Source organism: Lentzea sp. NPDC036955 (assembly GCF_055608005.1).
Window position 1 is genome coordinate 561821 of the sequence record NZ_JBVJRC010000005.1, and the last position, 55533, is coordinate 617353.

55 protein-coding genes (2 of these 55 only partly in view) are annotated in these 55533 nt (G+C 71.0%); 27 read left to right on the top strand and 28 right to left on the bottom strand.

The annotated features are described in order from the left end of the window. From pip to ACZ7CF_RS19930, 3 genes are all read right to left on the bottom strand, one after another. Positions 1-945, bottom strand: partial view of a prolyl aminopeptidase gene (gene pip, locus ACZ7CF_RS19920; RefSeq protein WP_470370224.1) — the 5' portion only. The gene continues 6 nt to the left of window position 1, outside the view; only the first 945 of its 951 coding nucleotides appear in the window; it begins with the start codon at positions 943-945; the stop codon falls past the left edge of the window. Positions 946-1061: 116 nt separating this feature from the next. Beyond that, positions 1062-1604 carry a DUF305 domain-containing protein gene (locus tag ACZ7CF_RS19925; RefSeq protein ID WP_360395386.1) on the bottom strand — a complete coding sequence of 181 codons (543 nt, stop codon included), beginning with the start codon at positions 1602-1604 and terminating at the stop codon, positions 1062-1064. A gap of 56 nt (positions 1605-1660) precedes the next feature. Next, positions 1661-2068 carry a hypothetical protein gene (locus tag ACZ7CF_RS19930; RefSeq protein ID WP_360395387.1) on the bottom strand — a complete coding sequence of 136 codons (408 nt, stop codon included), beginning with the start codon at positions 2066-2068 and terminating at the stop codon, positions 1661-1663. A gap of 324 nt (positions 2069-2392) precedes the next feature. Here ACZ7CF_RS19930 and ACZ7CF_RS19935 point away from each other — a divergent pair, with 324 nt between their 5' ends. The 3 genes from ACZ7CF_RS19935 to ACZ7CF_RS19945 are packed head-to-tail and all read left to right on the top strand — an operon-like array spanning position 2393 to position 4827. Next, positions 2393-3142, top strand: a complete 750-nt coding sequence (locus tag ACZ7CF_RS19935; RefSeq protein ID WP_470370225.1) for a lytic polysaccharide monooxygenase — start codon at positions 2393-2395, stop codon at positions 3140-3142. Positions 3143-3146: 4 nt separating this feature from the next. Further along, entirely contained in the window at positions 3147-3761 is a 615-nt protein-coding gene (locus ACZ7CF_RS19940; protein ID WP_360395391.1) for a DUF305 domain-containing protein, read from the top strand. A gap of 43 nt (positions 3762-3804) precedes the next feature. After that, positions 3805-4827, top strand: coding sequence for an FAD-dependent monooxygenase (locus ACZ7CF_RS19945; RefSeq protein ID WP_470370226.1), 1023 nt, complete (start codon positions 3805-3807; stop codon positions 4825-4827). Here ACZ7CF_RS19945 and ACZ7CF_RS19950 read toward each other — a convergent pair. Together ACZ7CF_RS19950 and ACZ7CF_RS19955 are read right to left on the bottom strand one after the other, a co-directional pair. Beyond that, a complete protein-coding gene (locus tag ACZ7CF_RS19950) occupies positions 4796-7396 on the bottom strand; it encodes an AfsR/SARP family transcriptional regulator (RefSeq protein WP_470370227.1) in 2601 nt (866 codons plus the stop codon). The genes ACZ7CF_RS19945 and ACZ7CF_RS19950 overlap by 32 nt on opposite strands. A gap of 12 nt (positions 7397-7408) precedes the next feature. After that, on the bottom strand, positions 7409-8170 hold the full coding sequence (locus ACZ7CF_RS19955) for an AraC family transcriptional regulator (protein WP_470370228.1): 762 nt from the start codon (positions 8168-8170) through the stop codon (positions 7409-7411). Positions 8171-8220: 50 nt separating this feature from the next. On the opposite strand from ACZ7CF_RS19955, the gene ACZ7CF_RS19960 reads away from it, so the two are divergent. Together ACZ7CF_RS19960 and ACZ7CF_RS19965 are read left to right on the top strand one after the other, a co-directional pair. Beyond that, a complete protein-coding gene (locus ACZ7CF_RS19960) occupies positions 8221-8619 on the top strand; it encodes a DUF2000 family protein (RefSeq protein WP_458430444.1) in 399 nt (132 codons plus the stop codon). Positions 8620-8695: 76 nt separating this feature from the next. Then, entirely contained in the window at positions 8696-9901 is a 1206-nt protein-coding gene (locus ACZ7CF_RS19965; protein ID WP_470370229.1) for an MFS transporter, read from the top strand. Here ACZ7CF_RS19965 and ACZ7CF_RS19970 read toward each other — a convergent pair. Next, the gene (locus ACZ7CF_RS19970; RefSeq protein ID WP_458430446.1) at positions 9811-10635 is read right to left on the bottom strand and encodes an alpha/beta fold hydrolase; all 825 of its coding nucleotides are present in this window, start codon (positions 10633-10635) and stop codon (positions 9811-9813) included. The genes ACZ7CF_RS19965 and ACZ7CF_RS19970 overlap by 91 nt on opposite strands. Continuing rightward, complete coding sequence (locus ACZ7CF_RS19975) at positions 10632-11315, bottom strand: SRPBCC family protein (RefSeq protein WP_470370230.1); 684 nt, start codon at positions 11313-11315, stop codon at positions 10632-10634. The genes ACZ7CF_RS19970 and ACZ7CF_RS19975 overlap by 4 nt, the downstream gene beginning before the upstream one ends. Positions 11316-11424: 109 nt before the next feature. Between ACZ7CF_RS19975 and ACZ7CF_RS19980 the strand changes: the two genes are divergently transcribed. Then, positions 11425-11604 (top strand): hypothetical protein, encoded by a 180-nt coding sequence (locus tag ACZ7CF_RS19980; RefSeq protein WP_470370231.1) that lies wholly within the window; start codon positions 11425-11427, stop codon positions 11602-11604. Here ACZ7CF_RS19980 and ACZ7CF_RS19985 read toward each other — a convergent pair. After that, a complete protein-coding gene (locus ACZ7CF_RS19985) occupies positions 11583-11816 on the bottom strand; it encodes a zinc-ribbon domain-containing protein (protein WP_470370232.1) in 234 nt (77 codons plus the stop codon). The two genes, ACZ7CF_RS19980 and ACZ7CF_RS19985, sit on opposite strands and share 22 nt — an antisense overlap. 91 nt (positions 11817-11907) lie before the next feature. Here ACZ7CF_RS19985 and ACZ7CF_RS19990 point away from each other — a divergent pair, with 91 nt between their 5' ends. From ACZ7CF_RS19990 to ACZ7CF_RS20020, 7 genes are all read left to right on the top strand, one after another. Continuing rightward, positions 11908-12414: a GNAT family N-acetyltransferase gene (locus tag ACZ7CF_RS19990; RefSeq protein ID WP_360395407.1), complete on the top strand. Its 507-nt coding sequence runs from the start codon at positions 11908-11910 to the stop codon at positions 12412-12414. 35 nt (positions 12415-12449) lie between these two features. Beyond that, positions 12450-13040: a nucleotidyltransferase family protein gene (locus ACZ7CF_RS19995; protein ID WP_360395409.1), complete on the top strand. Its 591-nt coding sequence runs from the start codon at positions 12450-12452 to the stop codon at positions 13038-13040. Continuing rightward, positions 13003-13251: a BON domain-containing protein gene (locus tag ACZ7CF_RS20000; RefSeq protein WP_360395410.1), complete on the top strand. Its 249-nt coding sequence runs from the start codon at positions 13003-13005 to the stop codon at positions 13249-13251. Before ACZ7CF_RS19995 ends, ACZ7CF_RS20000 begins: the two co-directional genes overlap by 38 nt. Beyond that, entirely contained in the window at positions 13248-13970 is a 723-nt protein-coding gene (locus ACZ7CF_RS20005; protein WP_360395412.1) for a metallophosphoesterase family protein, read from the top strand. Before ACZ7CF_RS20000 ends, ACZ7CF_RS20005 begins: the two co-directional genes overlap by 4 nt. Continuing rightward, positions 13967-15724: a thiamine pyrophosphate-requiring protein gene (locus ACZ7CF_RS20010; protein WP_470370233.1), complete on the top strand. Its 1758-nt coding sequence runs from the start codon at positions 13967-13969 to the stop codon at positions 15722-15724. Before ACZ7CF_RS20005 ends, ACZ7CF_RS20010 begins: the two co-directional genes overlap by 4 nt. Then, positions 15721-16671, top strand: a complete 951-nt coding sequence (locus tag ACZ7CF_RS20015) for a TIGR03557 family F420-dependent LLM class oxidoreductase (RefSeq protein WP_470370234.1) — start codon at positions 15721-15723, stop codon at positions 16669-16671. Before ACZ7CF_RS20010 ends, ACZ7CF_RS20015 begins: the two co-directional genes overlap by 4 nt. 108 nt (positions 16672-16779) lie before the next feature. Further along, positions 16780-17445 (top strand): DUF6766 family protein, encoded by a 666-nt coding sequence (locus ACZ7CF_RS20020; RefSeq protein WP_470370235.1) that lies wholly within the window; start codon positions 16780-16782, stop codon positions 17443-17445. 140 nt (positions 17446-17585) lie between these two features. On the opposite strand, the gene tuf is transcribed toward ACZ7CF_RS20020, so the two are convergent. Beyond that, positions 17586-18767 (bottom strand): elongation factor Tu, encoded by a 1182-nt coding sequence (tuf, locus tag ACZ7CF_RS20025; protein ID WP_470370236.1) that lies wholly within the window; start codon positions 18765-18767, stop codon positions 17586-17588. Positions 18768-18967: 200 nt separating this feature from the next. Then, positions 18968-19840, bottom strand: coding sequence for a LysR family transcriptional regulator (locus ACZ7CF_RS20030; RefSeq protein ID WP_470370237.1), 873 nt, complete (start codon positions 19838-19840; stop codon positions 18968-18970). 70 nt (positions 19841-19910) lie between these two features. On the opposite strand from ACZ7CF_RS20030, the gene ACZ7CF_RS20035 reads away from it, so the two are divergent. From ACZ7CF_RS20035 to ACZ7CF_RS20045, 3 genes are all read left to right on the top strand, one after another. Beyond that, the gene (locus ACZ7CF_RS20035) at positions 19911-20948 is read left to right on the top strand and encodes an FAD-binding oxidoreductase (RefSeq protein WP_470370238.1); all 1038 of its coding nucleotides are present in this window, start codon (positions 19911-19913) and stop codon (positions 20946-20948) included. A 66-nt stretch (positions 20949-21014) separates the two neighbouring features. Next, a complete protein-coding gene (locus tag ACZ7CF_RS20040; protein WP_470370288.1) occupies positions 21015-21500 on the top strand; it encodes a sensor histidine kinase in 486 nt (161 codons plus the stop codon). A 165-nt stretch (positions 21501-21665) separates the two neighbouring features. Next, a complete protein-coding gene (locus ACZ7CF_RS20045; RefSeq protein ID WP_360395424.1) occupies positions 21666-22049 on the top strand; it encodes an STAS domain-containing protein in 384 nt (127 codons plus the stop codon). Positions 22050-22071: 22 nt separating this feature from the next. Here ACZ7CF_RS20045 and ACZ7CF_RS20050 read toward each other — a convergent pair whose 3' ends face one another. The 8 genes from ACZ7CF_RS20050 to ACZ7CF_RS20085 all read right to left on the bottom strand — a co-directional run bounded on the left by ACZ7CF_RS20050 (position 22072) and on the right by ACZ7CF_RS20085 (position 31645). Further along, a complete protein-coding gene (locus ACZ7CF_RS20050) occupies positions 22072-23217 on the bottom strand; it encodes a glycosyltransferase (protein ID WP_470370239.1) in 1146 nt (381 codons plus the stop codon). A gap of 54 nt (positions 23218-23271) precedes the next feature. Continuing rightward, the gene (locus ACZ7CF_RS20055) at positions 23272-24345 is read right to left on the bottom strand and encodes a nucleotide disphospho-sugar-binding domain-containing protein (protein WP_470370240.1); all 1074 of its coding nucleotides are present in this window, start codon (positions 24343-24345) and stop codon (positions 23272-23274) included. Between the two features lie 91 nt (positions 24346-24436). After that, positions 24437-25360 (bottom strand): hypothetical protein, encoded by a 924-nt coding sequence (locus tag ACZ7CF_RS20060; protein WP_470370241.1) that lies wholly within the window; start codon positions 25358-25360, stop codon positions 24437-24439. 143 nt (positions 25361-25503) lie between these two features. After that, complete coding sequence (locus ACZ7CF_RS20065; RefSeq protein ID WP_470370242.1) at positions 25504-28263, bottom strand: helix-turn-helix transcriptional regulator; 2760 nt, start codon at positions 28261-28263, stop codon at positions 25504-25506. 252 nt (positions 28264-28515) lie between these two features. After that, the gene (locus tag ACZ7CF_RS20070; RefSeq protein ID WP_360395434.1) at positions 28516-28944 is read right to left on the bottom strand and encodes a very short patch repair endonuclease; all 429 of its coding nucleotides are present in this window, start codon (positions 28942-28944) and stop codon (positions 28516-28518) included. A gap of 16 nt (positions 28945-28960) precedes the next feature. After that, complete coding sequence (locus tag ACZ7CF_RS20075; RefSeq protein ID WP_470370243.1) at positions 28961-29764, bottom strand: SAM-dependent methyltransferase; 804 nt, start codon at positions 29762-29764, stop codon at positions 28961-28963. A 57-nt stretch (positions 29765-29821) separates the two neighbouring features. Beyond that, the gene (locus tag ACZ7CF_RS20080; protein ID WP_360395437.1) at positions 29822-30577 is read right to left on the bottom strand and encodes a toll/interleukin-1 receptor domain-containing protein; all 756 of its coding nucleotides are present in this window, start codon (positions 30575-30577) and stop codon (positions 29822-29824) included. Between the two features lie 93 nt (positions 30578-30670). Continuing rightward, positions 30671-31645 (bottom strand): helix-turn-helix transcriptional regulator, encoded by a 975-nt coding sequence (locus ACZ7CF_RS20085; protein WP_360395438.1) that lies wholly within the window; start codon positions 31643-31645, stop codon positions 30671-30673. A 61-nt stretch (positions 31646-31706) separates the two neighbouring features. Between ACZ7CF_RS20085 and ACZ7CF_RS20090 the strand changes: the two genes are divergently transcribed. Then, a complete protein-coding gene (locus ACZ7CF_RS20090; RefSeq protein ID WP_458430459.1) occupies positions 31707-32180 on the top strand; it encodes a VOC family protein in 474 nt (157 codons plus the stop codon). Here ACZ7CF_RS20090 and ACZ7CF_RS20095 read toward each other — a convergent pair. The 4 genes from ACZ7CF_RS20095 to ACZ7CF_RS20110 are packed head-to-tail and all read right to left on the bottom strand — an operon-like array spanning position 32164 to position 36054. Further along, positions 32164-33537 carry an NAD(P)/FAD-dependent oxidoreductase gene (locus ACZ7CF_RS20095; RefSeq protein WP_458430460.1) on the bottom strand — a complete coding sequence of 458 codons (1374 nt, stop codon included), beginning with the start codon at positions 33535-33537 and terminating at the stop codon, positions 32164-32166. The two genes, ACZ7CF_RS20090 and ACZ7CF_RS20095, sit on opposite strands and share 17 nt — an antisense overlap. Further along, on the bottom strand, positions 33538-34755 hold the full coding sequence (locus ACZ7CF_RS20100; RefSeq protein WP_470370244.1) for an MAB_1171c family putative transporter: 1218 nt from the start codon (positions 34753-34755) through the stop codon (positions 33538-33540). After that, on the bottom strand, positions 34742-35299 hold the full coding sequence (locus ACZ7CF_RS20105; protein ID WP_360395444.1) for a hypothetical protein: 558 nt from the start codon (positions 35297-35299) through the stop codon (positions 34742-34744). The genes ACZ7CF_RS20100 and ACZ7CF_RS20105 overlap by 14 nt, the downstream gene beginning before the upstream one ends. A 47-nt stretch (positions 35300-35346) precedes the next feature. Next, positions 35347-36054, bottom strand: coding sequence for a hypothetical protein (locus ACZ7CF_RS20110; RefSeq protein WP_458430462.1), 708 nt, complete (start codon positions 36052-36054; stop codon positions 35347-35349). A gap of 230 nt (positions 36055-36284) precedes the next feature. Here ACZ7CF_RS20110 and ACZ7CF_RS20115 point away from each other — a divergent pair, with 230 nt between their 5' ends. Then, positions 36285-37205: a GGDEF domain-containing protein gene (locus tag ACZ7CF_RS20115; protein WP_470370245.1), complete on the top strand. Its 921-nt coding sequence runs from the start codon at positions 36285-36287 to the stop codon at positions 37203-37205. A gap of 50 nt (positions 37206-37255) precedes the next feature. On the opposite strand, the gene ACZ7CF_RS20120 is transcribed toward ACZ7CF_RS20115, so the two are convergent. Next, the gene (locus ACZ7CF_RS20120) at positions 37256-37888 is read right to left on the bottom strand and encodes a DsbA family protein (RefSeq protein WP_470370246.1); all 633 of its coding nucleotides are present in this window, start codon (positions 37886-37888) and stop codon (positions 37256-37258) included. Positions 37889-38243: 355 nt separating this feature from the next. Here ACZ7CF_RS20120 and ACZ7CF_RS20125 point away from each other — a divergent pair, with 355 nt between their 5' ends. Beyond that, entirely contained in the window at positions 38244-40364 is a 2121-nt protein-coding gene (locus ACZ7CF_RS20125; RefSeq protein ID WP_470370247.1) for an ATP-binding protein, read from the top strand. 103 nt (positions 40365-40467) lie between these two features. Here the strand turns inward: ACZ7CF_RS20125 and ACZ7CF_RS20130 are convergent, their stop codons facing one another. Beyond that, positions 40468-41586 carry a hypothetical protein gene (locus ACZ7CF_RS20130; protein WP_470370248.1) on the bottom strand — a complete coding sequence of 373 codons (1119 nt, stop codon included), beginning with the start codon at positions 41584-41586 and terminating at the stop codon, positions 40468-40470. Positions 41587-41817: 231 nt separating this feature from the next. On the opposite strand from ACZ7CF_RS20130, the gene ACZ7CF_RS20135 reads away from it, so the two are divergent. Next, complete coding sequence (locus ACZ7CF_RS20135; protein WP_470370249.1) at positions 41818-44796, top strand: AfsR/SARP family transcriptional regulator; 2979 nt, start codon at positions 41818-41820, stop codon at positions 44794-44796. Between the two features lie 150 nt (positions 44797-44946). After that, complete coding sequence (locus ACZ7CF_RS20140; protein WP_360395455.1) at positions 44947-45186, top strand: hypothetical protein; 240 nt, start codon at positions 44947-44949, stop codon at positions 45184-45186. A 181-nt stretch (positions 45187-45367) separates the two neighbouring features. Here ACZ7CF_RS20140 and ACZ7CF_RS20145 read toward each other — a convergent pair whose 3' ends face one another. Then, on the bottom strand, positions 45368-46621 hold the full coding sequence (locus tag ACZ7CF_RS20145) for a DUF2252 domain-containing protein (RefSeq protein WP_360395671.1): 1254 nt from the start codon (positions 46619-46621) through the stop codon (positions 45368-45370). A gap of 250 nt (positions 46622-46871) precedes the next feature. Here ACZ7CF_RS20145 and ACZ7CF_RS20150 point away from each other — a divergent pair, with 250 nt between their 5' ends. Then, positions 46872-47024, top strand: a complete 153-nt coding sequence (locus tag ACZ7CF_RS20150) for a hypothetical protein (protein WP_470370250.1) — start codon at positions 46872-46874, stop codon at positions 47022-47024. Here ACZ7CF_RS20150 and ACZ7CF_RS20155 read toward each other — a convergent pair. Together ACZ7CF_RS20155 and ACZ7CF_RS20160 are read right to left on the bottom strand one after the other, a co-directional pair. Further along, entirely contained in the window at positions 46979-49078 is a 2100-nt protein-coding gene (locus ACZ7CF_RS20155; RefSeq protein ID WP_470370251.1) for an ArnT family glycosyltransferase, read from the bottom strand. The genes ACZ7CF_RS20150 and ACZ7CF_RS20155 overlap by 46 nt on opposite strands. Beyond that, positions 49075-50319, bottom strand: a complete 1245-nt coding sequence (locus ACZ7CF_RS20160) for a glycosyltransferase (protein WP_360395459.1) — start codon at positions 50317-50319, stop codon at positions 49075-49077. Before ACZ7CF_RS20160 ends, ACZ7CF_RS20155 begins: the two co-directional genes overlap by 4 nt. 152 nt (positions 50320-50471) lie before the next feature. Here ACZ7CF_RS20160 and ACZ7CF_RS20165 point away from each other — a divergent pair, with 152 nt between their 5' ends. Both ACZ7CF_RS20165 and ACZ7CF_RS20170 read left to right on the top strand, forming a co-directional pair. Next, the gene (locus ACZ7CF_RS20165; protein WP_470370252.1) at positions 50472-51137 is read left to right on the top strand and encodes a response regulator transcription factor; all 666 of its coding nucleotides are present in this window, start codon (positions 50472-50474) and stop codon (positions 51135-51137) included. Between the two features lie 8 nt (positions 51138-51145). After that, positions 51146-52549, top strand: a complete 1404-nt coding sequence (locus tag ACZ7CF_RS20170; protein WP_470370253.1) for a sensor histidine kinase — start codon at positions 51146-51148, stop codon at positions 52547-52549. Here ACZ7CF_RS20170 and ACZ7CF_RS20175 read toward each other — a convergent pair. Further along, a complete protein-coding gene (locus tag ACZ7CF_RS20175; RefSeq protein ID WP_360395465.1) occupies positions 52495-53961 on the bottom strand; it encodes an LLM class flavin-dependent oxidoreductase in 1467 nt (488 codons plus the stop codon). The two genes, ACZ7CF_RS20170 and ACZ7CF_RS20175, sit on opposite strands and share 55 nt — an antisense overlap. 64 nt (positions 53962-54025) lie before the next feature. Between ACZ7CF_RS20175 and ACZ7CF_RS20180 the strand changes: the two genes are divergently transcribed. From ACZ7CF_RS20180 to ACZ7CF_RS20190, 3 genes are all read left to right on the top strand, one after another. Continuing rightward, positions 54026-54508: a MarR family winged helix-turn-helix transcriptional regulator gene (locus ACZ7CF_RS20180; RefSeq protein WP_470370254.1), complete on the top strand. Its 483-nt coding sequence runs from the start codon at positions 54026-54028 to the stop codon at positions 54506-54508. Then, positions 54505-54699 carry a hypothetical protein gene (locus tag ACZ7CF_RS20185; protein WP_458430469.1) on the top strand — a complete coding sequence of 65 codons (195 nt, stop codon included), beginning with the start codon at positions 54505-54507 and terminating at the stop codon, positions 54697-54699. Before ACZ7CF_RS20180 ends, ACZ7CF_RS20185 begins: the two co-directional genes overlap by 4 nt. A 137-nt stretch (positions 54700-54836) precedes the next feature. Beyond that, positions 54837-55533, top strand: partial view of an esterase-like activity of phytase family protein gene (locus tag ACZ7CF_RS20190; RefSeq protein WP_470370255.1) — the 5' end (the start) only. 1454 nt of this gene lie beyond the right edge of the window; 697 of the gene's 2151 nt are visible here — the first part of the coding sequence; its start codon is at positions 54837-54839; its stop codon lies off the right edge, out of view.

Sequence of the window (55533 nt, forward strand, 5' to 3'; positions counted from 1 at the left end):
GAACTTCTCGACGGCCGCGGCGATCGCCTCGCTCATGCTGCCGCCCTCCTTCGCCTGGTGCCCGGCGTCACCGAGAACCACCAGCTCGGCGTCCGGCCACCTCTTCGCCACCTCCCACGCGGTCCACAGCGGCCCGCCGAGGTCGTTGCGGCCGTGGATGAGCACGCCGGGGATGCCGTGCAGGCGGTGGAGGTTGTCCAGGACGTGGTCCGGTTCGAGGAACGCCTCGTTGCCCCAGTAGTGCGTGACCACCCGTGCCGTCGTGTAGCGGAAGAGCGGGTCCTCGTAGGGCGTGCCGGTGAAGTCGTTGTCGCCGCCGGTGACCGTGGCGAGGTCCCACTTGCTCCAGTCGTGGGCGGCTTTCGCGCGGGTATCGGGGTCGTCGGAGTTGAGCAGCCTGTTGTAGGCGAGGGCGAGGTTGCCGTCGCGGTCCTCCTCGGGGACGCCGTCGAGGAACCGCTCGAAGTGGTCGGGGAAGAACAGGCTGAGGCCACGGGTGATCCACGCGTGCTCCTGCGGCCGGGACGTGGTGACCGCGGCGATGACCAGCTCGCTGACCCGCTCGGGGTGCTGCTCGGCGTAGGCGAGCGCCAGCGTGGAGCCCCAGGAACCGCCGATGATCAGCCACCGGTCGATGCCGAGGTGTTCGCGGAGCTTTTCGGCGTCGTCGATGAGGTGCTGGGTGGTGTTGTGCTCCATGCTCGTGGCGGGGTCGCCGGCGTGCGGGGTGCTGTTGCCGCAGCCGCGCTGGTGCCAGATGACGAGCTTCCAGTGCTCCGGGTCGAAGTCGCGGCGCCAGCGGGCGCTGTTCCCGGGGGCACCGGGGCCGCCGTGGAAGACCACGGCGGGTTTGCCGTCCGGGTTTCCGCTGATCTCCCAGTGGACGCGGTTGCCGTCGCCCACGTCGAGGAGGCCCTGGTCGTAGGGCTCTGGATGGGGGTGCATGCGGTCAGGCTATTGCCGGGAACGGGGGAGGGCCCGTGGTTTTCCGCCGCCCCGCGCACGACGCGGTGGCGGGTCCGCCGCCCTTCGAGAGGGGACCCGCCACCGGTGCGGCCACGTCAGGACTTCTGCCGGGCGCCGATCTGGTCCAGCACCTCGGTCTGCGACACGATGATCTTGCCGGCCAACGCCTTCGAGCCCACGTGCACGCCCTTCGCCTGGGCGTCCTTCGCCATGTCCACGCCGCTGCGCAGGTGGCGGGACAACGTGGCCAGGTAGAGCGTGTCGAACTGGGTGCCCTGCGCGGTCTTGAGCGCCTCGACGTCCTTGGCGGTCATCATGCCCGCCATCTTGTGCGTCTCGTGGGGGGCGTCGCCGGGGACCTGGATGTTCCACGTGCGCAGGTAGGTCGACATCTGCTCGATCTCACCCGCCTCCGCGGCGGCGATCCGGTCGGCCACGTCGACGACGAAGGAGTCCTTGGAGCGTTCGACGGCGAGCTTCGAGATCTCGATCGTCTGCCGGTGGTGGGGGATCATGCGCAACGAGAACGTCGCATCCGCCTCGTTGGCCGCCGGTTCGCCGGAGCCGCCCCCGCCGAACGCCGAACAGCCCGTCAGTGCCAGCAGCCCCAGCACCACGATGAGCAGACGCGCACGCATGAAGCCTCCCGTCCTCGGTTCCCTGCCGAGGCATACGGAGGGGCGTTCTGCCCGGTTCAGAAGTTCCGCTGGCCGAGCTGCTCGGTCACCGCGGACACCACGTCGGGGTGGCCGAGGGGCAGCGGTGCGGGGATGCGGTCGTCGGCGCTGTCGTCGCTGCGCGCGATGACGCGGGCGAACGGCGCGGTGACCTCGGTCTCCGGGTCCACCAGCAGGACCGAGTTCACGAGGTGCTCGTGCCGGCCCACCAGGTCGACGACGTCGGCGGCGAGGGGTCCGCTGCACACCACGTCGAGGCGCACCGGCGCGTCGTCGTCGTGGTGGGCGGCGAGCACCTTGTCCACTGTGGACTTCCACTCGGGTGCGGCGGGGACGCGCAGCCACACCACGCGCAGGGTGTCGGTGAACGGGCGCCAGGTGGCGGGGATGCCCTCGTGCGGGGCCTCGCCCGCTGGATCGATCACGAGGACCGTTGGGGCACCTGCGGGTCCGTCGACGACGACGCCGGGGCCACTGGCTCGGGAGGGCTGGTCGAAATCACGCATGACGCGGGGATTCCCCGTCCGGAGGCGACTTACTCGGCTGACAGGACCAGTTGTCCCGGTGGACCGGCTGGTGCGGAACTCGTCGAACTTCGCTCCGGGTGACTCCTTGACCACTTTCGAAACGTCGGTTTATGGTCTAGACCACACCGATACTTGATCGGCGAGCGATCAGAAACGCCGTCGGTTCCCGCCCCTGCAACGGGGGTCCACCCCGCCTGGGAACGATCCAAGGAGTTCGGAAGAATGAAACTCACCAGGAAAGCGGCGCTCGTCATGGCCGCGGTCCCCGCAATCGTGCTCGTCACGCCCGTCGGTTCGGCCAGTGCGCACGGGTACGTGTCGTCACCGCCGAGCCGGTCGGCGCAGTGTGCGCAGAAGACCGTTCCCTGCGGTGCGCCCACGTACGAGCCGCAGAGCGCAGAAGGCCCCAAGGGCCTGATGAACTGCAACGGAGCGCGCGGCGACTTCGACGAGCTCAACGACGACAGCAAGGGCTGGCGGGCCACCAGCACCGGCACCAGCCTGACGGTGAGCTGGACGTTCACCGCCCGCCACCGCACGCGCGACTACGAGTACTACATCAACGGCTCGCGCGTCGGGTACGTCAACGGCAACAACGCGGCTCCGACCGACCCGGTGCGGCACACGATCAACCTGAGCGGCTTCTCCGGCCGCCAGAAGATCTTCGCCATCTGGAACATCGCCGACACCGGCGCCGCGTTCTACTCCTGCATCGACGTCAACGTGAACGGTGGCGGCACCCCGCCGCCCACCACCACGCCGCCGACGACGACGCCTCCGACGACCACCCCGCCCACCACGACCCCGCCGACCACGCAGCCGCCCGCGGGTGGCACGTGGGCCGCGAACACGTCCTACGCCGCGGGTGCCCAGGTCACCTACGGCGGCTCGACGTACCGCTGCCGGCAGGCGCACACCGCGCTGACCGGCTGGGAGCCGCCGAACGCGGTCGCGTTGTGGGAGAAGATCTGATCCGATGAGGCGCCTGGTGATCGCGGTCGCGGTCCTGGCGCTGGCGGGGTGCGGTGGAGGTGCCGCCGTGCCGGAGGCCCAGCAGCAACACCAGCAGGGCCACGGGCACGGTGCGGCGACCTCCACCGCACCACCTCCCGCTGCCACCGCGAGGTTCAACGACGCGGACGTCATGTTCGCGCAAATGATGGTCGCCCACCTGCAACAGGGCATCGACCTCGCGGTGGTGGCGAAGGCCATGGCCACCGCGCCGAAGGTCAAGGAGCTCGCCGGCGCGGTCGACGTGACCCAGCGCGAGGAGCTGGAGATGCTCAAGGGCTGGCTGAAGCTCTGGGGCAAGCCGGAGCAGCCGTCGAGCGACCCGAACGTGCACGCCGCCCACGGCGGCATGCCGCTGCTCGACGCCAAGGTCATCGCCGAGGTCAAGGACAGGAGCAAGGAGGAGTTCGACCTCGCCTACCTCAACCTGATGACCGGCCACCAGGGCGGCGCCGTCGAGATGGCGCAGACGGAGCTGAAGGACGGCTCCAACCCGGAGACCACCGCCTACGCCCAGCGCGTGCGGGACTCGCGGTCCGGTCAGATCCAGCAGATGCTGACGTTGATCAACGGGCAGTAGCCGGTCAGCGTCCGGTCAGCGGCCCGGTGTTGCCTGCCGGGCCATGGACGTGTTGATCTCGGGGGCCGGCGTGGCCGGCCCCGCACTGGCCTTCTGGTTGTCCCGCTTCGGGATCTCGGCCACGGTCGTCGAACGCGCGCCCTCGCTGCGGACCGGCGGCCAGGCCGTCGACTTCCGCGGCGAGGCGCACCTGTCCGTGCTGCGGCGGATGGGTCTGCTCGACGCCGTCCGCGCCGCCGCGACGACCCCGCGCGACATGGTGTTCCGCGGTGTCGACGGACGGGAACGCGCCCGGCTGCCCGCGTCGTTCACAGCGGGTGAGGTCGAGGTCCTCCGAGGGGACCTGTCCCGCCTGCTGCACGACGCGAGCGCCGCGGACGCGGAGTACGTGTTCGGTGACTGGGTCACGGCGCTGCACGACGACGGCGCCGGCGTGGACGTGGAGTTCGCCCGCGGCCGGCCGCGGCGGTTCGACTTCGTCGTCGGCGCGGACGGGATGCGCTCCGGCGTGCGGCGGCTCACCTTCCCGGACTACCGGCCGCGGTTCCAGGGCTACTACTTCGCCCTCTGGCCCGCCGACGGCGACGACCGGGACCTGACCTGCGCGCCGGGGGTGCTCAGCGCACCGGGCTGGGTGCTGTTCAAGTCGCCGGTGCCGCCGGAGCTGCTGCCCGACGAGCTGATCGCGCCCGACGTCTACTTCGACTCGATCAGCCAGGTGCGGATGCCGGCCGTCAGCTCGGGGCGGGTCACCCTGCTCGGTGACGCCGGGTACGGCTCGACGCTGGGCGGCATGGGCACCGGGCTCGCGGTCGTGAGCGCGTACGTGCTGGCCGGGGAGCTGGCCGCGGGCGGTGACGCGTTCGCCCGCTACGAGGCACTGGTCGGCCCGTACGCCCGCGGCTGCCAGGGCAACCCGGGACCGTTCCTCGCGCCGGGCACGCGGCTCGGCATGTGGGTGCGCGACCGGGTGTTCGGGTTCCTGGACAAGGCACCGGTGTTCGCGCGCATGGACCTCAGGGCCGCCACCGCGATCAAGCTCCCCGAGTACGCGCGAGTGCGCTGAGCGCCGCCTCCACCTGCTGCTTGGCGTTCGCGTGCATCCACCCGAACCCGAGCTCCCGGTCGGCGGCCAGCAGCAACCGCTCCGCCTCCGCCGGGTCGTCCCGGCGGCGGGCGATCTCCGCGAGACCCACGTGGGCCAGTGCCCTGGTCGCGGCGAGACCCGCGCGGGTCGCCAGGTCCAGCGCCTCGCGGTAGTCGCGTTCGGCGGCGTCCTGGTCGAGGTCGAGCAACCGGTCGGCGCGGCGGCCGCGCAGCTCGGCCAGCTCCTCGGTGGCACCCAGCTCACCGACGGCGCGCAGGGCCTCGTCGGTGAGGGCCAGCGCCTCGTGCGGGTCGTCGGTCAGGGTGGCGAGCACGTCGAGGACCTGGGCCGCGCCCCAGCGCTCACCGAGGTCCTGGAACCGGCGCAGGGCCTCCCGGGACCGTTCGACGGCCAGGGCGCGGTCGCCGTTCACCGCCCACTCGGTGTAGGCGGTGCTGAACGCGATCAGGCCCCGCACCCACGGGTCGGTGCTGTTCTCGACCGCCTCCTGCAACGGGGTGCGCGGGCGGTCGCGGTCGGGCGGCCCGGCCAGCATGGCCCACGCGATCAGCACGAACGGCTGGCGCACCGGGCCGCGCAGCTGCTCCAGGACACCGCGGACGCGTTCGGGTGCGGCCAGTGCCAGCAGGATCGCGTACTCCTCGCTCACCTGCTCGGGCACCACGCCGAGCAGGGTGCGCGCGATCGGCTCGACCTCGGTGCGGCTGCCCTTCACGTACAGGTACCAGGACAGGTCCGCGAGCAGGCGCAGAGCGGCCGCCGGCTCGTGGGCGGTGGTCCAGGTCAGCGCCTGCAGGAGGTTGGCGTGCTCCGCGCTCATCGCGGCGAGCCAGCGCAGCTGGCCGGGGCCGCGCAGCTCGGGGTCGGCGCGGCGGGCCAGTGCGCTGTAGAACGCGGCGTGCCCGGCGTCGGCGCGACCGTGCCGCGCGCAGAACTCGCGGATCGTCTCCAGCATGCGGTAACGGCCGTCGGCGGCTTCGACCAGCGACTTGTCCACCAGCGCTGCCAGCACCTCCAGGTCGTGCCCGCCCACCTGTTCCACGGCGTCGAGGGTGGCGCCACCGCTGAACGTCGCGACCGCCGTGGCGAGGTCGCGTTCGTCGGGCGTGAGCAGGTCCCAGCTCCACCCCACGACCGCGCTCAACGTCTGGTGGCGGGGTGCCGCGGCGCGGTTCCCCTTGGACAGCAGGCGGAACCGGTCGCCCAGCCGCCGCGCGATGTCCTCGGTGCTGAGGGTGCGGACGCGGGCGGCGGCCAGCTCGATGGCGAGGGGGAGGCCGTCGAGCTCGCGGCAGATGCGGTCGGTGTGCTCGTCGCGGGTGAACGACGGCCGCACGGCCCTGGCGCGCTGGACGAACAGCGCCACGCTCTGCTCGGGGTCGAGCGGCGGCACCGGGCACAGCGTCTCGCCGGTGATGCCCAGCGCCTCCCGGCTGGTCGCGAGGACCCGCAGCCGCGGGCACGTGCTGAGCAGGTGCTGGACCAGCCGCGCCGCCTGCTCGACGACGTGCTCGCAGTTGTCGAGGACGAGCTGGACCGCGCGGTCCTTCAGCGCGAGCGTCAGCCGTTCCTCCGGTGGCAGCACGGTTTCCTTGAGCCCCAACGCCTGCAGCGTCGCCGCGGCCACGTCGTGCACCGGTGCCAGGTCCACGAACACGGCGTCGTCGGCCGCCGCCCGCAGCGCGAGCCGGGTCTTGCCCGCCCCGCCCGGACCGGTGAGCGTGACCAGCCGGTCCTCGGTCAGTCCCGCGAGCCGCTCCAGCTCCGCCTGCCTGCCCACGAAACCGGTGAGCTGGGCGGGCAGCTCCCGCGGTGCCTGACCGCGCAGCAGCTGCACGTGGATCGCGCGCAGCTCGGCGGACGGGTCGGTGCCGAGCTCCTCGGCCAGCACGGCGCGGGCGTCCTCGAAGGCCTGCAACGCCTCGGCCGGCCGGCCCTGCTGGTGCAGCGCCTGCATCAGGAAACCGCGCAGCCGTTCGTCCAGCGGGTGCTGCCGCACGAGGTCCTGGATCTCCTGCACGTCCGCCCTGTGCAACCGGACTCGCGCGGCGATCAACCCGTGCGCGGCGCTCCGGCGTTGCCGTTCAAGGCGGTCGGCGTGCCCGGTCGCGGTCGTGCCGCCCAGTGCGGGCCCGCGCCACAACGCCAGCGCGTCGGCCAGCAGTGCCTCCGCCGCCTGCGGGTCACCCCGGTCGAGCGCCTGCTGCCCGGCCGCCGCCAGCGCCGCGAACCGGTGCGCGTCAACGGTGTCCGGGTCGAGCGCGAGGCGGTACCCGGCCGGGTGCAGCTCGACCAGCTCGGCCGCCCCGAGCGCCCGGCGCAGCCGCGACACCTGGCCCTGCAACGCGTTCGCCGCGTCGGACGGCGGTGCCTCGCCGTACAGCTCGTCGATCAGCCGGTCGACGGGCACGACCTCACCGGCCCGCAGCGCCAGCAACGCGAGCAGGGTGCGCGGCCGCGGACCGCCCACCGCGACCTTGCCCGCTGCGGTGCGGGCCTCCACCGGACCGAGGACGTCGACGTGCACCGGCTGATTCTGTCAGCGCGCGAACCGTCCCGGGCTGGTACCGAGCACGCGCCGGAAGTGCCGGGTCAGGTGCGACTGGTCGTGGAACCCGGCCAGCACCGCCGCCTCGGCCGCGGGCCGCCCCTCCAGCAGGTGCCGGCGGGCCAGGTCGACCCGCCGCCCGGTCAGGTAGCGGTGCGGCGGCAACCCGAACCGCCGGCTGAACGCGCGCACCAGGTGCGTGGGGCTGCTCTGCAGCTCGGCCGCCGCCTCCGCCAGCGTGAGACCCGCGGGCAGCGACGCGTCGAGCAGCTCCCGCAGCCGGTCGGCCAGCGTCGGGTCGGCGAACACCTGCGGTGCGGTCCCGGCGAAGTGGTGCGTGATCCGCTCGGTGATCAGCGCCAGCCGGCTCTGCGCCTCCAGCGGCTCGTCCAGCACCAGGTGCAGCTGGTCCACCCGCCTGCGCAACAAGGGGTCGACGAGCATCGGGGTGTCGACGGACTTGCCGACGAGCCCGGCGGGCAGCACGTCGCCGTCGAGGTACAGCACCCGTTTGCGGAAGCCCGACTCGTGCGCGGACCGGCCGTCGTGCGGCACGTGCGGCGGCAGCAGCGTCACCCCGTCGACCAGTGCGCCGTGTTCGTGCCGGTCCAGCTCGTAGCGCACCGCACCCGTGTCTATCAGCAACAACGTCCACGCGTCGTGCGTGTGCGCCGGGTAGACGTGGGTGGTGAACTCGGCGTGGAAGACCTCCCGGATGCCGTCCACCGCCGGGCGCCAGGCGGTGCTGCTCATGTCAGGAACGTACAAGACCGGCGGCGGCCCCACCCGCGATGGTGGACGCCATGTTCGACACCAAGATCGCTGTGCTGCTGCGGGACGACCTGGCCTCCTGGCAGGCGCTGAACGTCACCGCCTTCCTCGTCAGCGGCCTCCCGCAGGAGCTGCGCGGTGAGCCGTACACCGACGCCGACGACGTCACCTACCTGCCGATGTTCGGCCAGCCCGTCGTGGTCCTGCAAGGTGACCGGGACGTGCTCACGAAGGCCCACCAGCGCGCGCTGACCCGCGACCAGGCCATGTCGATCTTCACGGCCGACCTGTTCTCGACCGGCAACGACGCCGACAACCGCGCCGCCGTGCGCAAGGTGCACACCCGGGACCTCGACCTGGTCGGCCTCGCGGTGCACGGTCAGAAGAACGCGATCGACAAGATCCTCAAGGGCGCGCGGATGCACCCCTGACCGATCCGAATTGGCCCAGAGAAGCAGCGCGGTCTTGTCCCAAGGTCAGGGCCAATCAGCGTCCTACGGTCGTTCCATGACCCGGCGACTCGCGTACGCGCAGCTGACCAACTCGATCGGTGACGGCGGCTTCCTCGTCTGCTCGGCCCTCTACTTCACGCTCGTGGCCGGCCTGAGCCCGGCGCAGGTCGGCCTCGGCCTCACCGTCGCGTGGGGCGTCGGCGCGGCGGCCGGTGTCGCACTCGGCTCGCTCGCCGACCGGTGGGGGCCGCGCACCACCGCGGTCGTGCTGGCGGCGCTGACCGCGGCGAGCATCGGCGTTCTGCTCGTCGCACGGGGCCACCTGGCGTTCGTGCTGGTCATGTGCCTGTACGCGAGCTTCCAGAGCGGGTTGCAGGCGGCCAGGCAGGCGTTGCTCGCGGGACTGACGACGCCCGAGGAGCGCACGCGGGTGCGGGCGCGGATCCAGTCGACCGCCAACGCGGGCATCGCGATCGGCGCGGCGGCGGGCGGGTTCGCGCTGCACCTCGGCACGGAGCTCGCCTACACGGCGGTGTTCGCGCTGGACGCCCTGAGCTTCCTCGCCGCCGCGGCGATCCTCGCGACATTGCCGGAGACCGCGACGACCCGTGCACCCGGCCGGTTCGAAGTGCTCAGGGACCGGCCGTACGTGCTGGTCACGCTGGTGAACGCGGTGATGCTGCTGTACATGCCGCTGCTCAGCCTGGTCATCCCGCTGTGGATCGTGCAGCGCACCGAGGCGCCGACGTGGCTCGCGGCCGCGCTGCTGGTCCTCAACACCGCGGCCGTCGTCCTGTTCCAGGTCCGCATCGCCCGCCGGGCCACCGAGCTCACGCGGGCCGCGGGGCTGGTGCGGCACGCCGGGCTGGTGCTGGGCGCGTCCTGCGTGGTCTTCGCGGCCACGGCGTTCGGCATCGGGGCGTGGCCCGCGGCGGCGCTGCTGGTCGCGGCCGCCGCGCTGCAGGTGCTCGGCGAGATGATGCTCGCCTCCGGGGCCTGGGAGATCGGCTTCTCCCTCGCGCCCACCGACCGCCAGGGCCAGTACCAGGGCTTCTTCGGCACCGGCACGGCGGTCGCGCGCATGGTCGGTCCGGCCCTGCTCACGACCGTCGTGCTCGGGTGGGGGAGCCTCGGCTGGCTGCTGGTCGGCGGGCTGTTCGTGCTGGCCGGCTACGCGATGGGACCGGCGGTGCGCTGGGCCCGCGAGAAGAACTCCACCAGCTCCGGCGCCATCACCGAGGACTTGTACATGTGCGTCTGACCGGCCAGGGTGCGGTGCTCGGCGCCCTTGACGACCTCCGCGACGTTCTTCATCGCGTTGCGGAGGTACACGGGCGACTTGCCGCCGTCCAGGGCGAGCGTCGGCACCTCGACGTGCCAGCGGTCAGCCGGCAGCGGCTCGCCACGGCCGTCGTCGCCGAGGATGCGCAGGTCCCACGGCAGCGTGTGCGCCACGGCCTTGAGCTTCTTCCACACCGGCGTCAGCTTCATGACCGCGACGGCGAAACCGGGCGTGCCGACGAGCTTCATGAACGACGACAGCGCGCCGGACCGGTCGCCGCGCGCGATGAGGTCGTCCACCGTCCGCACGTAGTCGGCGGGACGGGCCGGGTGGGTGTCGTCCACGACGAACGGCGCCTCGTAGACCGCGAGCCGGGTGATCGACGGCAGCCTCGACGCGGCTTCGAGCGCTAGCACCGCGCCGGAGGAGACGCCGAAGACGAACGCGGACCCGCCGGCCTCCCCGATGACGGCCTCGATGTCCTCCACCTCGCGCTCCAGCGACCACGGCGTGGCGCCGTCCCCGGTCTCGCCCCGGCCGCGGCGGTCGTAGGTGTGGACGGTGAAGTCCTTGTCCAGCACGGACGCGAGCTCCGTGCTGGGCCCGAACCTCCGATGGCACAGTGCGCCGTCGACGAGCAGCAGCGCGGGACCGGAGCCGGTGGTCGAGCAGGCGACCTGCGTGCCGTCGGCCGAGGTGGTGAAGCGGGTCATTTCTGCTCTCCCAGGGTGTTCTCGAACCAGAGCTGCCAGTCCTGTTCGGACTCGTCGCCCGTGAAGACGTGGTGCGCGGCGATCATCGGGCCGTGGAAGCCGCGCAGGAAGCGGTACATGCCGTTCTCGGTGCGCAGCCCGAGGGTGTGCGAGTTGCGGTGGTACTCCACGGCACCGGGGAGCTTCGCCTCGATCGCGTCGTCGAGCCTGCGCCACGCCTCGTCCCAGTCGGTGACCTCGGGCCCGAAGACGGTCAACGGCTGCGCGGTGCGGCCGGCGAAGTGGCCCAGGTACTCGACCAGCGTGCGCCAGAACAGCGCGCCGCCCAGCCGCATCGCCTCGAACTCGTCGGCCCAGTCGTCGCCGGGCAGGAAACCGCTCGTGACCATCCGCAGCACCGTGCTGCCGTGGTCACGGCCCTCGACCAGGAACTCGTAGGCGATGAACCGGCCGTCCCCGGCCTTGCCGCTGTCGTGCGCGAAGTGCTTCGGCGGGTCCCACGCGGTGACCTCCGAAGTCGGCCGGTAGGCGCCGAAGGCCATCGTGACCTGGCCGTTCCGCACCTCGTTGCGGCCCATGTACCACGAGTCGATGCCCGGCCCGGTGGCGATCGCCTCCCAGACCTCGTCGACCGAGGCCGGTACCTCGGCGCTGTCGGTCGCTTCGAACGCGTGGCCCATCAGCTGCTCTCCCTCTCCTGCGGCATGGTGCCATCCTGCCGCCGAAGAAAGTTATCGTCAAGAAGAAAAAATTTGTCGGTTGAGGAGAGCGCGGGCGTAGGCTCGGAGGATGGCTGACGGTGATGACCGTCCCGGTCCGCTCGGTCGCGACGAGCGGCTGGCCGTGGACCTCCGCGACGCCGGTTCGAGTGCGTGCTTCCTCGACCTGGTCTGCCCCGAGTGCGGGCGCGTCACCACCGACGCGGACGCGCCCGGCTGCGCCGCCTGTCAGACGCCCGCGCCCAGCTGATGCGCGTGGGTGGAGCTGATGTCGTAGGCGACACCGCAGAACGTGCACTGCATCCCGTACTTGCGGCTGATCGTGAACAGCGGGATGAAGAAGACCGTGGGCTTCGTGACCCGGCGCGTGAGGCTGTGTGCCGCCTGGTGACCGCAGTGGCCGCACACCAGCGTCAGCATGACGAGCTGCTGGACCGTCGTTCGCCAGCCGAAGATGACCATCCGCGTGCTCCCTGGGGGTTGGGGTTGTCCCTATGACGTCCCGCGGGCCCGCTGAGTTGCAGCCGGTCCGCCATCTTCAGAAGGTGGACAGGTGGACGACCTGTTGCGACCCTGGCGGCCCGACGACGCCCCCGTGCTCCTCGCCGCCGCCCGCGAACCCCTGATGGACCGCCAGTTCACCACCGAGATCACCTCCCTGGAGGACGCCGTCTCGTGGATCGACCTGCTCGCCGTGCGGCGCGTGGACGACGTGGCCTACACCTTCGCCGTGCTCCTGGACGGCGAACCGGCCGGGAACATCGCCGTGTCGAGTGTGGAACGACGCCACCAGACCGGCTGGGTGTCGTACTGGGTGCGCGAGCACGCACGCGGCAGAGGACTCGCGACCCGCGCCTGCCGCGCGGTCAGCGACTGGGCGTTCACGGAGCTCGGGCTGTTCCGCCTGGAGCTCGCCCACCGGGTGGACAACCCCGCCTCCTGTCGCGTGGCCACCCGCGCCGGCTACGCGGTGGAAGGCGTCGAACGGGGCCGGCTCCTGCACGACGGGCAGCGGTTCGACGCGGAACGGCACGCCCGGCTCGCCACTGATCGGGTGTGAGGTTCACCGCGCGGGCAACGCGGGTAACCGCTGACATGAGCGACGTGCAGGACGAGTTGCTGCGGACGCTGACCAAAGTCGCGAACGCGTTACGCAGCGAAGGGATTCCGTTCGCCCTGACCGGAGGGTGTGCCGGCTACGCGCGCGGCGGCCCGACGAGCGAGCACGACGTCGACCTGCTCGTGCGCGAGCAGGACGCGACGGAAGCCGTGCGGGTGCTGGTCGCGCGCGGGCTGAGGGCCGCGGAACCGCCGGAGGACTGGCTGCTGAAGGTCTACGACGGCGACTCGCTGGTGGACCTGCTGTTCCGGCCCAACGAGCGGCCCGTGACCGACGACCTCCTCGCGATGGCCGAGGAGATGCCGGTCGGTTCGGTGATGCTGCCGGTGATGCCGGCGACGTACGTGCTGATCAGCAAGCTGCTGGTGCTCGACGGGCACCGCTGCGACTTCAGCGAGCTGCTGCCGTTCGCCCGCGCGCTCAGGGAGCAGATCGACTGGCAGCAGGTGCGCGACGAGACCAAGAACTCGCCGTACGCGGAGGCGTTCCTGGTGCTCATCGAACGCCTGGACATCATCGGGAGGGACCATGGGCTCCGAGCAGTACCTCGCGGCGAATCTGCGTAGGGCGGTCGCGGAGGACCCGAGAACGGCCGAGCTCGGCGTGCGCGTCACCGTGCGCGGCGACAACGTGATGCTCTCCGGCGACGTCGCGTGCGCGGACCGCAAGGCCGCGTTGGAGGAGGTGCTGCACGAGGCAGCGCCCGAGCTGACGATCCTCAACGACGTGCGCGTGACACCGGCCGGTGAACCGGAGGGTGAGGAGGACCTGCGATGATCCGGATCGCCGCCGTCGGCGACGTCCACCTCGGCGAGGACATGCGCGGCCACCTGCGGCCCGCGCTGGAGAAGGTCGGCGAGCACGCCGACGTGCTGCTGCTGGCCGGTGACCTGACCCGGCACGGCACGGTCGCCGAGGCCGAGGTCGTCGCCGACGAGTTCGCGGACCTCCCGGTGCCCGTCATCGCCGTGCTCGGCAACCACGACCACCAGGACGACAAACCGCTCGAAGTCACCAAGACGTTGCAGGACAAGGGCATCCACGTCCTGGAGGGCACGACCTTCGAAACGCGCATCAACGGCTGCACCCTCGGCGTCGCCGGGGTGAAGGGCTTCGGCGGCGGGTTCGCCGGCAAGTGCGGCAGCGCGTTCGGTGAACGCGAGATGAAGGCGTTCATCCAGCACACCTGCGACATCGCCGGGACGCTGGAAAGCGCACTGTCCGAACTGGAAACCGACATCAAGGTGGCGCTCACGCACTACGCGCCGGTGCCCGACACGTTGCGCGGCGAGCCACCGGAGATCTACCCGTTCCTCGGCTCGTACCTGCTCGGCGAGGCGATCGACAAGACCGGCACGCACCTCGCGATCCACGGGCACGCGCACTTCGGCACCGAACAGGGCATGACCCCCGGCGGCGTGCGGGTCCGCAACGTCGCCCAGCCGATCATCCGCTCCGCCTACGCGGTGTACGTGCTCGAAGGGGCGTCGGCATGACCGTCGGAGACTTCATCGTGCAACGCCTGCGCGACTGGAAGGTCGCGCAGGTGTTCGCCTACCCCGGTGACGGCATCAACGGCATCGTGGCCGCGTTCGGCAAAGCGGACAACGACCCGAAGTTCATCCAGACCCGGCACGAGGAGATGGCCGCGTTCGCCGCCGTCGGCTACGCCAAGTTCAGCGGCGACGTCGGCGTGTGCCTCGCGACCTCGGGACCGGGCGCGATCCACCTGCTCAACGGCCTGTACGACGCGAAGCTCGACCACGTGCCAGTCGTCGCGATCGTCGGCCAGACCGCGCGCACCGCGCAGGGCGGCAGCTTCCAGCAGGAGGTCGACCTGCACGCGCTGTTCCGCGACGTCGCCTCGTTCCTGATCGACGTCACGGTGCCCGAGCAGCTGCCGAACGCCCTCGACCGGGCGTTCCGCACCGCCGCCACCGAACGCGCGCCGGCCGTGGTGATCATCCCGAACGACGTGCAGGAACAGGAGTACGAACCTCCCAAGCACGAGTTCAAGCACATCCCGTCCAGCCCGCCGTCCCGGCCGTCGTCCGTCGTCGTGCCTGCCGACGACGAGGTGCGCCGCGCCGCCGAGGTCCTGAACAGCGGCTCGAAGGTCGCGATCCTGATCGGCCAGGGCGCGCGCGGTGCCGCCGCCGAGGTCGGCGAGGTCGCGGAACTGCTCGGTGCCGGTGTCGCGAAGGCGTTGCTGGGCAAGGACGTCCTGTCCGACGACCTGCCGTACGTGACCGGGTCCATCGGCCTGCTCGGAACACGACCGAGCTACGAGCTGATGCGCGACTGCGACCGGCTGCTGATCGTCGGGTCGAACTTCCCCTACTCGCAGTTCCTGCCGAAACCCGGTGCCGCGCGGGGAGTGCAGATCGATGCCGACGGCAGCACCATCGGCATGCGCTACCCGACCGAGGTCAACCTCGTCGGCGACGCCCGCGCGACGCTGCGCGCCCTCATCCCGTTGCTCGAACGGAAGACCGACCGCTCGTGGCGCGAGACGATCGAGAAGAACGTCGAACGCTGGTGGGAGGTCCTGGAACGGCAGGCGCTCGTCCCGGCCGACCCGGTCAACCCCATGCGGATCGTGCACGAGCTGTCCCAGCGCCTGCCGCACAACGCGATCGTCACCGCCGACTCCGGTTCCGCGACCAACTGGTACGCGCGCCTGCTGAAGATCCGCGGCGACGTGCGGTCCTCGCTGTCCGGCACGCTGGCCACCATGGGCTGCGCCGTGCCGTACGCCCTCGGCGCCGCGTTCGCCCAGCCGAACCGGCCGCTCATCGCACTCGTCGGCGACGGCGCGATGCAGATGAACGGCATGGCCGAACTCCTCACGCTGCGGCACCACAACATCCGCTGCGTCGTGTGCGTGTTCCACAACAACGACCTCAACCAGGTCACCTGGGAACTGCGCGCCATGGGCGGCGCCCCGAAGTTCGAGCCGTCCCAGGACCTCCCGGACCTCTCGTACGCGCAGTTCGCCCGGTCCATCGGCCTGCAGGGCATCGAGGTCGACGACCCCGACCAGCTCGGCCCCGCCTGGGACACCGCACTCGCCTACGAGGGCACCACCGTCCTCGACGTGCGCTGCGACCCGGACGTGCCACCGATCCCGCCACACGCCACGTTCGAGCAGATCAAGGACATGACCGAAGCAGTGCTGCGCGGCGACCCCGACGCCTGGGGCCTCATCACGCGCGGCCTGCGCACCAAGATCCAGGAGTTGCTGCCGTGAAGCTCGGTTACTTCCTCTCCTCAGAAGAACACGGCCCGCGCGAGCTGGTCCGCAACGCCCGCCTGGCCGACCAGCACGGCTTCGAGGCCCTGTGGATCTCCGACCACTACCACCCGTGGAACGACGAACAGGGCCAGTCCCCGTTCGTCTGGGGCACCATCGGCGCACTCTCCGAAGCCGTGACCATCCCGATCACCACCGCGGTGACCTGCCCGACCGTCCGCATCCACCCGGCCGTCATCGCCCAGGCCGCCGCCACCGCCGCGGTCCAGTGCGAGGGCCGCTTCGTGCTCGGCGTCGGCAGCGGCGAGGCCCTGAACGAACACGTCCTCGGCGACCACTGGCCGTCCGCCGACGTGCGCCTGGAGATGCTGGAGGAGGCCATCGGCATCATCCGCACCCTCCACCAGGGCGAGGAGCTCACCCACCACGGCAAGCACTACACCGTCGAGAACGCCCGCATCTACACCCTCCCCGACCGCCCGGTCCCGATCTACGTCTCCGCCTTCGGCCCGAAAGCCGTCCGCCTCGCCGCCCGCGCCGGCGACGGCTACATGTGCGTCGGCCCCTCCGGCGACCTCCTGGAGAAGTACCGCGCCGAAGGTGGCCGCGGCCCCTCCCAGAGTGCCCTCAAGGTCTGCTACGCACCGTCCGAAGAGGACGCCGTCACCACCGCGCACCGCCTGTGGCCCAACGACGGCCTGCCCGGTGAGCTCGCCCAGGTCCTCCCGACCCCGCGCCACTTCGAACAGGCCTCCCAGCTCGTGACCCCCGACATGATCCGCGAGTCGATCCCGTGCGGCCCCGACCCCGAGCGCTACGCCGAGAAGGTCAAGGAGTTCGTCGACGCCGGGTTCGACGAGCTGTACGTCCAGCAGATCGGGCCCGACCAGGAGGCGTTCTTCGAGTTCTGGGCCAAGGAGGTCGTGCCGCTCCTCGAGGTGTGAGCGGGCTGCTTTCGCGGTCGGTGTCGCCCTTCGAAGTCGGAGCCGGTCCACGAAGTGTGGGCCGGCTCCTCGAAGTTTGAACGGTCCACCGCCGGGAACACGGGTCCCATGAGGAGGTTCTGGCGCGAGCACAGCCTGACGCTCGTCTTCGGCGGGCTCTTCCTCGCCGCACTGGTCGGTCAGCTCCTCGCGGGCCACGCCGACCACAACGACCGCCAGGCCGCGCTCGGCCAGCCCCTCCTGACCCTCGGCTCCTACCTGGTCTCCGCGGACTTCCTCGTCGACGTCGTCGAGAACTGGCAGTCCGAGTACCTCCAGTTCTTCCTCTACGTGTGGGCCACCGTCTGGCTCGTGCAACGCGGCTCCCCGGAGTCCAAACCCGCCGACAAGACGGGTCCGGGGTCCGACGAGGACCAGCAACTCGGCGCCCACACCACCGAGTCGTCCCCGCGCTGGGCCCGTGCCGGCGGCTGGCGCACCTCCCTCTACTCGAAGTCGCTCGGTCTCGCGATGCTGACGCTGTTCCTCTTCTCGTGGACCACGCAGTGGGTCGCCGGGTGGTTCGCCAACAACTCCGACCCGCTGGCCACCCGGATGGGACTGTTCGAGTACTTCCTGAGCTCGGACTTCTGGAGCCGGTCGTTGCAGAACTGGCAGTCGGAGTTCCTGGCGATCGCCTCCATGGCTTTCTTGAGCGTCTACCTGCGGCAGCGCGGATCACCGGAGTCGAAGCCCGTCGGGGCGCCGCACTCGGTGAGCGACCGGTCGGGGTGACGGCTCGGCGGGTCGAGTCCGCCGGGTACCGAGAACCCCCGGTCACCTGCCAAAACGGAAGGGCGTGACGAGAGCCGGAAGCCCTCACCACGCCCTCCTGCCAGGCAGCGCGACCACCTTCTCGGGCCGTCGCCGCCGCCTTAGGCGAGGATCTCGCCGACCGTGCCCGCGCCCACGGTCTTGCCGCCCTCGCGGATCGCGAACCCGAGACCGGTGTCCATCGCCACCGCCTTGCCGAGCTCCACGGTGACCTCGACGGTGTCACCGGGCAGGGCCGGCGCGTCGAGGTGCACCACGCCCACCACGTCGCCGGTGCGGAAGTGGAACTGCGGGCGGTAGTTCGTGGCGATGCCGGTGTGCCGGCCGCCCTCCTCGTGCGACAGCAGGTACACCGACGCGCGGAAGCGGGTGTGCGGGGCGACGGTGCCGGGCTGGGCGAGGACCTGGCCGCGGCGGACGTCGCCGCGGCGGACGCCGCGCAGCAGGACCGCCGCGTTGTCGCCCGCCTGGGCCTGGTGCATCGGCTTGCCGAAGGTCTCGATGCCGGTGGCGACGGACGTCACCGCGGCGCCGAGGCCGATCACCTCCACCTGGTCGCCCAGGCCGAGCACGCCGCGTTCCACCGCGCCGGTCACGACGGTGCCGCGGCCGCTGATGGTCAGGACGTTCTCGACCGGCATCAGGAACGGGCTCGTCACGTCCCGCTCCGGCACGGGGACGTGGGTGTCCACGGCCTCCAGCAGCGCCAGCACCGACCGCGTCCACACCGGGTCGCCCTGCAGCGCGCGCAGGCCGGAGACGCGCACCACCGGGGTGGCGTCGCCGTCGAAACCGTAGCGGGACAACAGGTCGCGGATCTCCAGCTCCACCAGGTCGAGCAGCTCGGGGTCGGTGACCGCGTCGGCCTTGTTCAGCGCCACCACCACGTGCGGTACGCCCACGCGCCGCGCCAGCACCACGTGCTCGCGGGTTTGCGGCATGGAGCCGTCCTCGGCGGAGACCACCAGGATCGCGCCGTCGAGCTGCGCCGCACCCGTGATCATGTTCTTCACGTAGTCGGCGTGGCCGGGCATGTCGACGTGGGCGTAGTGCCGCGTCGGCGTCTCGTACTCGACGTGCGCGATGTTGATGGTGATGCCGCGGGCCAGCTCCTCCGGGGCGCGGTCGATGCGGTCGAACGCGGTGAAGGACGTGGCCGACGGGTCCACTTCGGACAGGACCTTGGTGATGGCGGCGGTCAGGGTGGTCTTGCCGTGGTCGACGTGACCCATCGTGCCGATGTTGAGGTGCGGCTTGGCGCGCACGAACTCCTGCTTCATCATTCCCTCGAGAACACAGCCGGGTTGCCCAGAACCGATCGACCACCACGACCCTCCCCCAGCGGTCCTGGAGGAACGGACTGGAGAAGGGTCAGAGTCGGGCGCCGGCCGGCTGTGCCGAGGCGACGGCGAGCGCGCCCGCAGGAACACCTGCGTGCATCGCGTTCTCAGCCGTCACGAACATGCCGCAGATCGTGGCAGACTCACAGATCCGCTGTCACCCGGTTTTCCGCGAGCCTGATCAACGCCCGCGCGGCCGGGCTGTGCGGGCCGCCGGTCCGCCACGCCAGCGCCAACCTGCTGTGCGGCACGGGGTCCGTGATCCGCACCGGGTGCAGACCGGACACCATCGACCCCGCCAGGATCGCCGGCCCGAGACCGCGCTGCGCCAGCGTGATCACCATCGGCGGCGCCGAGGCCTCGAACGCGATCCGCGGCCGCCGCGTGCCGCAGGCCGCGTCCAACGCCCCGCGCAGGCCCGTCCCGACCGGCAGGCTGATCAACCCGCGCTCCAGCAGCTCGTCCAACGGCACCGATTCCCTGCCGTACCAGGGATCTGACTCCGACACCGCCGCCACGAGCGGCTCGTCGGCCAGCACCCGCACCGACAACCCGGCCGGCGTCCCTCCCGCGTACCCGACGAGCGCGAGGTCGAGCCGTCCATCCACAAGAGACTCGACCAGCTCGTCGGAGTTGGCCTCCGCCAACGTGATCTCCACGCCCGGATGCGCCGAGTGGAACGCCGACAGCAGCTCCGGCAGGTCCTCGATCCCGCACGACACCACCATCCCCACCCGCACGGTCCCGCGCACCAGCCCGGCCAGCTCCTCCACGGTCCGCCGCGCCGACTCCACCGACCGCAACGCCGCCCGCGCCAGCGGCAGCACCGCCGCGCCCACGTCGGTCACCGTCACCGACCGCCCCGACCGGTCCAGCAGGTCGTGCCCGAGCTCCCGCTCCAGCCGCCGGATCTGCGCGCTCACCCCGGGCTGCGCGACGTGCACCCGTTCCGCGGCCCGCGTGAACGACCCCTCCTCGACGACCGCGACGAAGTACTCAAGCTGCCGAAGCTCCATAACGAACGATTCTAGCCACGAGCACAACCAGCTCTTGGACATATAACCGCAGCTCAACAACGATGAGATCATGCACATCCTGCACCCAGGAGACCCCGGCTACGACGACGAGCGCAGCGGCTTCCAGACCGGCCTGCGCCACGAACCACAGGTCGTCTTCGTCGTGGAGACCGCCCACGACGTCGAGAAGGCGGTCGAGTACGCCGAGACCAACGGCCTGCCGTACGAGGTGCAGGCCACCGGCCACGGCCTCACGACCCCCACCACCGGCGTCCTCATCTCCACCAGGCGGATGAACGCCGTCCACGTCGACCCGGACCGCCGCACCGCCACCGTCGAGGCCGGCGCGGTCTGGCAGCAGGTGCTCGACGCCGCCGCCCCGCACGGCCTCGCCCCGCTCAGCGGTGACGCGGCCGGCGTCGGCGTCGTCGGCTACACCCTCGGCGGCGGGTACGGGCTGCTCGCCCGCGAGTTCGGCCTGGCAGCGGACCGCGTCCTGGGCACGACCGAGGTCGGCGATGTCGTGACGACGATGGAGTTCGAGCTTCTGCCTGTGAACCGGGTTCACAGCGGTGAGATGTACTTCGACGCGACACACGCGGAAGCGGTGTTCGACGCGTTCCACGGCTGGGACCTGCCCGACCACGTCACACCGCAGCTCGCCACCATCGCGTTCCCCGACCTGCCGATGCTCCCGCCATCGCTCCGCGGCAGGAACACCGTGCGCATCACCTTCGCGAGCACGCGGCCGTTCGACGTTGAGGGCCTGAAGGTCGCGCCACGCCTCACCGAGGACTTCGGTGTGAAGCCGTTTCACAAGGCGCTCGGCGCACAACTGCCGCCACACACCTACCAGGGCGACAACGTGCTGCTCGGCGAACTGCCCGCGGAGACATTGCACAGCGTCCGCGTGAAAGCCGCCACCGCCGACGTCCCGATCTTCCTCGGCCTCCTCCCGCTCGGCGCCGGCATCGGCGGGCCCGCCTCCCACCTGCTCAAGCTGATCTCACCGCGGCTGGGCGCCGAACGGGCGCACGCCGAGGTGCTCGACCTGGTCCGGCCCTTCGTCGTCGGCCGGTCGCGCAACTTCCGCTTCGCCGTGCGCTGACGACCATGACGCCCTCGCCGACGTCCGGCGCACGGCACCCGACCGCAGGAGCAGGAACGCAGGCGGATCGCCTGGGACGTCCACGACGACATCCTCCAGGTCATGATCGCCGTCGGCCTGCGGCTCCAGCTGCTCGCCCGCACGCTCCCGACGAGCACCGCAGCACCGCCGAACAGCTCGACGACGACGTGCGCGAGGCCGTCGTGCGCGAGGCCGTCGACCGGCTGCGCACCCCGGTCTTCCAGGTCCGCCCGCCCGGCATCGAACGCGGCCATCACCGCCTTCCGCATCTGCCAGGAGGCGCTCACCGACGTCCGCAAGCACGCGCGGGCCGCGGCGGTGCTCGTGGACATGTCCACTGTGGACCGGGGCTTCCTCGTGCGGGTGACCGGCGACGGCATCGGACTGCCCGCCGGTGACCAGGTCGCCAGGCCCTTCGGGCTGGTCGAGACGCGCGAACGCGCCGAGGCGGCCGGTGGCCGGTGCACCGTCGTGCGACCGCCCGACGGAGGGACCCTCGTGGAGTTCTGGCCGCCGGATGTGCGACCGTGATCTCCGAGCGCCGACCGGGGAGGCAGGGCGGTCGCCGCCGTTCGACGGAGGGGTTTGCAATAGGTTGTGGTCCGAAAGCAACAGCCGTAACGTCGATGACGCAGCCGGGTTCAGCAGCGTGCTCGGAGTCAGGGTCATACGCGCTTCGGCCACCGGGGAGTGCTGGTGAACGAAGATCAGTTCAATGAGTCGCCGCTGCTGACCGTGCGAGCGGACGAGGTCGCCGGGGTGGTGGTCGTCGCGGTGGAGGGTGAGATCGACGTCGACACCGCGGACGTCGTGCTGGACGCGCTGCGCCTGGGCTTCGAGACGAGCGGGTCGGCCCTGGTCGCCGACCTGACCGAGGTCAGCTTCTTCGGGTCGACCGGCATCTCGACCCTGATCACCGCCCACGAGCTCGCCGACGAGCACGGCAAGGACCTCCGCGTCGTGGCACCGCACCGGGCTGTGCGCAGGCCGTTGCAGGTCACCGGGGTCGCGGACGTCCTCCTGCTGCACGACTCGGTGCCGGAGGCCCTCACCGCGCTGAAGCCGGTGCCCAGCGAGTGACCCCCGCCGGGCACCCGCGCGCCTAACCGGCCAGGTCGACCAGCCTGGGCACCACGTCCGCGGGCGACGGCATCGCCGCGATCTCCAGCCGGATGCGCTCCACGGCGTCGTGCACGGCCGCGTCGTTCAGCAGCTTCGCCGCCGTCTCGTGCACGGCGTCGGCGGTGAACTGGTCGTCGACCAGGTGGGAACCGAGGTTCTCCGCCGCCACCAGCTCGCCGTTGCGGAACTGGTCGGCGCCCTGCGGCAGCACGAGCTGCGGCACCCCGGCCGTCATGGCGCTCACCGTGGTGCCGCTGCCGCCGTGGTGCACGACGAGATCCGCGTGCGCGAGCAGATCCGCCTGGGGCACCCACGACAGGACGTGCACGTTGTCCGGCACGCCGTCGACCAGCGACGCCTCCACCAGCGGTCCGGTGGCGACGAGGACCTCGGCGTCCAACCGGGACAGCCCGGCGATCGCGCGCTGGATCAGCTCAAGACCCGCGAACGCCGTGCCGAACGTCAGGTACACCAGCGGCCTGCGGTGTTCGAGCACCCAGTCCGGCAGCGGCTGCGGCTCGGCGAACGGCACCGGCCGCACCGGGATGCGCTCGACGCCCCTCAGGTGGTCGAGGTCCTGCAACGACGGCGGGAAGATGTCGAGATAAGGCGATCCGAGACCGAAGTTCTGCCCATTCGGCAGCGTTATGCCGAGTTCCGCGAGGTACGCCAGCAACGGGTCCACCATGGTCGCCGGGATCATCTGGTCGTCGACCTTGCCGAATCCGTGGCACACGGTCGGAATTCCCGCCTGCATGGCCGCGATGCCCGCACCGGGGTTGATGATCTCGAAGACGACGAGGTCCGGCTTGTCCCTTTCCATGACCGGCGCCAGGTCCTGGGCGTAGGCGCGGGGGAGCACCGAACCGAAGGCGTCCGAGGCGGTCTGCCGCAGCATGTCGCGGGTGAACCGGTCGGTGCCGTGCAGGCTGTTGGCCTGGTGGAACGCGTCGAAGATGCTCAGGCCCGCATCGACGACCGTGAACCCCAGCGGCGCCAGCGGGGCGTGGAAACCGGAGTCCACGGCGTAGAGGACGTCATGTCCCTGCTCGCGGGCGGCGACCGCGAGCGGGAGCAACGGATAGGTGTGTCCGTGCGAGCCCAGGCTCGAGAAGAGAATGCGCACGCGATCACAGTAGGTGCTGCCCCGTGGAACCGGGTGCGGTTCAGCTTGCTCGATCTAGGTGATGATGTTTTCCCATTCGGCGGCAATATCAGCGGGTGAAGGCATCTTCGCGAGTTCGGTGCTCACCTCCAGCGCGGCCGCCTGCAGAGCCGGGGCGGTGATCAGCGTGGTCAGCAGTTCCGGGGTGACGTCACCGGCCGCCGCCTTCAGCCCGGCACCGCGCCCGGCGACCGCGGTGGCGTGCACCGTCCGGTCGCCGGGGCCGGGCTCGACCAGCTGCGGGACGCCCGCGGCCAGCGCCGCCAGCAGCGTGCCCGCGCCGCCGTGGTGGACGATGCCGTCGCAGAACGGCAGCACCGCCGGGACGGGCACCCAGCCGGTGGTGCGCACGTTGTCCGGCAGCCCGCCGGTGCGGTCCGGGCGGACCAGCACGAACTCGGCGTCGACGTGGGCGGCGGCCCGCACCACCGCGGCCATCATCGCGCCGGCACCGGGACCCGGCGCGGTGCTGCGGCTGACGAGGATGCGCGGCGTGCCGGACGGTTCGGCGAGCCAGCCCGGCACGTCCCCAGCGCCGCTGTGCGGCACGAACCGCATCGGCCGGCCACCGGGGAACTCCGCGAGACTCGCGGGAGCGGTGCGCAGAACCGTTGCGGGAGAACGGGTCTCGGCGTCCATACGAGCGCTGACGGCGGCGGTGAGCCGCAGCCCGTCGAACAGCGAGACGTCCTGCACGACCGACGGCACGCCCAGCGCCGAACCCGCGGCGGCCAGCGGTTCGTGCAGCACCACGTCCGGGCGCCAGCGTGCGGCGAGCTCCCGCAACGGTGCCGTCATCGCGTTGCCGACGGCGCCGAAGAGGCGGGAGACGAACCCCAGCTCACCGCTGCCCCGCAGCTCCCTGCGCGCCACCAGCGGGTGCGTGACCACGATCCGGGCCGCGATCCGGCCGAAGTGGACCCCGGCCGGGACGACGTCCTCGACCGGCAGGCCCGACTCCGCGGCCTTCAGCGCCTCACCACCGGTGGCGACGACCACCTCGTGACCGGCCTCGCGCAGCGCCAGCGCCAGCGGCACCAGCGGGAAGACGTGCCCGAGCAGAGGGGCCGACACCACGAGAACACGCATATGGCCAGGTTAGACGCGTTGGGTGAGAGCAGTCTGAGAACAACGCCGCGAGGGCCGTGCCCCTGGGGAGCACGGCCCTCGCGGTCCGGTGTCACTTGGCCATGTCGAACCAGTTGAAGGCCTCGACCATCGGACGGGTGGTGCCGACGTAGCGCGGACCGGTCAGCTCCCAGCGGGTCACCGTGCGGTACGTGCCGGGCTGCAGCGACTCGTCCACCTCGGTGTTCTCGTCGTCCGCGACCGCGACGTACTGCTTGATCGACTTCTTGGTCAGCGTCACGTCGAGCGCCTCGTAGGCGGACTGGGTCTTCAGGTAGTCGCCCTCGCCGTGGTCCCCCGCACGGCCCGGGTCGGCCAGCTTCAGCTGGACCGTGTTGCCGCCGAAGGAACCCGTGGCGGACACGACGGTCACGATGTGACCACCGCTGCGCTGCAGGGACCCGGTCGTCGGGCCCTCCTTGTAGCGGCCGTAGACGAGCTGCAGCGGGCCCTCGTTGAGCTTCTTGGCGAGCTCACCGGCGAAGTCGGGGGAGTTCTTGGTGTCGACCGCGCCCGTCGTGGTGGTCCAGCCGGCGTCACGGGCCGGCTTGGTGGCGATGGTCCACGCCGTGCGCAGGTTGGTGAGGTTGGTGCTGCCGTTGTACTTCGCGTCGACGCCGATCCGGCCGATCGAGTTGGTGATCACGCCGTAGTCGGCCTGGTCCTTCGGGTTCAGGTTGGCGACCTTGGTGGTGATCCAGCCGACCGGGGCGTCCTTCTCGTGAGCCCAGTAGTGCAGGACGTTGTAGAGCGAGGTGGGCCCGCAGTAGGCGCCGCCGTTGTTCTCCAGCCCGGCGCGGAACTGGTCCACGTCGCTCACACCGCACTTGCGGACGGTGAAGTCCGGTCCGGCCAGGTCGGAGGCGCTCACACACGGCGGCGGCGTGCCGATGACCGGGTCGGCCGACGCCATCGGGGCGAAGACGGAGGCGATGGTGGCGGTCGCGGCAGTGACGATCAGAGCGTTGCGGATCATGTCGGTGTCCCCTTCGAGTTCCTGTGTTCCCCTGCGGTGGCACAAGATTCGCCGAGGCGGACCCCCAAGGGCATGAGGGGAGAACCCTCAACCCTCCAGCGCGGAAGTTGGGTGTATCAGGGACACCCCCACGTGCATCTGCTTCAGGCGAGAACGCGGGAGAGGTCCCTGCGACCCGCGATCCCGAGCTTCGTGTAGATGCGGCCGAGGTGGTTCTCCACCGTCTTCGGCGTCACGAACAGCTCCTGCGCGATCTCCCGGTTCGCCCGCCCCGCCGCGGCCAGGTCGGCGACCCGGCGTTCCGAGGCGGTCAACGCCTCCGCACCCACCACGACCTGCCGGCGCGGCCGGTCGCCGAGCGCCTCCAAGGCCTCGGTGGCGCGCGTCCGGAGCACCGCGGAGCCGCACTCACCGGCCAGCTCGATCGCCTTGTGCAGCGGTTCGCGCCCGTCGGAGCGCTTGCGGGCCACCCGCAGCGCCTCGCCGAGGTCGACCAGCGACCGGGCCAGCTCCAGACGGGCGGGGGAGCCCTCCAGGACCTCGACGGACTCCGTCAGCAGGTCCAGGCGCGCGGTGGCGTCGGCGTGGGCGAGCAGCCGCAACGCGGCCCCCACCTCGGTGGCGGCCCCCCACGCGCGGGCGACCTCCAGCTGTTCGGTGGCGAGCTCCACCGCCAGCTCGTGCTCACCCAGCAGCAGCGCGGCCCTCGTCGCCGGTGCGCGCCACGGGATCGTGGGCGGGTCGACGTGCACCTCGTGCATCGCGTCGCGTTGGCGGTAGGCCTCGAACATCGCCTTGCGCGGGTCGTTCTCCGCCAACGCGATGAGCGCGCGCACCTCGTGCAACCAGATCGTCGGCATAGTTGGGCGGGCGTGGGCGTGTGCCCGGTCGAAGGCGTCGATGAGCGACGCTGCTGCTGCCGTGTCGCCACGTTCCAGTGCGGCGTACACGGCGAAGTGGGTGGAGGTCGCGCGCAGGCTGATCACCGTGGACGTGGGGTCCTCCTGGGCGACGGCGGCCAGCGCGGCCTCGGCCTCCGCCTCGACCGCGCGCATGGTGCCCTTGCGCCAGCTCAGGAACGAGGTCGCGTTCGCCACCATCGCGAACTCGATCGGTGAACCGTGGGTGCGCACCTTGAGCCGTGCGCGCTCGATCTCCCGTTGCGCCGTGTCGACCCCGTCCGCGGCCATCAGCGCGAGGAGCGCCACGAGCCACGCGACCATCTCGTCGGTGCTTCCGGTCGCGTCGTCCAGATACGCGCCGTTGGCCAACGCACGCGTCGCGGTCGCGGCCACCTCGTCGTGCGGCCACACCTCGTAGCGGCCCATCTGCGCGAGAAGACCCAGCAGCGTGCGTTCGTCGGGGGTGCCGCCGGCGAGGTGCTGGTAGCTGCTCAGGTGCGCGGACGCGGTCTGGCGCTGGTCCGGCAGGAACGAGCGGAACACCGCGAGCCGTGCCTCCAGGTGCAGCCGGGACTCGCCGACCGGCCGCTGGGCGATGGCCTCGGTGAGCTCCGCTATCGCCGCCGCAGGCCCCTCGACCACCGCCGTCGCGGAAGCAGCGGCGGCCACCAGCTCGGCGTCCGGGAGCCCCGCCGCGGCGGCCTTCAGGTGGCGGTGGGCGTTGACCGCGTCACCGGTGCGCAGCAACGCCCGGCCGAGCTCCGCGCGCAACGCGGCGTCGTCGGGCCGTTCGTCCACGGCCCGTGCGAGGTGTGCGGCGGCCGTACGTGCGTCACCGGCGGCCATCAGCGCCGACGCAGCCTTCCTGAGCACGTCGGCGGCGTTCGGCAGCGTGCCCTTCGGAGCGTGGACGAGGTGCGCGGCGATCCGGTCTGCCGGTGCGTGGGCTTCGGCCAACGCCGTCGCAGCGCGCGCGTGCAACGACCCGCGCGCAATCGGGCCGAGACTGCTCAACACCGCCTCACGCACCACGGGGTGCACGAACTCCAGGTGGTCGCCGGGGACGATCACGTTCGCCGCCACCAACGCCTCGACCGCGGCCGTCAGGTCCTCGGTCCGCGCGAGTGCCGCGGCCTGCCACGGATCTGCGTGCGTGCCGAGAACCGCGACAGCACCCGCGAGAGAGACGGCGTCCGCCGGCAGACGACCGAGCGTGGCGCGGAAGACCGTGCTGGGCCCCAGCCCACCGACCTCTGCCGCCGTGTCCGGGTCGTCGATCGGCAACCCGAGCGCCGCCAGCTCGTCGACCAGCACCCCGGCCAGGAACGGGTTGCCGCCGCTGGCCGCGTGCACGGCCTTCACCACCTCGGCGTGCCCACCGACCAGCCTGCCGATCGCGTCCGGGGTGAGCGGCCGCGGCAGCAACCGGTCGGCCGACATGCTGAGCTGCGCGAGCGGGCCCGCGTTGTCCGCGGGCGGCCGGGTGGCCACGACCAGCGCGATCGGCAGGTCGGAGATCCGGCGCGCCAGGTAGCCGAGGAACCGCAGCGACGACAGGTCGGCCCAGTGCGCGTCGTCCACGGTGATCAGCAGCGGCCGGGTGGAGGAGAGGTCCACCGCCACCCACCACAGCGAGTGCAACGTGCGCGCGAGCTCGGCCTCGCTCGGGTCGAGCGCCGCGTCGTCGAGGGCCCTGAGCGCGGCCCCCGACGGCCCGGCGAGGATCTTCTCCCTCACCTCACCCGAGTAGCGCGAGATCGACCGCTCGACCAGCTGCCGCACGACCCCCCACGCCATGGCGCTCTCCAGGGCGTCGCCGACCGCCTGCAACCGCCCGAACCCGCGCTCCTTGGCCAGCTCACGGCACTCGTGCACGAGCCGCGTCTTGCCGATGCCCGCACGCCCCTCGATGACGACGACACGACCCTCACCACGGGTGGCTGCGTCCAGGGCTTCGCGGATGTGCGCGATCTCGTCATCTCGTTCAAGCGGTTCGCGCACGCAGTGATCGTAGCGGCCCTCCGGCGGGCTACATGCTGGTCATCGGCGTCGCGGACGGGCGACTTGATGCTCCATCGGGGTGAACGCACATCAGTACACGCAGTCGTCCGCCGACGGCCGCCGCGGGACCGGCCGACAGCATGATCATCTGATTCGGTCTGCCCGCCGCACGACCCGCCCGCCCCCCATACCGCTTCGGCAGATCACGCCACGACACCCCGGTCTTGGAGGAGGGAAAAGCGCCCGGCTCGATCAGCGCGGTCGCCTGCTCAGCACCACCTCGTGCACGCGGGCGGCCGCGGCTGCGGCGTCCTCGTGTTCCCACACGCGCACCGCCAGCCAGCCGGCATCGGTGAGCTTCGCGTCCGTGTCGAGGTCACGGCGGCGGTTGGTCTCGATCTTCGTCCGCCAGAACTCGGCGTTGTTCCTGGGCCACGTGGCGTGCTCGGGGCAGCCGTGCCAGAAGCACCCGTCGACGAAGACCGCGACCTTCGCGCCGGTGAAGACGATGTCGGCCTCCCTGCGCACGCTCTTCAGGGGCCGGCGGTGCACGCGGTAGCGCAGTCCCGCGGCGAACAGCGCCCTGCGCAGCTCGATCTCGATCTGCGTGTCGCGGGACTTCTGCTTGCTCATCCGTGCCCGCACACCCGGCGCGGTCTCGAGCGGCTCCACGGAGGCCATTCTCCCGTGGTGGTGCTCAGCGCTTGCGGGCGAGTCCCACGTAGACGTCCTCGGGGCCGCCTTCTCCGGCGGGGCCGAGCTCGGGGTGCCAGTGCGGTGCCGCGACGACGCCCGGTTCCAGGACCTCCATGCCCTCGAACATGGGGAGGAACTCGTCGCGCGAGCGGAAGTACATGGGGTCGCGGCTGTGCTGCATGGCCTCGACGACGGTCCCCATCTCCTGCGGCTTGAAGTCGGCCGTGAGGTGCGATAACGCGATGAGGCTGCCCTGCGGCATGGCGTCGCGATAACGTGCGACGACGTCGGCGGGACCCTTCTCGTCGGGCACGAAGTGCAGCACGGCCACCATCAGCAGGCCGACGGGCCGGGACAGGTCGATGAGGTCCTCCACGACCGGGTCGGACAGCACGTCCCGCGGGGAGCACATGTCGGCCTGCACGACGCCGGCGTTCGGGTTGCCCTCCAGGATCAGCTCGCTGTGCGAGACGGCGACCTCGTCGTAGTCGACGTAGACCACGCGCGCGTCCGGGTTCTCCTGCTGCACGATCTCGTGCACGTTGCCGACCGTCGGGATGCCCGAGCCCAGGTCCAGGAACTGCGTGATGCCCTGCTGCATCATCATCAGCACGGCCCGGCGCATGAACGACCGGTTCGACGCGGCGATGGCCCGGCCGTCGCGCAGCACGCCGAGGACCTTCTCGCCGACCACGCGGTCGGAGGCGAAGTTGTGGCCACCTCCCAGCAGGAAGTCGTAGACGCGCGCCGCGCTGGGCACGTCGGTGTTGATTCCTGCGGGCACCCACGAGAACGGCTCGGACATGACGGTCAACCTACCGGGTTGCATGCACGCGTGTGTGACCCCGGAACGGGTGAACCGCTACGGGAGCAAATGGCGGAACGCGGCGATGAGCAGCAGCCGTTGCTGGTCGACGTCGAGCGCGTCCTCGGGGCCCAGCCACTCGACCCTGATGCCGAGGTCGACCGCTGTCAGGTCCACAGTGGACTCGTCCCGCGCGATCGGGCTGTCCTGGTGCAACAGCTGGTAGGAGAACCGGATCGCGACCGTGCCGTCGAAGCTGACCTGCTCCTCCGGCAACCGCAAGGCGGTGTGCACGGCCCCGTGCAGGGCCTCGCCGGTCAGGTGCAGCGGCGCCATCACCACGTGCGTGATGCCGAGGTCGTGGCTGCGCACCGACACCGCGACCGTGGGCCCGTCCGCGACCGGTGGCCGCGGCTGCGGGAACACCGGCAACGCCGACTTGCGGTCCGACCGCCACGCCGTGACCAGCCGCTCGACCGCGTCCACCAGGTCCACGTGCTTGCGCGGCGTCAGCAACGGCAGCGGTTCCTCGTCCACGCGCACGATGAACAGGAACGCGCGGCGGCGGGTCAGCTCCGCCGCGAAGTCGGCGATCCAGGTGTCCGTGGCCCACTCGCGCGACGGCGTGTGGGACGACCACAGCAGGACGTAGTAGTCCGACGACGCGATCGCGTCGGGCACCGGTGCGTCGGTCAGCTCGGTGAGGGAGGTGGTGACGTTGCGGGCTTCCAGGCCGGCTTGCAGGGCGTCGGCGTGCTGGCGGTCCTTGTGGGCGTACGCCAGGAACACCTTCGGGTGGATGTCTAAGGGCACGGGAGTCACCGTTCTTCCGCTGTGCCTTGGGGGGTCTGCGGACAGTTGCCGTGGGTCGCAGGTTAACGATCCAGGTGCGGTTCAGATCGTTTGTCATGTTTCTGTCCTTGAACCGGCGCCTATCGAGTGGGTGATGCGGGCCGCCACCCTGCGCAGGTGGTCGACCAGCGCCCCCGGTCCGTGCACCGTGAAGTCGCAGTCCAGCAACGTCAACCGGAACGCCAGGTACTCGACGGTGTCCTCCCCGCTCTCCCACCGGCACGACGCCGCGTCGAGTGCCCGCAGCTCCCCAGCGGCGTCACCGAGGCGGGCCCGCGCCACCTCCACCGGCAACCGCAGCGTCGCGGAAGCCCGGTGCACCGGCACCGAGTCGTACATCCGCTGTGCCACGTACTCCACGGCGTCGCCGCCGGGTGCGGTGCGCGGGGTGGAACGGGCGCCGGTCGCGAGGGCCGACGTGATCCGGTCCAAGCGGAAGACGCGCCAGTCGGCGCGGTCGAGGTCGTGGGCGAGCAGGTACCAGCGGCGGCCGAGTGCGACGAGGCGGGTGGGTTCCACGTGGCGTTTCGAAGTCACGCCCTCGGTGGAGACGTAGGAGAAGCGCAGGCGTTCGCAGGCGTGTGCGGCGGCGGCGACCACGGTCAGCTGGGCGGGGTCGACCAGTGCGGCCGCGGGGACCGGCGAGGACGAGGTCGTGGCGGTCAGGGTCGCCACGCGGCGGGCCAGGCGCGGGGGCAGGACCTGGCGCAGTTTCGCGAGGGCGCGCAGGGAGGCGTCGGCGATGCCGGACACGGGCTGGCGGGCCGCGGTGTGCAGGCCCAGGGTGATGGCGACGGCCTCCTCGTCGTCGAGGAGCAGCGGGGGCATGGCCTGGCCGGCGACCAGGCGGTAGCCGCCGAGGGTGCCGAGGGTCGCCTCCACCGGGTAGCCGAGGTCGCGCAGGCGGTCGACGTCGCGGCGGATCGTGCGGCCGGTGACGCCGAGGCGGGTGGCGAGCTCGCTGCCCGGCCACTCGCGCGGGGTTTGCAGCAGGGACAACAGGCGCAGGAGCCGGGCGGCGTCGCTCATGCCGGAAACCTAGGCCAGAAGTAGGACCGATGTCGTCCTACATCGGCCATACGGTCGGGCCATGAACGTTGTGCCGGAGGGCTACCACACCGTCACGCCGTGGCTGATCACGCGCGGCCGCACGGTGGAGCTGATCGAGTTCGTCGTCGAGGTGTTCGGGGCGGTGGAGCTGGGGCGCGTCGGGCAGACCGGGGCGATCGGCCACGCCGAGGTGCGGATCGGGGACTCGGTGGTGATGATGTTCGACCATCCGGACTGGCCGGCCACACCGGGGTTCCTGCGGTTGTACGTCGCCGACGACGCGGCCGTTCTCCTGCGGGCGGTGGAGAACGGCGCGCGGGTGCTCACCGAGCCGACCGAGTTGTTCTGGGGCGACCGGGTGAGCAGGTTCGCCGACCCGTTCGGCAACCTGTGGTGGGTGCACCAGCGGGTCGCCGAACCGGCCCCGGACGAGCTGGACGCCAGGATGCGCGACCCGGAGTTCAGCCGGGCGATGGAGTACGTGCAGAGCCTGGACTTCACGCCGGGCCGGTGACGCGGGCGCGTTCCTCCGCGGTCAGCGTCGGGGCGGGGGCAGCGGTGCGCGGGCCGCGCAAGGTCGCCAGGAACACCCTGGGGCTCATCAGGTTCGTCATCGGGCCGGAGAGGGTGAACGCGTCGATGAACGCGCGGGTCACCGCCGGTTCGGAGGTCGCGGTGCGGACCAGGCGGTCGACGTAGCGCTGCAGGACGCGGCCCGCCAGCGGCAGCGGCTTGCCGATCGCGTCGGGGTAGAGGATGTCCTGGTTGGTGGCCATGGCCCAGGCGCCGTCGACGACCTTCGCGATGGCGCGCTGCACCTGCTGCGCGGTGGCACCGGAGCGCAGGCCCGCGTCGAGGGCCAGCGCGCTCTGCGCGGCGATCGACATGCCGTGGCCGTACACCGGGTTGTAGGTGGCGACCGAGTCGCCGAGCGCGAGCACGCCCGTGGGCCAGGACTTCAGGCGTTCGAAGAACAGGCGGCGGTTCGCGGTGCCGTGGGCGCCGTAGACCGGGGTCAGCGGCTCGGCGTCGGCGATGAGGTCGCCGACGACCGGGTTGCGGACCGAGCGGGCGAAGTCGACGAACCGCGACTCGTCGGTGGTGGGCTCGCCGCCGCGGGTGCCGGAGAGCGTCACGAGCCAGCGCCCGCCCTCGATCGGCAGCAGCGTCGCCGTGCAACCGGGGTGCGGGTCGCGCGGGTTGGCCTGCACGTTGACGATCGGGAAGTCCGTCGCGGCCGAGGCGGGGGCGCGGAACACGCGCGTGGCGTAGGCGAGACCGGAGTCGACCGTCTCCTGCGGCACCTCGGGCAGCCCGAAGTCCGCGAGCCACCGCGCGAGCTTCGAGGCGCGGCCGGTGGCGTCGAGGACGAGGTTCGCCTCCAGCGAGACGCGCTCGCGGGAGACGCGGTCCTCCACCAGCACCCCGGTCACGGCGTCGCCGTCACCCAGCAACGACACCGGTTCCGTGCCGGTCAGCACCGAGATCTTGTTGTCCCGCAACGCCTGGCTGCGCACGACCCAGTCGAGCAGGCTGCGGCTGCACGAGACGATGTACTGCATCTCCGGGAACCGCGGCACCCAGCCCTGCGCGCTCAGCGACACCAGCGCGTTGGGCACGCCGATGCGGTGCGCGCCGGCGGCGAGGAGCTCGTCCAGCGTGCCGGGCAGCAGCTCCTCGATCGCGCGGGCACCACCGGACATCAGCAGGTGTGCGTGCCGGGCCTGCGGCACGCCGGTGCGCGGCTCGGGGCCGTCCGGCAGCTGGTCCCGCTCGACCACGGTGACCTCGTCGTAGTGCTTGACGAGGACGGTCGCGGCGAGCATCCCGGCGAGTCCTCCGCCGAGGACCACGGCGTGTGTCGGTGCCATCTAGTCGTTTCCCCCTGCTGCGTGCACGCGGGCGGCGTCGGCCACCGCGGCGTCGACGATGGGCGAGTGCTGGAACGCGCGCGAGATGCGCACCCACCGGTCGTGTTCGGTCGAGAGGTCCGTCCCGTCGACGATCTCGGCGGCGGGACGGCGCTGAGGTGGCCTGCGGCGGGCCTCGGCGGTGCCGGCGGCGCGCAGCTGGGCGGCCTCGACCACGGCGGCCAGCTCGTCGGCGGGCAGCTCGGCCGCGCGGGCCAGGGTGGTGGCCGACTCGCCCACGGACAGGTCGTAGTACGGCGTCAGCGCCCAGCGCCAGTCGTTCAGCTCGATGATCTGCCTGCGCACCCGGTGGTGCGGGTTCAGGAACTTGCCCGGCGCGACCAGCACGATGTGCGGGTTCACGTGCGCCAGCGACCGGTGCAGCGGCCGCAGCAGGAAGTACGTCCGCCACCGGCGCAGCCACAGCCGCGGCGACGGGCGGCGCGGCCCGAACACCGGCAACGCCATCGCGATCACCAGCGGGACGATGCTGAGCGCCGCCACCAGCGGTGCGGCCGTGCTCAGCACGTCGAAGCTGCGCTCACCGGCCCAGTTCATCAGCAGCACGAACAGCTTGACCACCGCGAACGCCACCGGGCCCAGACCGGTGAGCGCGTACCAGCGCAGCCCCCGCGCGAGCCACGGCCGCGCCGAGATCGCCTCGTCACGCGCACCCTGCCAGCAGTGGTAGGCCTGCCCGCCGCAGCCGACCGCCGTGGCCACGAAGTAGATGAACAGGAACACCGCCACCGTCGGCTGCGTGGCGTAGAACGTGTCGAAGTCGACCTGGCGCTCGTCGCCGACCTCGGACTTGCAGAACAGCACCACCATCGCCGCGATGATCGTGCCGTAGCCGATGAGGATCAGCCGGACCCGTTGCCACGCCTGGACCGGTGGGCAACGCCAGTACAGCACCAACGCGAACGACGAGCCGGAGAACCCGACCACGAGCGAGTACACCAGCAGCGCCGCGAAGTTCGGCACGCCCGACACCCAGTTGATCCAGGTGATGTTCGCGGGCGCGGCGAAGAACACGGCGAACGCGGAGAACGACACCGTCGAGATCAGCGCGACGACCCTGGGGCTGCCCCAGTTCGAGCGCAGCGCCCGGATCTTGTACGCGAGCAGGAGCAGACCGGTCAGACCGCTGGAGAGGTAGGCCAGGTCAAAGATCGCCACGACGCACCCAGCGGGATCGCCCCTCGAGCGACTCGGCGATCCGCCGCACGTGCGGAGCGGTGTCGGTGCCCGCCGTGTCCGCCCACACGTGGTGCTCGGTCAGGCGCTCCAGCAGGTGGTCGGCGAGGTTCTCGGCCTGGCGCTCCTCGTCCTCGGTGAGCGTGGTGCGCCCGGCGATGATCTGCGCCATCCGCGGCAGCAGGTTCGGGGCGAGCTTGCGCATGCCCTCGGCCTTGGTCAGCGCCACCGGCTCGTGCCGCAGCAACGCGTGCGCGAACTCGTGCAGCAGCACGTGCAGGCGGTGGTACCACGACGGCGAGTCGGCGCAGAGCACGAGGTACGTGCCGTTCTCCAGCAACGCCGTCGCGCCGCTCAGGCACGTCGTCCCGGTGATCTGCGCGAAGCGCACCTCGACCGGGCTCCCGAGCCGTTCGCCCATGAGCTCGCAGACCCGGCGGCTCGCGTCCCGGTGCGTCGCGTCAGGCGGCAGGTCGAGGTCGCGGGTGACCTCGTCGACGAGCTCGCGCAGCTTCCTGCGGTTCACCCGGCGCCTCCTCTCGTCCTCGGCAGCAGCGGTCCAGATCGCGATCTTCACGCGTTCTCGGGCGGGGTGCGGCGGCCCTTCATCGGGAACGTCCAGCCCTCGCCGACCTCCAGCGCCTGCCGGAACCCTTCTACCGCAGCGGCTCTGGCCTGCGGGGAGAGTTCACCCGTCCGCTCGGCCAGGCGGGTGACGAACTCGACCACGCCGAGCTCGCGCAACGCCAGGAAGTCGGTCAGCTCCGAGTCGACCTTCGCCGCGACGTCGTCGTCGAAGAAGTACGCGGGATCGGCGCCGAAGTGGTCGGCGAGCCCGAGGATGTGCTTGAGCCGCGGGTTCGCGCTGGCCTGGCTGAGCAGCTCGCGGATGTAGCTCGCGGAGATGCTGCCGTAGTGGCCGGCGCTGCTGATCGACGCCGCGACCTCCTCCGGCGACCACGGGCCGCGGTCGGGCGGGTGCACCGCCTCGAACAGCGTGCTCAGCGCGGTGGCGCGCCAGCCGGGGCGTTCACCGCGGTAGAGCTCGCGCCGTCCGCCCAGGAACACGGCGGGGTGCACGCCGAGCGCGCCGGCGAGGTCGACGACGGCCTGGCAGGTCGGGTTGTCCTTGACGCCGAGCCGCAGCTGCGAGATGTAGCCGTGCCCGATGTCCCCGCCGCGTTCCCTGACCGCCGCCGCGAGCGCCACGTTGGTCATCTTGCCGGGGTGGTTGGGCGGGTTGTTGCACAGCTCGTTGAGGACCTCGGCGAACGGCCTCACGCCACACCTCCGCTGGAGCGACCCTACGGCCGGCAATCATTCCACTGCTGTGGAACCTCGCGAGCATATGGCATCACAAGGGTTGAATCCACCAGTGCGTAGCCCTATGCTCACAGTCCGCCGCTTCCACTGCTGTGTCGCGTTTGATCCGAACGACGTCACTTCAGTTGAACGTGGCAGCTGAGGCCAGTCAGGGCTGACGTCTGGGGGGACTGATGACGACGGCGCGGATGGGGCTGACTGTGAACGACGGTGCTGCTCGTTCCCTTGTCCTGCACGACGAGAGCGCTCCCTCGCGGTGCGGTTCCTGCGCTCAGCCGCTCGGTGCCTGGGCCACGGACCGCCTCACCGGCCTGCTCGGCCGCTGGGGCTGGGACGACCAGGCACCCGCGCTGTACCGCAGGGCGCAGCGCCGCTGGGAGCAGGTCGCGCTGCTCATGATCGACCTCGACCGGTTCAAGAAGATCAACGACGACTACGGCCACCCGGCCGGCGACGTGGTGCTGACCGACGTGGCGGGCGTGCTGACGACGCACACCCGCTCCGCCGACCTGGTCTGCCGGTACGGCGGCGACGAGTTCCTGGTCCTGCTGCCGCGCACCACACCGGGCGAGGCCGCCGTGGTCGCCGAGCGGATCCTGCGCGGCATCAGGGCGTTGCGGACCGACATCACCACGAACGACGGCTACGGCCTCACGCTGACCGGCCAGACCGCCTCGATCGGCGTCGGCGCGCACGTCCCCGACCCCGGTGCCACGGTGGTCGACCTGGTCCGCGAGGCCGACGCCGCACTGCAGCTCGCCAAGCGCGGCGGCCGGGCGCGCGTCCAGGTGCACGACCCCGGCTCGTTCGCGGAACGCCGCACGGACACCGCGGCGCTGCACCACCTGCTCGCGTTGCAGGAGCTGATGGGCAGCGACCTGCTGCCGCACGTGCTGGTGGAGCTGTCAGAGGGTCCGAAGGCGTTCGAGGAGCTCGTCGCCACGGCGGGCCCGACCGTGCACCGGACGTTGGAACGCCTGCAGGACAACGGTTTCGTGATCCGCCGGGCGGCGAGGTACGAGCTGACGGCCGCGGCACGCGAGTGGATGACCGACGTGCTGCCGGTCGTGGGGGCCTGGGCCGGGCGCCACCACGTGCACGTGAGCTGAACCGCCGCGCGAACCTCGGGGCGTCGAAGGCACAACATCTGGCCGCCTGCTCAGCGGATGGCCGCGAGCCGTTCCTCGACCTCCTCGGCCGTCGCGTGTCCGCGGGCGAGCGCGTACCCGTTCGTCCCGTCGAGCGCGATCAGCGTCGGGTAGCCGCTGACGCCGAACCGCGCCGCGCGCACGAAGTCCGCCTCCGGCTGCGCGCTGTGGAACGCCGCGACCACCGCGTCGCCGTCGAGCCCGAAGTCGGTGGCGATCCCGCGGAACGTCTCCGGGTCGGACAGGCTCCTGCCGTCGTGGAAGAACGCCTGCTGCACCGCGATGGCCAGCTCAGCGGCCCGCTCCGGCGCGGCTTCGCGCACCGCGGCCACCCCGCGGGCGGCACCCTCGGAGTCCATCACGAACTCGCCCTCGTCGAGCAGCCGGTTGAACGCGTCGCCGAACCGCGCGCCCGTACGTGCGGTGACCTGCGCGTTCGCGTCCTTGATGAACCCGAACTCGCGGATCGGCACGCGCCGCGACCCGGTGAACAGCCCACCGGAGACGACCTCCACCGGCAGGTCGGGGTGGCGTTCGGTGAGGGCGCGCAGCGTGCCGGAGAAGGCGTGCGACCAGCCGCAGTAGGCGTCGAAGACGTAGACGAGCTTCACGACCGGGTACAAGGCCCCACTTGGATCAGGCATTCCCGCCGATCATGTCGATAATCTGTCGGGGCGAGTCGTACTTCGGCATCGTCCCAGGTCCATTCGCACTCCCTGATCAGCGTCCGCCACGAGGGAGAGGGCAGCGGCACATCGTTCGCCGCAGCCATCAGCGGACCGACGAAGTCGTACGCCTCCAGCACGACCAGATCCTGCCCGAACGCCGTGGCAGTGTCCGGCGAAACGCGCGGGCGAGGGGGAACAGCGAGAGCAGGTGACCAAGCAGTGGAGAACTCGACACGATCCGCATGGTGAATGGAGTGCTGATCCAATTAACCCGGTCTTGGGTGTCATGGAATCAAAACACGTCGTAGCGTGAGGCGTGGGGTGATGCCGGGTGGCCGAGGTCGAGAACTCCGTGTCCGGGACGGTCAGCGGGAACGTGGTGCAGGCGGGCTCGATCGGCAGCCTCCACATCCATTCCAGTACACGTGGAAACCCGGTGCCGCAACAGCTGCCGCCTCCGCCGCGGGTGTTCGTCAGCCGAGCTGACGAGCTGACCGAGCTCGACCGGTGGTGGGAGCACGAGGAACACCAGCTGCTCGTGGTCGTCAGCGGCCCCGGCGGCGTGGGCAAGACCTCGTTGGCGCTGCGGTGGTTGCACGACACGCGCGACCGGTTCCCCGACGGGCAGCTCTACGTCGACCTCGGTGCCCACGCCGAAGCCGCCCAGCCGGACGAGGTGCTGGAGTGGTTCCTCGGCGCGCTCGGGGTCGAGGTGGTGCCGCCCGGCCTCCCGCAACGGCAGGCGTTGTTCCGCTCGCTGACAGCGGACCGCGCGTTCTCGATCTTGCTCGACAACGCGGCGAGTGCCGGGCAGGTGCGCCCGCTGCTGCCCGCGTCGGCCGGCTGCGTGGTCGTGGTGACGAGCCGCTGGCGACTGAGCCCGCTCGGCATGGACGGTGCCCGGTTCATCGACGTCGACCCGATGGGCGTACAGGCGTCAGTTGAGTTGCTGGAACGGGTTGTGGGTGAACCCCGGCTCGCGGTCGAGGCCGACGCCGCCCGTGAGCTCGCGCGGCTGTGCGGCGGGATGCCCATCGCGCTCGGCGTGATCGGCGCGCGGTTGTCCCGGCGGCCGCGCCGCTCGCTCGCCAGGGAAGTGGACGAGCTGAGGACCGAGAACCGTCGGCTGTCCAACCTGGACCTCGGTGGATCCGCCTCCGTGAGCGCGGTGCTCGATCTGTCCTATGTGGACCTGCCGCCGCGGCAAGCGCGGCTCTACCGCTTGACCTCGTGGCACCCCGGACCGAGCTTCGGGGTCGAGGTGGCGGCGGCGATGCTCGCGGACGACGTCGGTGAGGTGGAGGACGACCTGGACGACCTCGTCGAGAAGAACCTCCTCAGCGAGGCCGGCGACGACCGGTTCCGGTTCCACGACCTCCTGCGCCTGCACGCGCGCGAGCAGACCGACGCCGACGTCGAGCAGGCGGTCCAGCGAGCCGTGGAGTTCTACCTGGACAAGGCGGTCGTCGCCGACTCCGCCGCGATCCCCGGCCGACCGCGGGTGGGGTTGCGGTTCAAAACGGCGGATCCCGACGCGTTTGGCTCCCGCGCGGAGGCCTTGGACTGGCTCGACCACGAACGCGACAACCTAGTGCAGGCGTTGCGCGCTGCCGAGGACCGCGGCTGGCCGGAGCTGGTCTGGCAGCTCGCCGAGGCGATGTTCGCGTTGTTCCAGCGTCGGCACCACTACTCGGACTGGCTGTTCACCCACCAGCTCGCCGTGGCGGCAGCGCAGTCGTGCGGTGAGCAGACCGCGGAGGCCAGGCTGCGCATCCAGCTCGCGGTCGCGTTGCGCAACCTCGGCCGGCTCGACGAGGTGACCGAGCAGGTGCGGGTCGTGCTCGAGCTCGCGGGAGACCACGACCTCGGCAGCCGGGCGACCGCGTTGGTGCTGCTGGGGCACACCCACCGGCTCAAGGGCGAGTTCGAGGTCGCGCTGCGGTACTTCCGCGAAGGTGTCAACGTCGAGACCCGCCACGGACGCGTCCGCGGCATCGGTCTCGCCCGGCGGCGCGTCGGCGAGGTGCTGATCGATCTGGGGCGCCTGGACGAGGCCATCACCGAGCTGCGGGAGTCGGAGGCGTTGCTGGACAACGCGGTGGACAAGGCGCGGGCACGGATGTTCCTGTCGCGCGCACTCCTGCACGCCGGCCGGTTCGACGAGTCGCTCATGCTGGCACACGGCGTGCTCGCCGATGTCCGGGACGCCGGCTCACCGCTGCACGTCGCCGACGCGTTCGAGTTGCTGGGCGAGATCGCCGAGCGGCAGCGTGACTGGCCGCTCGCCCGTGACCACTATCGCGCCGCACTGGCCTGCTACGGCGAATCGTTCGACCCGAGCGCCGACCGGGTCAGGGACCGGCTCGGCGCTGTCGATCGGAACGACGACGAGCGAGCAGCCGACGTACCGGCTCAGCAACAGCCGGGCGGCAGCGACGGCGAGCCCGGCTGACCGTTGTGGCGCGGCCAGCAACACGTCGGCGAGCGTCCACCACTTCCGTGCTGCCCGCTCCGTGCGGACGAGCAGCACGCCGTCTTCCCTGACCACGCCCTCGTCAACGAACACGGCTCACCGGCACCGGTGCGATCGGAGCGGGGAAGGCCGGCTCCTCGATGCCGATCAAGCCGTACATGGTGGCGCGCAGAACCTCTCCCGCTCGATCGAGGCGTGAGCTGAGGAGCTCGGCGAAGCCCGGCACCCGGACGGCCTGGTCGAGATCGCCGGTGTAGGTCGGGACCCGCTCGCGCAGCACGTGAGCGAGACTGCCTTCGCGGACCTCCGGGCAGGTCGCGAGCAAGACGCGCCGGCCGACCGCAGCCGCGTACTGCGTTGTCGAACCGTGGTCGCCGATGACGACATCACTCGCGATCACCGCCGCGCGCCAGCCTTCCTCCGGCGGAATGACGATCACGTCGCAGTCGGCCAGCCAGGCGCGCACCTGCCACTTGCCGTGCACCGCGGTGATGTTCGGGTGCAGCACGGCCCCGACCCGCACCTCGCGCGGCAGCTCCCGGTAGAGCTCCGGGCGTTGGGCGAACGTCGACTCCGCCGTCCACGTCGAGCTGATCGTCACGAACGCCTCGCCGGGCTCGATGCCCAGCGCACGGCGGTAGTGCTCGCGGAACGGCAAGCTCGCCCGCATCCGGTCGAGGCAGAGGTCGCCCGCCACCACGGCCCTGCCGAATGCCTCCGGGCACGACTCGGCGAGCACGTCGAGCTCCTGGTCGTGTGACAGCACGATCGCCGCCGCATGCACCTTGCCGTCGCGCATGAGCAGCTGCCGGTCGAGACCGTGCACCGGCTCGGCGGTGTGGCGCATCCGCCGTCGTGACTTCATCGCACTCGCGCCGTGGGGCAGCACGAGAACCGGTCCCGGCGCGCGGTCGATGAACCGGTAGCTCGCTGCGAGCACGAGGTCGAACTCGTGCTGCAGCGCCAGCTCCCACGGGATGACCAGCCCGCCGATCGCGGTGACGAACGCCGTGGTGCTGCCGTCCGGTTCGGGCAGCGTGAAGTAGACCTGCAGCCGGTGGTCAGCTTCCAGCAACGGCAGCAGGTCGAGCAGCCGGGTACCCGCCACCACGCTCGGAACGATCACCAGCACCTTGCGGCACCCGGGCACGGTCACCCGGTGCGCACCTCCCGCGCCGAGCGGGGTCGTGGACCAGCTCATTTCGCCTCCGTCGGTCGAAGTGATGAACAGACCCTCCCGGCTCGGGTGTTCACTGAGCTGTCAGAAACTCTTCGTGCAGTTCATGGCCGTTTTGATCAAGGTGGTCCGAGGTGTTCCGGCGCTATTCACGACCTCATGTCAATGGACTGTCACCCATCTGTCACATTCGGCAGCACAAGTGCATTGCATCGCCGCTGAAGGGAGAGGACACTTTGATCGGGGACGCGAGGGGTGGCGCTGGTGGATGCGCGATTCACGATTCTGGGGCAAACGGGGATACGGGTCGGCGGCGCGATCGGTGCGCATTGGGGTTCGTTGAAGCTGCGCGGCATGCTCGCCGTGCTGCTCACCCGCCCTGGCCAGCTGGTACCTGCGGCGGAGATGGCCGACTGGGTGTGGGGCGACGAGGACGAGCTCCCGCACAACCCGGTCCAAACGCTGTACTCCTATTCCTCTCGAATTCGCCGCGCCCTCGAATCCATGCAGGACCGGGTGGAATTGTCGGTGGTCAACGGCGCATATCGTCTCGACGTCGAGCGCAACGCGGTCGACTACTTCCAGTTCCGCGCGCAGGTCGACCGCGCCGGTGCACTCGCCCGGCGTGGCGACCACCAGCAGGCGTTGGACGCCATTCGCGGCGCATTCAGCATCTGGAAGCACCAACGCCCACTGGCCGACCTCAAATCCGAGCGGGCCGACGCGTGGCGTGCGCGCGCCGAGCAGAACGTCCGGGTACCCGCGTACGACCTGCTGTGCGCCGAGTACCTGGTGCTCGGCGAGTACCCCCGCGTCCTCCAAGAGCTCGACGACCTCGCACCCGACTACCTCGCTCACCCCGCACTGTTGAAACGACGGCTCGAGGCGCTGTACCTGTTGTCCCGCACGGACGAGGCGACCCAGCTCTACCTGCACACCTACCAGGCGTTCAAGGCGGCGTTCAACGACGCCGCCGCACGCGACCTGCTTGAGTTCCACGACCACCTCAAGGCCCACGGCGTCGCTCGCACCGAACCGCCGACCGGCACTGCGGGTGTCCTGGTACCGCAGCAACTTCCGCTCGACGTACCCGTTTTCGTCGGACAGCAGCGCAACCTCGCGGCATTGGATGCGATGGCAGCACGGCCTGGCATCATCGTCGTGGACGGTGCCGGCGGTGCGGGCAAAACCGCTTTGGTCGTCCACTGGGCTCACACCCGTCGCGCGTTGTTCCCCGACGGTGTGCTGTTCCTTGACCTGCAGGGCTTCTCCGACAGTGCGAACGTCGACGTCTCCTCGGCGGTCGACCGCTTCCTGCAGGGCCTCGGTGTCCCGCCGGATCGAATCGCGAATCCCGACCACCGGCTCGCCAAGCTCCAGTCCGCCATGGCAGGCCGCAGGTTGCTGGTCGTGCTGGACAACGCCGCTGACACCGACCACGTGCGGCCACTCCTGCCGCTCTTCCCGTCCTGCGTGATCGTCGTGACGAGCAGGAGGCGGCTGTCCGGCGTCGCCGCTCGCCTCGCGCCGCAGCGGATCGCGATCGATCCGCTGACGGACGACGAGTCGGCAGCACTGCTCGTCGACCGAATCGGCGAGCGTGGTCGCGGCCGGCCGGAACTGGTCGAGCTGAGCCAGGTGTGCCACGGTCTTCCGCTGGCGTTGAAGGTGTTGGCGAACCACATCGCCACCCGGCCGGAGGTGCGCCTCAGCGCGTTCGTGACCCATTTCCGCGAACGTGGTGTGCTCGACATCGGCGCTTCGCACGATCCCCGTGCGGTGTTCATGCAGTCCTTGCGCGCCCTGGAACCCGATGTTCGGCTGCTGTTCCGCGCGATCGGTGCGCATCCGGGCCCGAGTGTCACGGTGGGTTTGGCGGCAGCCATGACATCGATGCCCGCATCGCGGGTCCATGTCGCACTCGATGCGCTGGCGGAGGCCCACTTACTGGAGCAGGCGGGCGAGCTCGACCGGTTTCGGCTGCACGACATCCTGCGCCAGTTCTCGGCCAGCCTGCTCGAGGAAGCGGAAGAACGCCGGTTGTTCGAGCGCCGCATGCTCGACTTCTACCTGAGATCGGCGGAGAACGCCGATGTCCGGGTGATGTCCACAATGGTCAGAGTGGCGACCATCGATGCGGACGAAGACGTTGCAGCTCTTGAGTTCGAGGACGCGGCGGCGGCGCAGCGCTGGTGCGTGATCGAGGCTCAGAACATCATCTCCGTGGTGCGTTTCGCTGTCAGCACGGGGCATTTCGAGCATGCGGTGCAGATTCCGCAGCTGGTCGGTCAGATCTGGTTGCGGCGTGGTCTCACGGCAGAGGTGCTGACCGCCTTGCACGCCGGTCTCTCGGCGGCGCAAGCGCTCGGAGAGTCAGCCGAGGTGGCGGCGGCCGACCTCATGCAACAGATCAGCCACACTTATCTGCAGCGCCAGGAGTACGGGCCGGCCGAGCACTTCGTCCACTCGGCACACCTGGGGTACGCGCGAGCAGGTGGTGACCAGACCTCAGGTATCGCGACATGCCTGCACACCGGCGCGCGCATCCTGGTGGCCACGGGGAACACCGCTCTCGGAATCGACTCGCACGAAAGAGCTCTTGCCATGGTTCGCCGACTGAGGGAAGCGGGCCGGGGCATGGAACAGGTTTTCCTGTACCGGGCAGGAGAGGCGTACAAGGAGGCTCTCGACTACCGGCGAGCCGCACTCTACTACCACCAGGCTCTCGTGCTGGCAGAAGCCCGGCACAGCGAATCGGCGGAGGCGACGATTCTGCAGTTGCTCGGCGACTTGAGCTTTTCCAGGGAGCGAATCGGGGAAGCCCGCTCGTTCGCGGAGGCCTCCCTGTGGAAGCACGCTCGCTTGCACGCCGTCGGCAAGGCCGGTGAAGTGTGCGCGCTGCTGTGCGAGATAGAGCTGGTCGACGGCGAGTTGTTGAAAGCTAAACGGTACGCGCGTCAGGCTATTCGTCTTTGCGCTCAGGCCGGGGCATCACCCCTTAGTGAGGTGAGGGCGCTGAACGTGCTCGGCCGCATTCTGGGCAGGGCCGGCCAGCGAGAGGGCGCGGTCGAGGCATTCGAACGAGCGCTGGTCATTTGCGCGGATCTGGATCCGGCCCGTGGTGAGCGCATAGCCGCTGAGCTGCGGGAACTTGAGACAGAGCACTACCTCCCGGAGGCGCGGACCAGGCTGTCGGCGTCGCGTCGAGGTCATGGTTCGGGCATCTGCCCGTAAGAGAACATCGTCCGCCTATAGCTTCACGGGTGTGTGCATCCCTTCCGGGTGTCACTCTTTCTCCTGACTTTCGGGTGAACTTGGTATCGGTCCAATCCTCTGCGTAGCATGCGCCTGCCGGGGTGGAATTCCTGCCGGTTCCCGCCTGTGATGAAGGAGAGCAAGATCATCACCCGCAAGAAGGCGCTCGTGATGTCCCTGTTCGGTGCAACCATGGCCGCAGGTGTCCTCGCATCGGCTTCCGCTCAGGAGGCGAATGCCGCGCCGATGGAGACGCAGCTCTGCTGTGTCGAGCCGCTCAAAGCGCAGTCGTGGTCCGTCGTGCCGCTCGAGACGCAGTCTCGACACTGGGTGGACGGCAAATCTCCGAAGAGTGGTCTGCTGAACTGAGCGGGGCAGTAATGCCGCGTCGTCTTTGAAAGTTGCTCGGATTCATGTGTTGGTCAGGCGGATGCCACTCATCCGCCTGACCAACAGTCCGAGGCGGCTGATGTGAGCCGGTGCGCCGTGCAGCGCGACCAAGCACCGCCGGAGCGTTCGCGACCTGGCTGTCGGCTCCACACAGGACGGGTCAGGCGGTCGAGCCGACTCCCTTGATCCGGCCGTCCCGGAACGCGTCCACGAACAGCCGGTGGTCCTCCCGGGTCTGCTGCGCGTAGTCCAGCGCGAACGTCACGATCGACTCGGTGAACTCGCGCTCGCGCGACCCGATGACCTCGGCGATGGCCTCCTCGCACTGGAAGTCCACCAGGGTCTGCTCGGAGTCTTCGTCGGCGACGCAGTGCATCTTGGCGGTGGCGCGGCCGAGGTAGTCGAGCACGGGCAGCATGTCGGCGGGCTCGGTGAGGTCGGACCAGTCGAGGTCGGCCTCGTACGGCGAGAGCTCGGCGACGACGTAGCCGACGCCGTCGATCTCGGTGTGGCCGAGCCACGGGTCGGCGTGGGCCTGCAGTGCGCGTTGGGAGACGGCGGTGCGGTGGCCGTGGTCGGTGAAGTACGCGCGGATGCGGTCGTCGGGGACGATGCGGCTCGGGGCGGCGACGTTGGCCTGCTTCATCGACAGCACCACGTCGTTCTCCAGCGCCTGGGTGCGGCCCTCGACGAGGATGTTGTAGGCGTGCAGGCCGGCGGAGCCGATGCCGAAACCGCTGCGGCCCACCACGTCCTTCACGGTGTAGGTGCGGCTGCTGGCGCGTTTGCCCTGCGGGATCGTGTCGAGGTAGGCGGCGTAGGCCTGTTCGACGGCGGCGCGGACCTCGTCGGACAGTTCGTGGGTGCCTTCGCGGTCACGGCGGAACGTCCGCTCGTAGTCGCGGATCGTGGTCTTCTCGCGCAGCAGGTCGATGCGGGTGGCGAGGCGGGCGCGCTGCAGGACGCGGTGCAGGGCGCCCTCCGTGCTGTCGAGGCCGAGGCTGAACAGCTCGTCGCCGGGTTTCTCGGCGAACGTGCGGACCTGCGTCACGTAGGCGGCCACGTAGGTGCCGATCAGCTCGGTGATCGCGCTGTCGGGCAACGCCTTGCGCCAGCCGAGCAACGCCATGGAGGCGGCGAAGCGGCGCAGGTCCCACGTGAACGAGCCGAGGTAGGCCTCGTCGAAGTCGTTGACGTCGAAGACGAGCGTGCCCTCGGAGTCCATGTAGGTGCCGAAGTTCTGCGCGTGCAGGTCGCCCTGGATCCAGATGCGGCCGGTGCGGTCGTCGGCCCACTCGTCCGGCAGCTCCGCCATGTCCGCGTAGAACAGGCAGGCGCTGCCGCGGTAGAACGCGAACGGTTCCGCCGCCATCTTGCGGAACTTGTGCCGGAACGCGGCCGGGTCGGCCGTCATCAGGTCGGTGAACGCCTCTTCGAGCACGCTCACGATGCGGTCGCCACGATCGGTCACGGCGGCACCCCCTTGTCTCCCGGCCGGCCGTGTCTCCCGTCCGGCAGGACGCACAGCCCACCACGCCGGTGCCCTCCGCGCACGGTGCGCGTGCAAATTTCGCCGGCCGTTCCACCGGAGTTGCCCCGAGCCGGGACGAACCGGGCAGGAATCGAGAAGCCGACGGCCCGCGCCGCCCCCTAGCGTCGCGGGCATGTGCTTCATGTTCGGTGCCAGCCAGGAGCAGATCCGGCACGCGCTCGGCCTCGCGGAGGCGGGCCCCGGCGAGGCCGAGCGGGACGAACCGGACGAAGGGACGGGCTACGCCTTGCACTCCAGCAACGTCTGCGCGGCGCTGCCGCCGTAGAGCGACGGGTCGACGGCGGAGCAGTGCTGCGTGATCCACTCCTGGCGGCCGTTGTCCGTGCCGCCGGGACCGCGCATGCCCATGCCGCCCCCGTTGCCGAGCACGAACTTCAGCCTGCCCCCGCTCACCCAGGCCTGGAGCTGGTCGACCGACGGCGCGTCGTCCGAACCGGAGAACCCGCCCATGCCGATCACCACCTCGTCGGAGCCCATGATGAACGGTGCCGCCGCCTGCGCCGAGCCCGCGACGGCCAGGGTGATCGCGGCGCCACCGCTGTTCTCCTTGGCATAGGCCAGGATCTTGCGCTGTTCCTCGGTGAGCTCACGACTGCCGGGGCCGGGGCCGCGCATCTGCTGGCCGCGGTCAGCACGACCGTCAGGCGCCTGCCGGTTCCCGTTCGGCGGCATCTGGCCAGGCGTCTGCCCACCCGGCATCTGGCCGGGAGTCTGCCCACCCGGCATCTGGCCGGGAGTCTGCCCACCCGGCATCTGGCCGGGAGCCTGCCCACCTGGCACCGGCCCGTCGCGGAAGAACTGCCCACCACCGTCAGCCGGTCCGGCCGCGGGCATCACCCCGTTGTCCGTCGCGGTCGCCGCCGTCGTGGTGGACCACACGGCCGGCGCCAGCAGCACCGCCACCACCGCCGCGACCAGCCCGGCCCGGCGCAGCCCTGCCAGCAGCACGACGACCGCCACCGCGGCCACCCCGACGACCGCCCAGCGCGCCCACCCGTGCCACGACGTGTCCCGCGAGACCACCACGAACGCCCAGGCCGCCGTGAGCACGACCGAGACCGGCAGCAGGAACCGCACGACGCTCCTGGCCCGCCAGAACATCACCAGCCCCGCAGCGCTGATCGCGGCGACGGCCGGTGCCAGCATCGTCGTGTAGTACGGGTGGAAGATGCCCTGCGCGAAGCTGAACACCGCCATCGTCACGAGCAGCCAACTGCCCCACAGGAACCAGCCCGCGCGCTCGGCCGCGTCACCCGGCACCTCGCGCCGCAGCCGCAGCACCCCGCCGACGACGACCGCGACCAGCACGAGCAGGCTCAACGGCAGCAGCCACGAGATCTGCCCGCCGACCGCGTTGTCGAACATGCGGGTGACGCCCGCCTGACCGCCGAACATCGCGCCGCCACCGGGACCGGCGACCTCCATCCCCGCCGGCGGCGTCCCGATCATCCGCTCGCCACCGCCACCGCGGTTGCCGGAGCCGCCGAACACCCGGCCCAGGCCGTTGTAGTCGATGATCAGGTCCCACGCGCCGCCGTCGGTGGACCCGCCGATGTACGGCTTGGCCCCCGGCCAGAACGCGTGCAGCGCCACCCACCAGAACGACGACACGACCAGCACCACCCCGGCGCCCAGGAGGTCGGCGACCCGCCGCTTCAGCGGTGAGCCCGTCGCCACCAGGTACGCCAGCGCGAAGCCCGGCACCACGATCCACGCCTGCAGCATCTTCGTGAGGAACCCGCAGCCGATGAAGAAAGCGCACCACAGCAACCACGTCGTCCGCACCCGGCTCTCGGGGGCCTGCACCGACCGCGTGAGCGCGTAGGCCGCCGCGACGAGCGTCAGCACCAGCAGCGTGTCCGGGTTGTTGTCGCGGTTGATCGCCACGGTGACCGGCGTCAGCGCGAAGATCAACGCCGCGAGCAGCGCCACGTGCTCGCCCGCCCACCGCCGGACCGTCCGGTGCAGCAGGAACACCGCCGCGACGCCCTCGACGACCTGCGGCAGCAGCACCGCCCAGCCGTGGAACCCGAAGAGCCACACGGAGACCGCCTGCGGCCACAGCGCCATCGGCGGCTTGTCGACGGTCACCACGCCGGCCGGGTCGAACGAGCCGAACAGGAAGTTCGTGAACGACGTCGACATCGACTTGGCTGCGGCCGCGTAGTAGGAGTTGCCCACCTGGCCCGCGCCGATCCGCCACGCGTACAGCGCACCGGCGGTCGCGCAGATCGCCGCGAGCGCCCAGGCAGGCCAGCGCGCCGGACGGGTGTCCGCGGGCGTGGCGGCGGGTGCGGCCACCTCGGCAGTGGCGGTCATGCTGGTTCCTTTCGGTCGTCCCGGCGGAACACCCAGCTCCGCAGCAGGAAGAAGCGTCCCGCCGTGCCGAGCGCCGACGAGCCGAGCAGCACCGCCAGCTCCAGCAGCCGGGACGGGTCGGGGGTGGCCGCGTGCAGCACGAGCAGCGCGGCCGACGTGAACGCGTAGTACAGGCCGAACACCACGAGGCCCTGCAGGTGCGTCCGGCCGCGGGCGGTGTTGCGGGCGGTGAACGTGAAGCGCCGGTTGGCCTCCGTGTTGACCAGGGTGGTGATCACGAGCGCCAGCAGGTTCGCCGTCAGCACCGGCCACCACGTGCGGAAGACGCCGTACAGCGCCAGGTTCGCGAGCGTGGAGACCACGCCGATCACCGCGAACGACAGCACCTGCCAGGACAGCCCGCCCTCGCTGCGGCTGAGCACCGCGTCGGGGTGGATCGCCCGCGGCTCCGGGCGCCGCGGCAGGTCCGGCACGCGCGCGGTGCCGTTGGCCTTGGCCCTCGCCACCCGGATGAGCCCCTTCACGTCGTCGAGCGCGGTGCCGAGCACGTCGACCCGGCTGTCCACGTCCTCGACCCAGTCCACCGGCACCTCGTGCACCCGCAAACCGTTGTGCTCGGCCAGGAGCAGCAGCTCGGTGTCGAAGAACCACGCGTCGTCGCCGGCCCGTTCGAGCAACGGCCGGACCACCTCCAGCCGTGCCGCCTTGAACCCGCACTGGGCGTCGCTGAACCGGGCGCCGTGCGTGAGCCGCACCAACGCGTTGTAGCCGCGCGACACGATCTCGCGCCGCGGCCCGCGCACGGTGCGCGAACCCGGTGCCAGCCGTGAGCCGATCGCGAGGTCGGAGTGGCCGTTGACCAGCGGCGCGACCAGCGGCAGCAGCCCGTCGAGACCGGTGGACAGGTCGACGTCCATGTAGACGACGACGGCCGCCTCACTCGCTCCCCACGCCTCCTTCAGCGCGCGTCCCCGGCCCTTGCGGTCGAGGTGGTGCACGCGCACCCGGTCGAACCGCGCGGCCAGGTCGTGCGCCGTGGCCAGGGTCGCGTCGGTGCTCGCGTTGTCGACGACCACGATCGACCAGTCGAACGGGAACTGCTCGCGCAGGAACCCGTGCAGCACCTCGACGCACCCCGGCAGCGCGCGTTCCTCGTTGTGGACGGGGATCATGATGTCCACGGTCGTCGTGGTCCTGTCGTCACGGCGCCGCACCGCGGCTGGCGCCCCGCTGACCGCCATCTGCTCTCCGTTCCACTGTGGACACGTTGCGTCGTTCCCGTTCCAGGGTTCTGGTGCGGTCGTGAGAACGTCCTTGGCTTCTGCTGAGAGGTTCGTGAGAGCCCGCGTGCTCACACAGCGGGCTCACAGGTCGCGGCCCTACCGTCACCGCCATGCGACTGCTGGTGGTGGACGACGACCCGGACGTGCGGGACAGCCTGCGGCGCAGCCTGGAGTTCGAGGGCTACGACGTCACCACGGCCGCGGACGGGGCGGAGGCGCTGCGCCGGCTGAGCGGGATCGACCTGGCGATCCTCGACCTGATGATGCCGACCGTCGACGGCTCGGAGGCGTGCCGCCGGTTGCGCGCGGCCGGCGAGCGGCTGCCGGTGCTGATGCTGACCGCACGTGACGCGTTGGGGGACAAGGTGACCGGGTTGGACGCCGGTGCCGACGACTACCTCGTCAAGCCGTTCGCGCTGGAGGAGCTGCTGGCCCGCGTGCGTGCGTTGCTCAAGCAGAACCGCCACCGCGCGGAGCCGTCGCTGCTGCGGTTCGCCGACCTGCGGATGGACCCGGTCGAACGCGCGGTCTGCCGCGGCGGCACCCGGCTCGACCTGACGCCGACCGAGTTCGACCTGCTCGCGGTGTTCCTCGCCGATCCGGGGCGGCTGCTCACCAAGCAGCACCTCAAGCACGCGGTGTGGGGCCACGACCAGGGCACCAACAACCTCGACGTGTACATCGGCTACCTGCGCCGCAAGACGGAGGCCGGTGGCCGGTCGCGGCTGCTGCACACCGTGCGCGGCCTGGGTTTCATCCTGCGTGAGTCGCTGTGAGGGGCCCGGTGCTGCTGCGGAGCAAGCTCGCGGTCATCACCGCGTGCGTGGTCGCGGTCGCGATAGCGGGCATCAGCGTCGTCACGTGGGTGGTCACCGAGCACAACCTGCGCTCCGAGCTCGACAAGTCGCTGGTGGCGAGCCTGCCGCCACCGGTGCGGCTCCCGCAGCGGCCGGGCGAGGTCCGGTTCTTCAAGCTGCGCTGCGACGAGGGCGTATCGGGCGAGGGGTTGCAGCAGGTGCTCCAGGGCATCCAGGAGCTCCGCCCGGACGGCACGAGCTGCGCACCGCCCGGCGTCGACCCGGTCGTCACGACCGCCGCCGACCTCCAGGCGCTGTCCACGACGTTCCGCGACGGCGTGACCCGATCCGGCACGGCGGCGCGGGTGCTGCTGCAACCGCTGGACAACGGCACCGTCCTGGTGCTCAGCCGGAGCCTCGCCGAGATCGACAGCACCCTCACCACGCTGGCCGGTGTGCTCGCGAGCGTCGCCGTGCTCGGCGCGTTGCTGGTCGCCGCCGGCGGTTTGTGGCTCACGAGGCGCGCGCTCGCACCGATGGAACGCCTCACGGAAACGGCCGAGCACATAGCCCGCACCGAGGACCTGACCACGCCGGTCACCGTCTCCGGCCAGGACGAGGTGGGCCGCCTGGGCCGGGCGTTCACCGCGATGACCACCGCGCTCGCCGAGTCCCGCCGCCGCCAGCGCGACCTGGTCAACGACGCCGCGCACGAGCTGCGCACGCCGTTGACGAGCCTGCGCACCAACATCGACCTGCTGGTCCGCGCCGAGCGCACCGGCCGCGAGCTGCCCGGCCGCGCTGAGGTGCTGGACCGGGTGCAGGCGCAGAGCCGCGAGTTCGGCGACCTGGTCAACGAGCTGGTGGTGCTCGCCCGCGACGAACGCGAGCTGGCGCGCGAACCGGTCGAGGTCTCCGGCGTCGTCGACCGGGCGGTCCGGCGCGCCCGCAGCCGGGCCCACGAGCACGTCTTCGACGTCGAACGCGCGGAGTGGTCGGTGCTCGGCGACGCGGCCGCGCTGGAGCGCAGCGTGCTGAACCTGCTGGACAACGCGGTGAAGTTCGCACCGGCCGGGTCCATGATCACCGTGCGGTCGCGGCCGGGCTGGCTCACGGTCACCGACGAGGGCCCCGGCCTGCCCGTGGAGCACCGGTCCGCCGCGTTCGAACGGTTCTGGCGCGCGCCCGACGCCCGGCGCCTGCCCGGTTCCGGCCTGGGACTCGCGATCGTGGCGGACATCGTCGCCGTGCACGGCGGATCGGTCCGGTTCGTGCCCAACGGCCGTGGCGCCTCGGTCCGCGTCGAGCTGCCGCCACAGCGGCACCAGGTTCGCCGTCAGTGGCGCAACGGTATGCGCGCCATGGGTTCGACGAGCTCGCGTTCCTCGTAGGACAGGTGGGACAGCAGCGTGTCCGTCAGCACGTCGACCGCTGCTTGCAGCTCCACGATCTTGTGCGGATCGGCGACCGTCGCGACCAATGCGGCGTCCACGCGTTCAAGCACGTCGTGGATGACACGGTGTTCTTCGCTCAGGCGGTCGAGCACGGGCCCAAGACGTTCATCGCCTCTGCGCAGCTGCGGGTAGAGCGTCCGGTCTTCGAGCGTGTGGTGCACGGTGACCAGACGGCAGTAACTCTCGCAGTACGCGCCCATCGTCCAGTTGTTCTGGCGCATGGTCATCGTGTTGATCTCCGACCGCGCCCGGCCGACGTCGAGCGTGCCGCTCGCGACCTGCTGCACCAGCGAGCGGACCTTCGCCAGCTCCTCGCGCAGGTGGTCGTGCACGTCGATCAACTGCCGGCCCATGGCCTTGCCGGCCGCGGTGTAGACGGAGTCGCCCTGCGGCGCGGGGCTGGTCGGACGTGCGCCCTCGTCCCACAGCCGCTCCCGCGAGAGCCGCGTGCCGTCGTCCGGCGTCGGGGTGACGCCGAGGCTGTCGGCCACCTGCGGGGCCGGCCTGCGTTCGCCCGCGACCAGCTCCCGCACCGCGGGCGCGACCTCCTCGGCGAACCGGCGCAGCTCCTCGTCGCCGTCGGCCTCGACCATGAGGACGAAGCCGCTGATGCCGTGCTCCAGCGCCAGGCCGGCGAGCTGCTCGGCGGTGAGGTCGCCCGTGATGTTGTAGAGCCGGCGGATCGCGGCGGGGGAGCGGCCGGCGGCGACGGCGGCGTCGTCGATGACCCGGTTCATCGCGCCGAGCCGCTCGGGCGGTGCGTACGGGCTCGACGGCAGCCACCCGTCGGCCAGGCGCCCGGTCAGCTGCAGCATCCGCTTCTTGTAGGCGCCCACCCAGATGCCGATGTCGTGCGCGGGGAACGGACCCGGCCGCGCACCGTTCAGCGAGTAGTGCTTGCCGTGCAGGTGAACCCCGCGTCCCGGCGTCCACAGCGCCCTGATCACCCCGATGGCCTCTTCGAGCGCCTCGACCGACTGCGGCGGCGTGCGGTGCGGCCCGTCCATGGCGGCGATGGCGTCCCAGAACGCCCCCGCGCCAAGCCCGAGCTCCACGCGCCCACCGGTGATGAGGTCGAGACTCGCGGCCGCACGCGCAAGGACGGCCGGTGGCCTGAGCGGGAGATTCGCGACGTTGGGGAACACGCGCACGTTGCTGGTCGCCGCGGCGATGACCGACAACGACGTCCACGTGTCGAGGTGCGTCGCGTTGTACGGGTGGTCCTGAAGGCTGACCAGGTCGAGTCCGAGCACGTCAGCGGCCTGGGCGAGGCGCAGCGTGTCCGAGAACCGCTCGGCGGTGGGCGGCAGGAAGACACCGAACTCAAGCGGGTGGCCATACTCTGTCATGCCGAAAGTATGCCATACAGATGTTCTGCTGAGCAGACGTTCTGTTCGGGCTAGCATTGGTCGGGTGACCGCTCTCGACGAAGACTTCGGCTGGACCCTCGGCGTGGTCTTCCGCGCCTACGTCAAGGCCACCGGCGCCGCGGTCGGCGACCTGCCCGGCGGCCACCGCGGCTACCAGGTCCTCACCGCCGCGACCCGCGACCGGCCGGAGAGCCAGTCCGCGCTGTGCCAGCAACTGGGCATCGACCGCACGGTCATGACGTACCTCCTCGACGACCTCGAACGCGCCGCGCTGGTCACCCGCAGGCCCGCCCCGACCGACCGCCGTACGCGCCTGGTGGTGGCGACGGACGCCGGCCGCGCACGCCTGGAGGACCTCGACCGGCGGCTGCGGCACGCCGAGGCGCACGTGCTGTCGGCGTTGCCGGAAGAGGAGGGGGAGACGTTCAAGCGGCTGCTGTGCCGGTTGGCCGGGCACGTGAACTCGCTCGACCCCGTGCCGAGCGCGTGCCAGGTCGTGCAGGACATCGCGGCGAGCACGCCGTGAGCCCCGACCTCGCGAAGGTGGTGTACGTCGGCATCGCGTTGCTGGTCGCGGTGGCCGGTGGGCTGGCCGCGGTGGCGGTGCGGAGGCGGGACGGGCACAGCGGGTTCTGGCTGTGGACGACCGGCGCGTGGGTGTTCGTGATCGTCGGGTTCATCGGTGTGCTGGCCTTCATGAGCGCGGGTCTGCTCTAGTCGTCCGGACCCTGTCGGCAGCCCTGCTGACCCCTGCGGATCAGCCGGTGTTCACCCCGCCGACGCCTCACCCGTTCACACTGCGCGCCTCCCGACCTCTCCGAGGAGGACCAGTGGTCCGGTTGTGCACAGGCCTGGTGGCCTTGCTGTTGCTGGTGACGGCCGCGCCCGCCGCGGCGGCGGCACCGGCGCGTTTCCAGCGCTTCGACACGATGCCGGTGTTCCGCAACAGCTCCGCGGCCGAGCACACCGCCGCCGAGATCGCCGCCGCCACCGCGGACGGCGCCCTCGTCGTCTACACCGACTCGCCCGCGCGCCGGATCGGGTTCGCCAAGCCAGGTCGCGGGATCACCCCGGACGGCGTCCTGCCGATGCCGGGCGAGCCCACGTCGGTCGACGTCGTCGGCACCCTCGCGCTCGTCGCCGTGAACACCTCGAAGTCGTACACCGAGCCGTCCGGCGTGCTGGTCGTCGTCGACCTGGCGCGGCGCACGGTCGTGGCCACCCACGAGCTCGGCGGCCAGCCCGACTCGATCGACATCTCGAAGGACGGCCGGTACGCCGCCATCGCCATCGAGAACGAGCGCGACGAGGACCTCGACGATGGCGAGATCCCGCAGCTGCCCGCCGGTTTCCTCACCGTTGTCGACCTGGCCGGCGCCCCGGCGGCGTGGAAGCTGCGCGAGGTCGAGCTGACCGGTCTCGCCGAGGTCGCCCCGTCCGACCCCGAGCCCGAGTACGTGAGCATCAACGGCCGCAACGAGGTGGCCGTGACGTTGCAGGAGAACAACCACATCGCGGTCGTCGACCTGCGCTCCGGCCGGGTCCTGCGCC

Bases quoted from the DNA above. Each gene is read 5' to 3' on its own strand.
- ACZ7CF_RS19925 (WP_360395386.1), bottom strand. From the start codon at position 1,604: ATGCGTGCGCGTCTGCTCATCGTGGTGCTGGGGCTGCTGGCACTGACG.
- ACZ7CF_RS19935 (WP_470370225.1), top strand. From the start codon at position 2,393: ATGAAACTCACCAGGAAAGCGGCGCTCGTCATGGCCGCGGTCCCCGCA.
- ACZ7CF_RS19940 (WP_360395391.1), top strand. From the start codon at position 3,147: ATGAGGCGCCTGGTGATCGCGGTCGCGGTCCTGGCGCTGGCGGGGTGC.
- ACZ7CF_RS19945 (WP_470370226.1), top strand. From the start codon at position 3,805: ATGGACGTGTTGATCTCGGGGGCCGGCGTGGCCGGCCCCGCACTGGCC.
- ACZ7CF_RS19955 (WP_470370228.1), bottom strand. From the start codon at position 8,170: ATGAGCAGCACCGCCTGGCGCCCGGCGGTGGACGGCATCCGGGAGGTC.
- ACZ7CF_RS19960 (WP_458430444.1), top strand. From the start codon at position 8,221: ATGTTCGACACCAAGATCGCTGTGCTGCTGCGGGACGACCTGGCCTCC.
- ACZ7CF_RS19965 (WP_470370229.1), top strand. From the start codon at position 8,696: ATGACCCGGCGACTCGCGTACGCGCAGCTGACCAACTCGATCGGTGAC.
- ACZ7CF_RS19970 (WP_458430446.1), bottom strand. From the start codon at position 10,635: ATGACCCGCTTCACCACCTCGGCCGACGGCACGCAGGTCGCCTGCTCG.
- ACZ7CF_RS19975 (WP_470370230.1), bottom strand. From the start codon at position 11,315: ATGGGCCACGCGTTCGAAGCGACCGACAGCGCCGAGGTACCGGCCTCG.
- ACZ7CF_RS19980 (WP_470370231.1), top strand. From the start codon at position 11,425: ATGGCTGACGGTGATGACCGTCCCGGTCCGCTCGGTCGCGACGAGCGG.
- ACZ7CF_RS19985 (WP_470370232.1), bottom strand. From the start codon at position 11,816: ATGGTCATCTTCGGCTGGCGAACGACGGTCCAGCAGCTCGTCATGCTG.
- ACZ7CF_RS19995 (WP_360395409.1), top strand. From the start codon at position 12,450: ATGAGCGACGTGCAGGACGAGTTGCTGCGGACGCTGACCAAAGTCGCG.
- ACZ7CF_RS20000 (WP_360395410.1), top strand. From the start codon at position 13,003: ATGGGCTCCGAGCAGTACCTCGCGGCGAATCTGCGTAGGGCGGTCGCG.
- ACZ7CF_RS20005 (WP_360395412.1), top strand. From the start codon at position 13,248: ATGATCCGGATCGCCGCCGTCGGCGACGTCCACCTCGGCGAGGACATG.
- ACZ7CF_RS20010 (WP_470370233.1), top strand. From the start codon at position 13,967: ATGACCGTCGGAGACTTCATCGTGCAACGCCTGCGCGACTGGAAGGTC.
- ACZ7CF_RS20020 (WP_470370235.1), top strand. From the start codon at position 16,780: ATGAGGAGGTTCTGGCGCGAGCACAGCCTGACGCTCGTCTTCGGCGGG.
- tuf (WP_470370236.1), bottom strand. From the start codon at position 18,767: ATGATGAAGCAGGAGTTCGTGCGCGCCAAGCCGCACCTCAACATCGGC.
- ACZ7CF_RS20030 (WP_470370237.1), bottom strand. From the start codon at position 19,840: ATGGAGCTTCGGCAGCTTGAGTACTTCGTCGCGGTCGTCGAGGAGGGG.
- ACZ7CF_RS20035 (WP_470370238.1), top strand. From the start codon at position 19,911: ATGCACATCCTGCACCCAGGAGACCCCGGCTACGACGACGAGCGCAGC.
- ACZ7CF_RS20055 (WP_470370240.1), bottom strand. From the start codon at position 24,345: ATGCGTGTTCTCGTGGTGTCGGCCCCTCTGCTCGGGCACGTCTTCCCG.
- ACZ7CF_RS20060 (WP_470370241.1), bottom strand. From the start codon at position 25,360: ATGATCCGCAACGCTCTGATCGTCACTGCCGCGACCGCCACCATCGCC.
- ACZ7CF_RS20070 (WP_360395434.1), bottom strand. From the start codon at position 28,944: ATGGCCTCCGTGGAGCCGCTCGAGACCGCGCCGGGTGTGCGGGCACGG.
- ACZ7CF_RS20075 (WP_470370243.1), bottom strand. From the start codon at position 29,764: ATGTCCGAGCCGTTCTCGTGGGTGCCCGCAGGAATCAACACCGACGTG.
- ACZ7CF_RS20085 (WP_360395438.1), bottom strand. From the start codon at position 31,645: ATGAGCGACGCCGCCCGGCTCCTGCGCCTGTTGTCCCTGCTGCAAACC.
- ACZ7CF_RS20090 (WP_458430459.1), top strand. From the start codon at position 31,707: ATGAACGTTGTGCCGGAGGGCTACCACACCGTCACGCCGTGGCTGATC.
- ACZ7CF_RS20095 (WP_458430460.1), bottom strand. From the start codon at position 33,537: ATGGCACCGACACACGCCGTGGTCCTCGGCGGAGGACTCGCCGGGATG.
- ACZ7CF_RS20115 (WP_470370245.1), top strand. From the start codon at position 36,285: ATGGGGCTGACTGTGAACGACGGTGCTGCTCGTTCCCTTGTCCTGCAC.
- ACZ7CF_RS20120 (WP_470370246.1), bottom strand. From the start codon at position 37,888: ATGCCTGATCCAAGTGGGGCCTTGTACCCGGTCGTGAAGCTCGTCTAC.
- ACZ7CF_RS20130 (WP_470370248.1), bottom strand. From the start codon at position 41,586: ATGAGCTGGTCCACGACCCCGCTCGGCGCGGGAGGTGCGCACCGGGTG.
- ACZ7CF_RS20140 (WP_360395455.1), top strand. From the start codon at position 44,947: ATGAAGGAGAGCAAGATCATCACCCGCAAGAAGGCGCTCGTGATGTCC.
- ACZ7CF_RS20145 (WP_360395671.1), bottom strand. From the start codon at position 46,621: ATGACGGCCGACCCGGCCGCGTTCCGGCACAAGTTCCGCAAGATGGCG.
- ACZ7CF_RS20150 (WP_470370250.1), top strand. From the start codon at position 46,872: ATGTGCTTCATGTTCGGTGCCAGCCAGGAGCAGATCCGGCACGCGCTC.
- ACZ7CF_RS20155 (WP_470370251.1), bottom strand. From the start codon at position 49,078: ATGACCGCCACTGCCGAGGTGGCCGCACCCGCCGCCACGCCCGCGGAC.
- ACZ7CF_RS20160 (WP_360395459.1), bottom strand. From the start codon at position 50,319: ATGGCGGTCAGCGGGGCGCCAGCCGCGGTGCGGCGCCGTGACGACAGG.
- ACZ7CF_RS20165 (WP_470370252.1), top strand. From the start codon at position 50,472: ATGCGACTGCTGGTGGTGGACGACGACCCGGACGTGCGGGACAGCCTG.
- ACZ7CF_RS20175 (WP_360395465.1), bottom strand. From the start codon at position 53,961: ATGACAGAGTATGGCCACCCGCTTGAGTTCGGTGTCTTCCTGCCGCCC.